Source organism: Pseudomonas sp. SDO5215_S409, assembly GCF_054071325.1.
Genome location: NZ_JBSVWN010000016.1, coordinates 57,672 through 98,288 on the forward strand (window position 1 = coordinate 57,672; position 40,617 = coordinate 98,288).

Sequence of the window (40,617 nt, forward strand, 5' to 3'; positions counted from 1 at the left end):
GGCATCCAGCACGTAGGTGGCGAGGTTGGCGATAGGACGGCCAATGGGCACGCTGTCGGCGCCTTCGTCGAGGCAGGTCCAGTGGGTCACGTCGATGGCCGCTTCGGTGGGGCCATACAGGTTGTACAGCCCGGCGCCCGGCAGCTTGGCGAACACCTGCAACTGCGCGTCCAGCGGCAAGGCTTCGCCGCTGCACACGATGCGCTTGAGGCCCGTGCAGGCCTGGACGCCCGGCTCATGGATAAACGCCTGAAGCATGGACGGCACGAAGTGCAGCGTGGTGATCGCGTGCCGGTTGAGGGTGTCGATCAAGCGGGCCGGTTCACGGTGCTCGCCGGGCGCGGCGACCACCAGGCGTGCGCCGGTCATCAGCGGCCAAAAGAACTCCCACACGGACACGTCAAAGCTGAACGGGGTTTTCTGCAAAACGGCGTCACTGGCATCCAGGCCATAAGCCTGCTGCATCCAGCACAGGCGGTTGACCAGCGCGCGATGGCTGTTGCCCGCGCCTTTGGGCTTGCCGGTGGAACCGGAGGTGTAGATCACATACGCCAGGTTGAGCGCCTGCACCGGCACCGCCAGGGGCTGCGGGCTGTAGGCCGCCAGCCACTCGGCGGGCGGGTCCAGGGCGATCACCGTCACCGCGTCGACCGGCAACGTCGCCAGCAGCGATTGCTGGCTGAGCAGCAGCGTGATGCCGCTGTCTTCGATCATGTAGGCCAGGCGTTCGCGAGGGTATTCCGGGTCCAACGGCACATAGGCACCGCCCGCCTTGAGAATGGCCAGCAGGCCCACGACCATCTCCACGGAGCGCTCGACACAGATACCCACCAACACGTCCGGGCCCACGCCCTGTTCGCACAAGGCCCGGGCCAGCTGATTGGCCCGCGCATCGAGCTGGGCGTAGCTCAGGGTGGTGCTGCCAAACACCAGCGCCGGTGCGTCGGGGGTGCGTTGCACCTGGTCTTCGATCAATTGGTGCACGGCGCGCTCGGTGGGGTACGCCTGGGCGGTCTGGTTCCACTCCTGCACGAGCACATGCCGGTCTTGTGGCGTGAGCATCGCCAGCTCGCCCACCCGCTGATCGCCCTCGGCAACCATGGCCTGCAGCAGCGCCAGCCAATGATCGGCCATGCGCTGGATGGTGGCGGCGTGGAACAGGTCGTTGGCGTAGGTCAACGCCGCGTGGAGCGTGCCGGACTTTTCAAAGGTGTCCAGGGTCAGGTCGAACTGGGTGGTACGGCCCTGCCACTCCAGCGACGACAGCTCAAGACCGGAGGCGGTGGTGATCGAGGCGAGGTCTGCCACCTGCGGCTGGTGGTTGTACATCACCTGGAACAACGGCGTGTGACTGAGGCTGCGCTCGACTTTCAGCGCTTCGACCAGGCGCTCGAATGGCAATTCCTGATGCGCCTGGGCGCCGAGGGCGTGCTCCTTGATGGCTTGCAGCAACTGGCTGACGCGGGTCTGCCCGTTCAGCTCGGTGCGCAGCACCTGGGTGTTGACGAAAAAGCCGATCAGCCCTTCGACGTCGCCACGGTTGCGGTTGGCGATCGGCACACCGATGCGGATGTCTTCCTGGCCGGTGTAACGGTGCAGCAGTACGTTGAACGCGCCGAGCAGCAGCATGAACAGCGTGACGTTGTGCTGCTGCGCGCAGCGGCGCAGTTGTGCGGCCAGCGCCGGATCAATCGCAAAATTGTGCCGGGTGCCCTGATAACTGGGCCTGGCAGGCCGCGGGTAATCGGTGGGCAGTTCCAGCACCGGGTGTTCATCGCCCAGGCGGGCCTGCCAGTATTCCAGCTGACGGGCCTGCTCCCCCGCCTCCAGCCAGCGGCGTTGCCACAGGGCGTAGTCGCTGTATTGGATCGGCAGCGGTGCGAGGCTGGGCGCCTGGTTGCGTGCAAAGGCGTCGTAGCAGCGGATGAACTCGTCGATCAACACGTTCATCGACCAGCCGTCCGAGACGATGTGGTGCAAGGTCAGCAGCAGCACATGCTCGTTCTCGGCCAGCTTGAGCAGCTTGACCCGCAGCAGCGGGCCGTTTTCCAGGTCGAACTGCTGCAACGACTCACGGGTGGCCGCCTCGCTCACCGCCTGCTCGCGCTCGGCGCAGGCATAGTGGCTGAAGTCTTCAGGCGTGATGGCCAGCGAAGGCTGCGCCGCCACCTGCCACAAACGGTCGTCGGCCTGGCGCTGGAACACCGTGCGCAGGGTTTCATGGCGTGCCACCAGGCTGGCGAATGCCTGCTCCATGGCCTGCAGGTTCAAGGCGCCCTTGAGCCGCACCGCGCCGGGCAGGTTGTAGGCGCCGCTGGCGGGGTCCAGTTGCCACAAGAACCACATCCGCTGCTGCGCATAAGACAACGCCTGACGGTCCTCGGCCTCCACCCCTGCCGGAATCGGAAACCGGGAAAAGTCCAACCCTTCCCTGTGCAAGGCCTGGAGAAACACCTGGCGTTTTTCCAGGGGCAACCCGATAAACCGGCGAGCGAGTTTCAAGGAGTCTTCAGCGTTCATTTGTTGGGATCCGGAACAATAGGCGGGGAGCGCAAAGGCACGTCGTCCCTATAAAACGAACCGGGGAGGGAAAAATTAGCGGGGGAAGCCGAGAAGCGTCCTACGAAAAAACAGCACGCATCCGATATTGATTACGCCGCGCGCGCCCTAAGTTGCCCAGCGCAGTCTCAACAAAACGTTGAAACGAGGAGAACGGCAACGATGAAAGACTTTTTGAAATACAGAGGTCACACCGGCTCAATCGACGTCAGCCCTGAAGACGATTGCCTGTTTGGCAAACTTCTGTTTATCAAGGCGTTGGTCAGCTACGAGGGGGGCACAATCAGTGAACTGGAGCGCGCTTTTAAAAACGCCGTGGATGATTACCTCAACACGCAACAAGCACCCCAGGTATCGCCATCCTTCACGCGCACCCACCAGCCCTGAAAGGTGCGCTATCTCAAAGATCCCCGGCCAGCAGCTACCCCAACCGCCGATAACCCAACACCGCCGCCCACAGCACCACCGCCCCTGCCCCCAGCGCCACCCAGAACCCGCTCGGGGCGCCGAAATGGTCGATCATCCAGCCAGAGCTGGCGGCACCGATGGCCACGCCGATGCTCAGGCCGGTGATCAGCCAGGTCATGCCTTCGGTCAGGCGGCTGGGCGGGACGATGCGCTCGACCAGGGCCATGGACACGATCAGGGTCGGGGCAAAGAACAGCCCGGAGACGAACACCGCCGCCGCCAACCCGGGAATGTGGGTCACCAGCAACAGCGGCAAGGTGGTCAGGGCCGTGGCAATGCCACAGAACAGAAATTGCCGGGGCAGCGGCAGCGACAGCTTGAGCGCGCCAAACGCCAGGCCCGCCAGGCAGGAGCCGATGGCGTACACCGACAGCACGATACTGGCCGCCGCCGGTTGCCCCTGATGCTGGGCGAAGGCGACGCTGACCACATCGACCACGCCGACGATCACGCCCATGGCCATCAGCAAGAGCATCAAGACCGCCACCGACGGCGAGGCGATCAGCCAGCGCCCGTGATGCGCCTGGTAGGCGTGCACGGTGGGTTCGGTATGGCGCTGCAACACAAAGCGGGTCAAGCCCACCGCCAGCAGTACCGCCGCCACCAGCGGCCCGGCTTCCGGAAACAATGCCACGCTCAGGCCCACCGAGACGGGCGGGCCGACGATAAAGCACAGCTCGTCGATCACCGACTCCAGCGCAAACGCGGTTTGCAGCCTGGGCTGGCCGCGGTACAGCTCGGTCCAGCGCGCCCGCACCATGGCAGACATGTTGGGAATGCACCCGGCCAGCGCGGCGAACACAAACAACGTCCAGTTTGGCGCCTGCAAGCGGGTGCACAGCAATAACATCAACAGCGCACCGCCGCCGATGGAAGCGGCAATGGGCAGCACGCGGCCCTGGCCATAACGGTCTACCAGGCGTGCGACCTGCGGTGCACAAAACGCCATGGCCAAGGCGAATGTCGCCGCCACGGCGCCCGCCAGGCCGTAGCCGCCGTGCACTTGGGACAACATGGTGATCACGCCGATGCCCGTCATGGACACCGGCATGCGGGCGACCATGCCCGCCAGTACAAAAGCACGAGTGCCAGGTGCCTGGAACAACTCGGCGTAGGGATTTGCCATTGTGTTAACGCCCTTTGTGTCTCAGTGGCTGCTCAAGGCAACAGCCACCCTCCTTGATGTGGGCAACCTTTTATCACACCAGGCGCTTGATCTGCTTGTGCCGCCACACCTGCCGGTAATACACGACCTGCGACACCAGCATCGCCAGGTACGTCACCGGAAACGACATCCACACACCTTCCAGGCCAAACCTTGCGTTAAGCAGATAGGCCGACGGCATTTGCACAAAGACCATGCACAAAATGGCGATGACCACCGGCATCAACACCACGCCGCTGGCGCGCATGATCCCGCCCACCACGGCCTGGAACCCATACACCAGCACGCTCCACAGCAGGATGTACAACAAGCGTTCGGCCTTGATCAGCGCCTCGGGGTCGATGATGAACAGCCCCAGCAGCCAGTGCGATAACCCGTAGCCCAACACGATCAGGCCACCGGTCAGCCACAGGTTGATCAACAGGCCCGTGCGCAGGATCGACCCGATACGCTCCACGCGCCCGGCGCCGATGGCCTGCGCCCCCAGGATCGAGGCCGTGATGGCAATCGACATGGCCGGAAACTGCACATAGTTGGCCAGTTGCGTCACCGCCCCGTAGGCGGCCGTCGCCTGGGAACCGTGGCTGTTGACCAGGGCCAGTATCACCAGCTCAGACAACGACAACACCACCATCTGCAGGCCGGTGGGCAGGCCGATGCGCAGGATCTTGCCCAGGATCGCCGGGTTCAGGCGCAAGGCGGCCAACAACTCGCGGTCGGGGGCCATCACGTGTTTTTTGTGGCGCAGGCGCAGCACCAGAAACAGCATCGCCACGGCGTTACTGACCAGCCCGGCATACACCCCACTTTCAATGCCCATGGGCGCAAGCCCCAGCCAACCGCGGATCAGCGCGGGGGTCAGCAACAGCCCCACCAACGTCGAAACCATCAGCGCCAGCAGCGGCGACACGGTGTCACTCACGCCGCGCAGCAACTGGGTGTACAGAATGAACACCAGCAGCAGCGGCATGATCATCATCAGCCCCGAGGCATAGCCCACGGCGGCGTCCAGCACGTCCAGCGGCGTGCCCAAACCGATCAGCGCCTGGCGTGCGAACAGGCTACCGAGCACCGCCGCGGCCACGCCGACCAACGCCCCCAGGGTAAGGGTAGAACCGGTAATGACCTTGACCATGCCCAGTTCCCGCGCGCCCCAGGCTTGCCCGATCAGCACCGAGGCGCCCGCCCCCAGGCCGATCACCAGGGCCACGAAGAAAAACACGATGGGAAACATCCCCGACACGGCCGCCAGCGCCTGGGTGCCGAGCAATTGCCCCACGTAGATCCCGTTGAGCGTGCCGGAAAACGTCTGCAGGAAATTGGACAGCACCATCGGTGCCAAAAAAATCAGGTAAACCTGCCACAACGGTCGTTGCTTGATCACATCCATGAGCGCTCTCAGTGCAATGGGGCGGTAAAGGCGTTGCGCGCCAGCCAAGCCAGGTACGTCTGTACGTCAACCGGCCATTGCGCGATCACGTGGGAAAACCCGGCGCTGTCATCGGCAAACAAGCTCCGCGAGGCCTCCTCGAAACCCGGCAGGTCGCCGCCGATGGCACTCATGAAACGGTAGCTGGCTTCCTTGGCCTGGCGCAGGGCGTCCCGTTCGGCATGGGCGCTGCGGGCTTCGTCCACCAGCCGACGTAACGCCGCCGAAGCGCCGCCACGCTGCTGCGCCAGCCATTCCCAATGCCTGGGCAGCAACGTGACTTCGCGCGCGACCACGCCCAGCTTTGGGCGGCCTACGGTGGGAGACGATGGCGATTGGGTATCAGTCACCTCAGGCACAGGCAGCGCCGGTGCATAACCGGCTGGCCAAGGGTAATCGACCTGGGCGCCGCTGGTGTCATCAAACACCAGCACCGCCCCCACCGGCCGATCGAGGCTTGCCAGGATCCGGGCCACCTCATCATAGGAACCGGTGGCCACGCGTTGGTGGCCGAAAAACGCGGTGCAACGGGGAGCGAGCTGAAGACTCATGATTTTATACCCGGGTGTTATTTGTTTTACCCGGGCATATTAGCGGTTAATGTGGTTTGCGCAAGGCTAATCTGCGGACACCCGCAACTCGCCCTCACGCACCGTCGCCCGCAGGCCGCCCGGCGCCGGGTCTTGCAGCAGGCAGTCGGCAATCGCCGGTTCAAGCTCCACCCGCAGACGCCGGCCCAAGGCCCGAGCGCCAAACCGCGCATCGTGCTGGCGACACAACCAACTGCGCGCTGCGGTATCGAGCGTCAACGAGCGATGCTGCACGGCCAGGCGGGCGTTGAGTTTGGCCAGCTCGACCTCCAGCAGCGCCTGCAGCCACTGTTGGTCGATGGGCTCGAACATCAGAATCCGGTCGATACGGTTGAGAAACTCCGGCTCGAAGTGACGGTGCAAGGCTTCCTCCAACACACTGGCTTCCCGGCGCACCCAGCCGCGCACCAGCCGACGCCAACCCTGGGTAAACCGCTGGCGGTGTTGCCGCGCCTGCTGCGCGCCAATGTTGCTGGTCATGAAGATCAGGCTGTTGCGAAAGTCCAGCGTGCGGCTGCCGCCAGCCAGCGTCAGCTGACCGTTTTCAAGGATGCCCAACAGGCTGCGCACCACCTCCTGGCTGGCTTTTTCCAACTCATCGAACAGTACAATCCCCGGTCGGCTGTAAGTGCCCTGGATCAACTCGCTGTTGAACAGGCTGATGCCTTCCTTACTGCCCACATACCCCGGCGGCGCACCCGTCAGCGCGGCGGCGTAATGCTCCTGGGCCAGGGTGTGCATGTCGATACGGCAAAACGCATCGGCACGCCCATGCAGGGCCTGCGCGAGCAAACGCACCACCTCCGTCTTGCCCACCCCGGTGGGGCCCATGAACAAATTGACACTCAACGGCCGGTCGCGCTCGCCGATATCGGCCTTGACCACCTTGAGCAAGGCACTCACCTGCGCCAAGGCCGCCTCCTGACCCACAATACGGCTGCGCAACAACGCCATGACCTGAGCCGGTTCAAAGGTGAAACGCATGCACGACCTCACTGCCAGCCAGTTAAAGAAAAACCACCTCAGCACACATCGCAAGCCGCCCAGGCAGCCTCGACCACCTGCTCTTGATCTTGATCTGCTTTTGATCTGGCTTTTGATCTAAAGCGCCCCGTTAAACCACGCTGGCCGTAGGCCAGCGAGGTGCCGAGTGGTGGGGCGAAGCGCTTTTGGTTACTTTTGGCGCTCCTCCAAAAGTGACCCGCCGTAAGGGCGGAACCACCAGCGGCCGTTACCCAAATACCAGACACCCCACTAACCCGCCGTCTTCTCGATCCCCCCATGGGGCAACTGCCCAACCGGACACTGCGCCACCCCCACCGTCCCCCGCGTAAAACCCTCAACATTTTCCTGAGCCTTCTGCGCATCCAGCACCCACGTGCGGTAAAACTCAAACGGGCAATCCGCCACACCTTTATCCCCATCCCCCGACGCATGCACCCCCGTATAACCGCGGTGCAACAGCTTGAACAAATGGTTCTGCGACTGATCATTACTACGCGCATCGCGGATCTGCGACACCGACAACTGCGCGTACTGAATACCCATCTCCTCTTCGCCACACTCACCCAACGTGCGCCCATCAAAACCAATGATCGCCGAGTGCCCGAAGTACGAATACACCCCGTCAAACCCCGCCGCGTTGGCCACGGCCACATAACAGTTGTTGGCCCACGCCATGCTCTTGGACATCTGCACCTGCTGCTCCTTGGCCGGGTACATGTAGCCCTGGCAACGCACGATCAGTTCGGCGCCTTTCATCGCGCAGTCGCGCCAGATCTCCGGGTAGTTGCCGTCATCGCAGATGATCAGGCTCACCTTCATGCCCTTGGGCCCCTCGCACACGTAAGTGCGGTCGCCGGGATACCAGCCTTCGATCGGGCACCACGGAATGCACTTGCGGTAACGCTGCACAATCTCGCCCAGGTGATTGATCAGCACCAGCGTGTTGTATGGCGCCTTGTGCGGGTGGTCTTCATGCCGCTCGCCGGTCAGGGAAAACACGCCCCAGGTGTTGGCCTGGCGGCACGCGGCCGAGAAAATCGCCGTCTCTTCGCCGGGGATGCTCGCGGCGGTCGCCATCATTTCGTCGTGGTCGTACATGATCCCCATGGTGCTGTATTCGGGGAACACCACCAGGTCCATGCCAGGCAGGCCCTGTTTCATGCCGATGATGATCTCGGCGATTTTCTTTGCGTTATCGATAACCTCGGCCTTGCTGTGCAGGCGCGGCATCTTGTAGTTCACGACAGCAACGCCCACCGTGTCCGGGCTGCTGGAAATGTCGCCATGGCGCATCGCATCGCTCCTTCATTCAGTGACTGATCATCCAGGGCCGTGGCCCGGTGCGGGTCTTGAGCCCTAACGGGTTGGCCTTTGTCGGCACCACCGCCTGGCGGGTGCCGCAACAGCTGCAACCGGCCGGGTGGCCGCGGGCCGCCTTGTATTGATCGACGGTTTGCGGCGCGTGGGCACTGCGCTCGTTACCGGCGATGGCGTTGCGCTGGCTGGCAGACAACACGCTCAAGGCGGGCGCCGACACCAGCAGTTGCCCGCCGGTGGCCGCGCAATACGGGCACTGGCTGGGTTCGTGGCGTTGGGCGATGGGCCGCAGCATCGTGAAGCTGCCACAGCACGAGCAGGCATATTCGTAGGTCGGCATGGTTACAGGTCCGGGGCGATGGGCAGGTCGATGCTGCCGTCCAGGTGCTTGATGGGGCCGCTGGCGCTGGGGTTGATGTCGAAGTCGAAAATCTCGGTGGGCAGCCACAACGTGGCGCAGGCGTTGGGGATGTCGACCACGCCGCTGATATGGCCCTGCACCGGCGCGGAGCCCAGCAACGCATAACCCTGGGCCGGCGAGTAGCCGAACTTGGTCAGGTAGGTGATCGCATTGAGGCACGCCTGGCGGTAGGCGACGTTGACGTCCAGGTAGTGCTGCTGGCCCTGCTCGTCCACCGAAATGCCTTCAAAGATCAGGTAGTTCTTGTAGTTGGGCGTGATCGGGCTTGGCTTGAACACCGGGTTCTTGATGCCGTACTTGGCCATGCCGCCCTTGATCAGCTCGACTTTCATGTGCACCCAGCCGGCCATTTCGATGGCGCCGCAAAAGGTGATCTCGCCGTCGCCCTGGCTGAAGTGCAGGTCCCCTACCGACAACCCAGCGCCGTTGACGTACACCGGGAAAAAAATCTTCGAGCCACGGGACAAGTCCTTGATGTCGCAGTTACCCCCATGCTCACGCGGCGGCACGGTACGCGCGCCGGTGGCAGCCGCGGCGTCGCGCGCCGCGCCCTTGAGCTTGCCCATGTGTGCGGTGGCGGCCAACGGCGGGTTGGCCAGCGGCGGGACACGGGTGGGCTGGGTGTCGATCAGTTCCTGTTCGCGACGGTTCCACGCGGCGAGCATCACCGGGTCCGGCAGGCAGCCGATCAGGCCCGGGTGGATCAGGCCTGCAAAATTCACCCCGGGGATGTGCCGGGAGCTGGTGAACATGCCCTTGAAATCCCAGATGGCTTTTTGTGCGCTGGGGAAATGGTCGGTGAGAAAACCGCCGCCGTTGTTGCGCGAAAAGAACCCGTTGAAGCCCCACTGCGATTCGGCCTTGGCGCCGATGTCCAACAGGTCCACCACCAGCAAGTCACCGGGTTCGGCGCCCTGCACACCCACGGGGCCGGACAGGTAGTGCACAGTGGACAGGTCCACGTCGCGCACATCGCTGGCGTCGTCGTTGTTTTTGATGGCGCCCGCGGTCCAGTCGTAGGTTTCCAGGATGAAGTCATCGCCGGGCTTGACCCAGCACGCCATCGGAATGTCCGGGTGCCAGCGGTTGTGGATGTTTTCGTTCTCGGTGACGGGCTGGTTAAGGTCGACTTTGATCAGCGTTTCGGTCATGGACGGGCTCCTGGACGGATGGCGTGTGGCGTTCGATCCAGTCTCGCGGTGCCTGGGGTTATCGGGAAATACGTTGGATGACGTATGACAAAACGGCGCCTGGCGGCGATGTATCAATTTCGTCGATAAGGATCCAATGTTTACTGATTGGACGCCGATCAGGTTGACGTTTAGATTGCTCAGCGAAGATAGCTTTTAGCCATCACCTGTCACCCTCTCAATCATCGAGCTTTCCATGAAAAAACCTGTCTCGTTAGCGATGCGCATCGGCCTGGGCTTTGCGTCCACCCTGTCGTTGCTGGTCCTGGTGACCGCCGTCGGCATGCAACGCGTGGGTTTTATCGACAACACCCTGCAAGGTGTGGCCGAGAAAGCCGCCGTGGTGCAACGTTACGCCATCAATTTCCGTGGCAGCGTGCACAACCGGGCGATTGCGATCAGGGATGCGGTGCTGGTCAAGGATGAGCAGGCCCTCACACAACACCTGAACGAAATCGATCAACTCAAGCGCGACTACCAGGACTCCGCCCAGCGCCTGGACAGCCTGTTCACCCGCACGGTGCCGAGCGCCGATGAAGCGCGCCTGCTGGCCGCCATCAAGGACATCGAGGTCACCACCCTGGCCTCCAGCGAACAGGTGATCGGCCTGCGTCGCGGCGGTGATATTGCCGGTGCCCAAACCCAGCTGCTGGCGCAAACCTCGGCCGATTACTCCGAATGGCTCAAGCGGGTCAACGCCCTGATCGACCTGGAAGAAGCCAACATCCACCAGCAACTGGACACGGTGCAAGGCGCTGCCAGCCAGTTCGCCGTGTTGATGCTGGTGGCCAGTGCCATCGCCATTGCGCTGAGCATCCTGGTGTCGGTGCTGATCATCCGCAAGGTCAAGGCCACGCTGGGCGCCGAGCCAGAAGAAGTCGCCGAGGCCATCCGCCGCCTGGCCGATGGCGAGTTGAACCAGGTGATTGAAACCCGCCACCCCGAGAGCGTCATGGGCATCCTCAAAAGTGCCCTGGCACGCTTGGGCACCACCATTGCCGACGTGCGCTCGGCGGCGCAGGCGCTGCGTGAGTCGTCGGTGACGCTGCTGGGCGTGTCCAGCGACAACCGCCAGCAAATCACCCTGCAAACCAGCGAAGCCGAACACGTGGCCGCCGCCATCACGCAAATGGCCGCGTCGGTGAGCGAGGTGTCGGGGTATGCCTCGGCGGCCGCCAAGGCGACCCTCCTGGCAGACGCCGAAGTGGACAGCGGCCACCGCCTGGTGGGCCAGGTGAGCGATGCCATCGAGGAGCTGGCGAACATTCTCGACCAGGCCACCGACCGCGTGAAGCAGGTGTCCAACGACAGCGAAAGCATCGAGACGGTGATCGAGGTGATCAACGCCATCGCCGCCCAGACCAACCTGCTGGCGCTGAACGCGGCGATCGAGGCGGCGCGAGCGGGCGAACACGGGCGCGGTTTTGCGGTGGTGGCCGATGAAGTGCGCTCGCTGGCGACCCGCACACAGGAGTCCACCCAGGAGATCCGCGACATGATCGGCAAACTGCAAAACGGCACCCAACACGCCGCCGACATCATGCAGCGCAGCCGTGACCTGGCGCAGACCACCGTGACCCAGACCCGCGACTCGCAAGTGGCCTTGGGCAAGATCAGCGAAGAAGTCGGCGCGATCAACACCATGAACGCGCAAATCGCCAGCGCCTCGGTGCAGCAAAGCGCGGCGGCCGAAGAGGTGGCGCAAAACGTCACCCGCATCCACAGCTCCACCGTGCAGTCGGCGCAAGGCTCTCAAGTGGTGGAAAGCGCCAACCAGGAACTGGCCCAACTGGCCGACCGGCTCAGCACCCAGGTCGCGTTCTTTCACGTGGCCTGAGCCTAGACCCGCTCCTCACCGCCCGGTGGGAGCGGGCTTGGCGCCATTAAGTCACCCGCAGGCAGGCCTGTCGCACCTCAGGCAAGCGCAGGCGGGACCTGGAAACCGCCCATGACCGGTGCCAGGCACTCGGCGAATTTAATGGTGGTGCGATCGTCATACGGCGCGCCGAGGATCTGGATGTTCACCGGCAACCCCTGCGGGGTCAGGCCAATGGGTGCGCAGGTGGCGGGCAGGCCCAGCAGCGTGGCCGGGGCGATCCATTTGTAGAGGTCGGCGTAGTGCCGCTTTTTGCCTTCCACGGTGAGGCTGCGCAGGCTGATGACCCGGGACTGGTCGTGGGCAAACGCGGTGGTGAACACCGGCGGCGTGAGGATCACATCAAAGCGTGCAAAGCTTTTGAGAAAGGTTTCGCGCAGGTGCAGCCCCTGCTCGTGGGCGTCCAGCCAATCGGCGTGGCTCATGCCACTGCCTTTGTAGAACTGGTCACCGTGCTGCGGCAGGTCCATCCACTTGGACAAGCCCTTGAGCAGCGGCGCCATCAGCCCCATGAATCGCCGCGCGGTACGCGACAGGCTCACCCCCAGCGCCGCCCCCAGCTGCACGCTGTAGGCCGAAAAAATCCGTTCCAGCGCAAGATCGCTCGGGGCACCCTGCACCACCTGCGCGCCGGCCGCTTCCAGGTTTACCCGCAGTTGGCGGTAGAGTTCGGCCATGTCCGCGTCGATGGGCGCGTCGGCGTCTTCGGTCCATAGCAGCACCCTGAAGTCCTTCAAGGCCTGGCAACGCGGCGCGGGCAATTGCAGTGCCCAGCCGGGCTGCATCGACGGCGACGGCGCCGCCACCACGTCCAGCAGCAATTGCAGGTCGCACGCGGTGCGGGCCAGCGGCCCGATGACGTTCAGGTGCCCCTCGTCCAACTGCCCCGGCGGGCCGGGAATGTGCCCGCGTTGCGAAACCAGGCCCTGGGTCGGCTTGTGCCCGTACACCCCGCAAAAATGCGCAGGCGTGCGAATGGAGCCAGCGATGTCACTGCCCAGCTCCAGCGCGGTGAACCCCGCCGCCAACGCCACCGCCGCGCCACCGGACGAACCGCCGGGGGTCAAGGCGTGGTTCCAGGGGTTGTGGGTGGTGCCAAACAACGCGTTGTAGGTCTGGATATCGCCCGCCATGCACGGCACGTTGGTCTTGGCGAACACGATCGCCCCGGCGTCTTCCAGGCGCTTGACCGCCACGGCCGACTGCGCCGGGCGGTAATCCTGCAGCGCCGGTGACCCGGCCGTGCAGGGCAGCCCGAGCACTTCAAAGGTGTCCTTGATGGTCATGGGCAACCCGTGCAGCGGCCCCAGCGCCAACCCGTTGCGCACGGCCGTGTCGGCCAGGTCGGCCTTGAGCCGCGCCTGCTCCAGGTTCATCGTGACCACGGCGTTGAGCGCAGGGTTGAGCGCTTCAACGCGGGCAATACAGCTTTCCAGCAACGCCCGGCTGCTCAAGCGGCCGGCGGCAATGTCGGCCAGCAGCTCGGTGGCGCTGCGGTAGGTGTTTTCTGGGGTCATGGGGGTTCCCGGGTGTCAGGGCTTAAGCGGTGTGCAGCGTGTCCAGATGCGGCATCAGCATCACACTTTCCTGCTCGTTGGGATCGGAACGGGCCACCAGCACCGACACCGGCGTGTCGGTGTTGTTGTAGGGCTGGTGGGGCATGCCCGCCGGAATGTAGAAAAAGTCCCCGGGGTGGATGACTTCATGGCTTTCCAGCTGTTGGCCGTACCACACGCTCGACACCCCGGTGAGTGCATAAATCGCCGTTTCATGGCCTTCATGCATGTGGGTCTTGGCGCGTGCGCCCGGCGGGATGGTGACGATTTGCAGGTTGATGCCCTGGGCACCCACGGTTTCGGCACTGATGCCCACTTCGTTGTGCAGGCCTTGCTTGCCCACCACGGAGGATTGGGCGCGCAGCAGGCGGCAGGTGGCGGACGGCTTCTGGTCGGATTGGCTCATCAGGACTTCTCGGTGTGATTTTTTTAGAAAACACCTCAACCCGGTTATTTATTCCCCCGGCGGGATTATTAACCTCAGGTTATATAATTTAAAACATGCACGACATTTATTAACCGAGGCTTTGCTTATAGAGTCCCGTGAACTCCCCGCCTTGAGGTTTGCCCATGTCCCTGCACACTGCCCTCGCCCCGTTCGCCCGCGTCGACCTGCTGGACGGCCCCACCCCGCTGCACCGCGCCACCCGTCTTGAACAGGCGCTGGGCCTGCAAGGTATCGGCCTGTACCTCAAGCGTGACGACCATACCCCGCTCGGCGGTGGCGGCAACAAGTTGCGCAAACTGGAGTTCCTGCTGGGCACGGCGCTGGGCAGTGGCGTTGATACCGTCATCACCATCGGCGGCGTGCAATCGAACCACGCCCGCTTGACCGCCGCCGCGTGCGCGCGCCTGGGACTGGCCTGCGAACTGGTGTTGGGGCGTGCCGTGGACAAGTCCGGCACCGATTACGACCTGAACGGCAACGTGCTGCTCGACCAGTTGTTTGGCGCACGGCTGGAGGTGCTGGACAAGGGCGTCGACACCCTCGCCCATGCCCAAGCCCGTGCCAGCCAGTTGCGTGCCAGCGGGCACACGGTGCTGGTATTGCCCACCGGCGGCTCCACCCCGTTGGGCAGCCTGGGTTATGCCCGGTGCGCGGCCGAAATCATCGAGCAAGAACAGCGCCTTGGCCTGACCTTCAAACAGGTGATGGTGCCCAATGGCAGCGCCGGCACCCATGCCGGGCTGGCCGCAGGCTTTGCGGTGGCAGGGCGCGGGGCGGCCACGGTCAAGTCATGGTCGGTGCTGGCCGACGAAGCAGCCTCCCGGGCCCGGACACTGCAACTGACCCAGGACGCCCTTGCCCTGCTCGGCCACACCGCGCCCCTCGCGGCGGCCGATCTGCAGATCGACGGCAGCCAGTTGGGTGACGGTTACGGCCTGCCGACCCCGGCGATGCAGGACGCCGTGCGCCTGCTGGCCCGCACCGAAGGCCTGCTGGTAGACCCGGTGTATTCGGGCAAGGCCCTCGCCGGGCTGATCGCCGACCTCAAGCGCGGCCTTTATACCGCCGGTGACAACCTGCTGTTCATCATGACCGGCGGCACCCCGGGGCTGTATGCCTACCGCGACACGTTCCAGACCCCGTGATTACACCGACAGGTAACGGCTGATGGTCGCCTCGTCCACCCGGTCGCGGGTTTCTTCGATCACGAAGCGACCCTTTTCGATCACCAGGAAGCGGTCGGCGATCTCCAGGGTGAACGACAGCACCTGCTCGGACACCACGATGGTCAGGTCGCGCAGGGTGCGGATCTCTTTGAGCGTACGGGCGATGTCCTTGATGATCGACGGCTGGATGCCTTCGGTGGGCTCGTCCAGCAACAGCACCTTGGGGTTGGTCGCCAAGGCGCGGGCGATCGCCAGTTGCTGTTGCTGGCCGCCGGACAGGTTGCCGCCCTTGCGCGAGCGCATGTCGTGCAGCACCGGGAACAACGCGTAGAGGTCTTCGGGCACCTTGCCCCTGGCCGACGCAGGCAGGCCGGTCTGGATGTTTTCCAGCACGCTCATGCCGGGGAAAATCATGCGGCCCTGGGGCACGTAGGCGATGCCCCGCGCCACGCGCTCATGGGTGTCCAGTGCGGACACATCGTGCCCGTCCACGCTGACCTGGCCGGACCACTGCGGCAACACGCCCATCAGGCTCTTGAACAGCGTGGTCTTGCCCATGCCGTTGCGGCCCATCACCGCGACGATTTCGCGCTTGTCCACCTTCAGCGCCAGGTCGTGAAGGATCTGGCTCTGCCCGTAGCCGCACGACAGGTTGTCGATCTTGAACATGCCGAACTCCTCAGTGGCCCAAATACACTTCAATGACTTTCGGGTTGCTTTGCACCGCTCCCATGCTGCCTTCGGCAAGCACCTTGCCCTGGTGCAGCACGGTGACTTTGTGCGCGATGCTTTTGACAAATTCCATGTCGTGCTCGATCACCAGCACCGAACGGCCCTGGCTGATGCGGTTGAGTAACTGCGCGGTCTGCGCACGTTCGTTGACGCTCATGCCAGCCACCGGCTCGTCGAGCATCAGCAAGTCCGGGTTTTGCATCAGCAGCATGCCGATCTCCAACCATTGTTTTTGCCCGTGGGACAGCAGGTCGGCCTGCAGGTGCAGCAACTCGCCCAGGAAGATTTCATGGGCCACCTCCTCGACCCGCTCGATCACCTTGGCGGTGCGCTTGAAAAACAGCGCGCCCCAGACCTTGCGGCCCGCCGGGTAGGACATCTCGAGGTTTTCAAACACCGTGAGGTTTTCATAGATCGACGGGTTCTGGAATTTGCGCCCTACCCCGGCCCGCACGATGTTGTATTCGCGCATCTTGGTCAGTTCCTGACCGTCAAACTGGATGCTGCCGCTGGTGGCGCGGGTCTTGCCGCAAATCAGGTCGAGCACCGTGGTTTTGCCGGCGCCATTGGGGCCGATCACCACGCGCACTTCGTTGCGGTCGATGTACAGGTTGAGGTTATCGACCGCCTTGAAGCCGTCGAACGACACGGTGAGGCCTTCGATGGCCAGCACCGGTTTTTTCATTTCAAAGCCCACGGCAGTCATGGTTGTGTCTCCAGAATCTTGGCTGGGGTTGCAGGCACGGCCGCTGGCGCGTCCACGTTGGCCGACGGGGTACGGCGCAGCGCCTTGGCCAGCGCCTGGCGCCCGTGGCTGTCCCACAAACCGGCCAGGCCGTTGGGGAAGTACATGACCACCACAATGAACAGGCCGCCCATCAGGAACAGCCACAAATCGGGAAACGCCTCGGAAAAGTACGTCTTGCCGAAGTTCACCAGCAACGCGCCGCAGACCGCGCCGATCAGCGACATGCGCCCGCCCACCGCCGCGAAGATCACCATTTCGATCGACGGCACGATGCCCACAAACGACGGTGACATGAAGCCCACCTGCAAGGCAAACATCGCCCCGCCAATGGCCGAGAATGCCGCAGCCACGCAAAACACGAAGATCTTGAAGCTGGCCACGTCATAGCCCGAAAAACGCACCCGCTCTTCTTTGTCGCGCATCGCCATCAGCAACCGGCCCAGCTTGGACGCCAGGATAAAGCGGCCCATAAAGATGCAGCCAAACAACAGGCCCGCGTTGACGAAGTACAGGATGAACTTGGCGCTGTCTTCGCGCAGGTCCCAGCCCAGCAGGGTCTTGAGGTCGGTGATGCCGTTGACGCCCCCCGTCAGGCCTTGCTGCCCCACGATCAAGACGGTGAGGATCAGCGCAATGGCCTGGGTCACGATGGAAAAATACACATCGCCCACGCGCCGCTTGAACAGCGCCATGCCCACGATGAACGCCAGTACCACCGGCACCGCGACCACTGCGATCAGGGTAAAGGTCAGGCTGTGAAACGGCTGCCACAACAGGGGCAGTTCGGTGATCTGGTTCCAGTCCATGAAGTCGGGGATGCCTGGCGTGGTCTGGATCTTGGTGCTGACCGGGTCCGAGGCCTCGAGCTTGAGGAACATGGCCATGCAGTAGCCGCCCACGCCAAAAAACACGCCCTGGCCCAGGCTCAGGATGCCGCCATAGCCCCAGCACAGCACCAGGCCCACCGCCACAAACGCGTAGGTCAGGTACTTACCCACCAGGTTCAGGCGAAACGCGTCCAGGGTCAGCGGAAACACCACAAAAATCAGCAACGCCAACAGCGCGATGCCCACCAGGTTTTGCTGGCCGCCCAGCAGTTTGTCCAACGCTTTCATCGGCTCGCCCCTATTTGCGCACTTTGATGGAGAACAGCCCTTGCGGGCGCATCATCAGGATCAGAATCACCGACGACAGCGTCAGCACCTTGGCCATCGAGCCACTCAGGAAAAACTCCGAAAGCGACTGGGTCTGGGCAATCACAAAAGCCGACGCAATGGTGCCGAACAGGCTTTGCGCGCCGCCGAACACCACCACCAAAAAGGTGTCGACGATGTACTGCGAACCCGCCGTGGGCCCGGTGGAGCCGATGGTGGTGAACGCCGCACCGGCCACACCGGCCACGCCGCAGCCCAGGGCGAAGGTCATGCGGTCGACCTTGCGCGTGTTGATGCCCACGGCGCGGCTCATGATGCGGTTTTGCACGGTGGCGCGAACCTGCAGGCCCCAGCGCGAGCGGTAAAGCATCATGAAGATGGCGCCAGTGAGCAGCACGGTCAGGCCCATCACGAACAGGCCGTTGCGCGGGATCTCGATGGCATCGGTGAGGTTCACCGAACCCATCAGCCAGGCCGGCGGCTCGGCGCTGACTTCACGGGCGCCAAACACCGAGCGGAACGTTTGCTGCATCACCAGGGACAAGCCCCAGGTGGCAAGCAGCGTGTCCAGCGGGCGCTTGTAGAGCCGGCTGATCATCGCCCACTCCACCACCCAGCCAATGGCGCCCGCCACCAGAAAAGACAAGGCAATCGCGAAGAAAAAATAGTACGGCTGGAACCCCGGCGCAAAATGCGCGGTGAGGCTCGAGCAGACATACGTGGTATAGGCGCCAATGGTCAGGAACTCGCCATGCGCCATGTTGATCACGCCCATCTGGCCAAAAATGATTGCCAGTCCCAATGCCATCAACAGCAGCACGCAGAACACGGACAAGCCGTTGAACCCCTGCATCGCCGCGATGGCTCCAAATTCCGATAGCCATTCCATGATGATGGTCTCCTGAGAGCGGGAGGATGGTTAGAAAAAAATGAGGTGTACTTGTGCTTGAGGAGGGAGCGGCACGCCGCCCCCCACCCTTTGGATCAGGGCCGCTTCACAATCACTGGTAGCCCTTGGGGAACGGGTTCGGTTCGATCAGATCCGACTCGTAGATCACCTTGAACTGGCCGTTGGGCTGCACTTCGCCGATGCGCGACTTGCTCCACAGGTGATGGTTTTCGTGGATCTTCACGTAGCCTTCCGGCGCGGTGGACAGCTCGATGCCTGGGGAGGCCGCGACCACTTTGTCCACGTCAAAGCTGCCGGCTTTTTCCACCGCCGCTTTCCACAGCCAAGGGCCCAGGTAAGCCGCCTGCGTCACGTCGCCGATCACCGCGTCCTTGCCGTACTTGGCCTTGAAGGCTTCGACGAAGGCTTTGTTGTTGGGGTTGTCCAGGCTCTGGAAGTACTTCATCGAGGCATAGAAACCGGCCATGTTTTCGCCGCCGATGCCGAGCAGTTCGTCTTCGGTCACCGATAGGGTCAGCAGGGTCTGCTTGGCCGCGTTCACGCCCGCTGCGTTGAGCTGCTTGTAGAACGCCACGTTGGAGCCGCCCACCACCGCCGCGAGCACCACGTCAGGCTTTTTCAGCTTGACCTTGTTGATCAGCGAGCCGAACTGGGTGTTGCCCAGCGGGTAGTAGTCTTCGCCGACCACGGTGCCGTGCAGCACGTTTTCAATGTGCTTGCGGGCGATCTTCATCGAGGTGCGCGGCCAGATGTAGTCCGAGCCCACCAGGTAGAAGGTCTTGGCGCCTTTGGTCTTGGCGATCCAGTCCAGGCTGGCGAGGATTTGCTGGGTGGCTTCCTGGCCGGTGTAGATCACGTTTTTCGACTGTTCCAGGCCTTCGTAGAAGGTCGGGTAGTAGAGCAGGCCGTTTTCTTTTTCGAAGATCGGCAGCACGGCTTTGCGCGACGCCGAGGTCCAGCAGCCGAACACCGCTGCCACCTTGTCGTTCACCAGCAGCTTCTTGGCTTTTTCGGCGAAGGTCGGCCAGTCGGAGGCGCCGTCTTCCTGGATCACCTTGATCTGGCGACCGAGGATGCCGCCCGAGGCGTTGATCTGCTCGATGGCCAGGCGTTCGGCCTGGATCGAACCGGTTTCGGAAATGGCCATGGTGCCCGTGGCCGAATGCAGCTGGCCCACGGTGACTTCGGTCGGCGTCACGGCCAGCCCGTCGTTATCGGCCATCACGCCCTGGCTGAACACACTGGCCGCCAGCAACGACAAGGCCGCGGCGCCCAATGCCAGACGACGGGGCAAAAACGGTTTGGAGCGGTTCACTTGTGGTTCCATCAGGGAGCCTCCTGTGCAATGAGGGCTCCAGCATGGCGGCAGGTGGCCACGGCGGGTATACGCAGCCTGACGTAACCGCCTACGTCATTTGACGTATGCCCAAACGCACCCATTGAGTGCACCCGCGCCGGGCAGGCCTGCCCCGCGCTGGGGCGTAAAGCGGCCCCGGGCCAGAGCGCCAGGGGCTTGCACGCCAGTCTGCGCACTTGTGGGGGCCGCTGCGCAGCCCGGTGCGCGGCAAGCCCGCTCGGCGCCGCCGCCTTTTGCGCAGCGTGAGGCGGCGGGCGCGAGGCATGAAACTTGCTGCACACACATTGACCACTTCCAGGGCCTCCTACCGTGCACCCGACTCCCGGCACCCAGCGCATCGTCAAGATCCGTCGCGACTACAACACCTGGGTCGCCGACGAGACGATGGAAGACTACGCCCTGCGCTACACGCCCAAGTCGTTTCGCAAGTGGTCGGAGCTGCGCATCGCCAACACCGCCCTGGGCGCGGTGTCGTTTCTGGCGCTGGAGGCCATCGGCGGCGTGCTGGCGCTCAGTTACGGGTTCACCAACACGTTCTGGGCGATCCTGGCCATCAGCCTGGTGATCTTTCTCACCGGCCTGCCCATCAGCTACTACGCGGCCCGCTATGGCGTGGACATGGACCTGCTGACCCGCGGCGCAGGCTTTGGCTACATCGGTTCCACCATCACCTCGCTGATCTACGCCAGCTTCACCTTTCTGTTCTTCGCGCTGGAAGCGGCGATCATGGCCCTGGCCCTGGAGCTGTACTTTCACATCCCGCTAGCCATCGCCTATGTGATCTGCTCGTTGCTGGTGATCCCGCTGGTGGCCTATGGCGTGACCTGGATCAGCCGCCTGCAACTGTGGACCCAACCCGTGTGGATCCTGTTGCTGGTGCTGCCTTACGGGTTTGTGTGGTGGAAAAACCCCGCTGCGTTCAGCGACTGGACCAGCTTTGTCGGGCGCAGCAGCGACGGCGGCGGCTTTAACCTGCTGTCGTTTTGCGCCGCCTGCACCGTGGCGCTGGCGCTGGTCACGCAAATTGGCGAGCAGGTGGACTACCTGCGCTTTCTGCCGGAAAAAACCCCGCGCAACCGCAAACGCTGGTGGGCCGCCCTGCTCGGCGCCGGGCCCGGCTGGATCCTGCCGGGGGCGCTGAAGATGTTTGCCGGGGCGTTCCTGGCGTTTCTGGCGCTGCAACATGAAGTGCCCATGGAGCGCGCAGCCGAGCCGACGCAGATGTACCTGGTCGCCTTTGGCTATGTGTTTTCGTCCCCCGAATGGGCACTGGGGGCCATGGTGCTGTTCGTGTTCATCTCGCAAATGAAGATCAACCTGACCAACGCCTACGCAGGCTCCCTGGCCTGGTCGAACTTCTTTGCCCGCGTGACCCACAGCCACCCCGGCCGCGTGGTGTGGCTGGTGTTCAACGTCGCCATCGCCCTGACGCTGATGGAGCTTGGGGTGTTCGATGTGATCGAACAGGTGCTGGGGCTCTATGCCAACATCGCGATTGCCTGGATCGGCACGCTGGTGGCGGACCTGGTGATCAACAAGCCGCTGGGCCTGTCGCCCAAGCACATCGAGTTCAAGCGCGCGCACCTCTACGACATCAACCCGGTGGGGGTCGGCGCCATGTTGGTGGCCTCGCTGGTGTCGATCCTTGCGCACTTCGGCCTGTTCGGCGCCCTGGCGCAGGCGGCGCCGCCGTTTGTCGCGCTGGGCACCGCGCTGGTCATGGCGCCGCTGTGGGCCTGGCTGACCCGCGGCCGCTATTACATCGCACGCACCAGCCAAGCGCAGCTGATTCACCCGCACCCGGCCACCGGGCTGGTGATTTGCGGGCTGTGCAGCAACCCGTTCGAGACGGCGGACATGGCGTTCTGCCCGGCCTACAGCACGCCCATCTGCTCGCTCTGCTGCTCGTTGGACGCGCGCTGCGGCGACCGGTGCAAACCCCATGCGCGCCTGGCCAGCCAGTTTGAAAGCGTGCTGCGCTGGTTGCTGCCCAACACACTCATGCCGCGCCTGCACACCCGGCTGGCCCATTACCTGGGCCTGTTGCTGGTGTTGGTGCTGATGCTGGCCGGGGCCCTGGCGCTGATTTACGTGCAGGCGGCCCAGGGCCTGCCGCACTCGCAGGCCTTGTACCAGGCGTTTTTCAAAGCGTTCCTGGCCCTGTCGGTACTGGCCGCCGTACTGGCCTGGTGGGTGGTGCTCACCCGCGAAAGCCGCCGGGTGGCGCAGGAGGAGTCCGACCGGCAAACCTCACTATTGATGCAGGAAATCGAAGCCCACAACCTCACCGACCAGGCGCTGCAACAGGCCAAGGAAGCCTCGGAAGCGGCGAACGCGGCCAAGAGTCGCTACGTCACCGGGCTGTCCCATGAACTGCGCACGCCGCTCAACAGCATCCTGGGCTTCACCCAGATCCTACAGCGCGACGCCAACATGCCCGAGCAGCACCAAGACGCGCTGGCCACTATCCTGCGCAGCGGTTCGCACCTGGTGTCGTTGATCGACGGCTTGCTGGATGTGGCCAAGATCGAAGCGGGCAAGCTGCGCCTGGAGCCCGTCGAAATCCCCTTCCCCGAACTGCTCCACGACCTGGAGCAGATGTTCACCCCACAAGCCCGGGACAAAGGCCTGCGCTTTCGACTGGACTGCCGGGGCAAGATCCCGGCGGTGGTGCGCGGCGACGAGAAACGCGTGCGCCAGATCCTGATCAACCTGCTGGGCAACGCGGTGAACTTCACCGACAGCGGCGAGGTGTGCCTGCGGGTCAGCTACATGCGTGAAACGGCCACCTTTGAAATCATCGACACCGGCATTGGCATTGCGCCCGAGCAGATCGAGCGGATTTTCCAGCCGTTCGAGCGCGGCGACCTCACCCGCCAGGACAAAGGCGTGGGCCTGGGCCTGACCATCACGCGCATGCTCACCTCATTAATGGGCGGCGAATTGCGCGTCACCAGCGAGCTGGACCAGGGCACCTGCTTCCAGGTGCGGCTGTTCCTGTCCCAGGTGCGTGCGCCGCAGGCGGTGGTGCACGTGGAGCACGACATCGTCGGCTACCAGGGCGAGCGTCGGCGAATCCTGGTGGTGGACGACCACGTGGACCATCGCAAGGTGCTCAGCGGCATGCTCACGCCGCTGGGTTTTGAAGTGGCCCAGGCCAGCAACGGCCAGGACGCCATTCGCCAGGTGGCGTTGCTGGCGCCGGACTTGATCCTCATGGACTTGTCGATGCCCACGATGGACGGCTGGGAAACCAGCCGCCTGATCCGCCGCAATGCGCTGTCCACCGCGCCGATCATCGTGATCTCGGCCAACGCCTTCACCGACGATCGCGAACGCAGCCTGGCCGCCGCGTGCAACGACTACCTGGCAAAACCGGTGAGCACGCCTGACCTGCTCGGGCGCCTGCAACACCACTTGGGCCTGCAATGGCTGCGCCGCAGCAAGACGTTCACCGCGCCGGTCGCCCAGGCCCGCGTGCTGCCCAGTGCCGAAGACCTGGCGGCGCTGGCCGAGTTGAGCGAGATCGGCTACGTACGCGGCCTGCATGAAAAACTCGACGCCATCGAACAGCAACAGCCCGACACCGCGGCGTTTATCCACTCGATCCGGGCGCTGCTTAAAAGCTATCGCCTGGAAGAACTCAACCGAATCCTCAAGGAGGCCGAACATGAATGCCTTGACCCGCAGCCCTGAACCCGGCGTGGTGCTGATTGTCGACGATACCCCCGACAACCTGGCCATGCTCTCGGACGCCCTGGACGACGCTGGCTACATGGTGCTGGTGGCCCTCGACGGCCTGAGCGCGTTGAACCGCGTGCAGCGCAGGCGCCCGGACCTGATCCTGCTGGACGCCATGATGCCGGGGCTCGACGGCTTCGAAACCTGCCGCAGGCTCAAGGCACAGCCTGCCAGCGCAGACATTCCGGTGGTGTTCATGACCGGGCTGACCGACAGCAAGCACGTGGTGCAGGGGTTTGAAGTGGGCGGCAGCGACTACGTGACCAAGCCCTTGCAGAACGATGAAGTGTTGGCCCGCGTGGCGGCGCACCTGCGCACTTCGCGCATCCTGTCTTCGGCGCGGGCCTCGAGCCAGCCGAGCATCATCACGCTGGACGATGAACCGGCGCATAAGCTGTTGTCGGCCCGGTTCCAACTGACCGAACGCGAGGTCGAAGTGCTGCGCTGGGTGGCGTGTGGCAAGACCAATCGAGACATTGGCGACATTTTGGGGCTCAGCCCCAGAACCGTGAACAAACACCTGGAACACGTGTACATCAAGCTCGGCGTAGAAACCCGCACCGCGGCGACCTCCGTCGCAATGGCCGCCATGAGCCCCACCCGCGCGCCGCACCGGGCCGCCGTGTGAGCGGCGCTGGCGCCCGTCTGGCCTCAGCCCCCGAAGATGTGTGAAGGCCGGCGCAAGGTGGGGTCGAACGGGTTGATGTTGGGACCGATCGCGGCGGCTTCGCGCTTGAGCAGTTCCACCACCGTGGGCAGGCGGGTCGGCCCGAGGCGGTCGCTGATGGTTGCCACGCTCAACGCCGCCACGGCGTGCCCGTTGCGGTCCAGGATCGGCACCGCCAACCCGGCCATGCCTTCCAGCACGCCGGTGTTGCGCGCCGCATAACCCAGGCGGCGCACGTTTTCGACTTCCGACCGCAGGAACACTTCGTCGTACAGGTGAAAGTCCTTGAGCCGTGGCAGGTTGTAGCGAATCACCGTCTCGCGCTCTTGCTCCGGCAAAAAGGCCAGGATCGCCAGGCTGCCCTGCCCCACGCCCAGGGCCACGCGCCCGCCGATATCGCCGGTAAAGGTGCGGATGGGGTACGGGCCCTCGCTGCGGTCCAGGCACACCGCATCAAACCCGCTGCGGGCGAGTAAAAACAACGAGTCGCCCAGCGATGCGCTGAGCCGCAACAGGCTGGGCCGCACCAGGTCGCGCAGGTTGCCGGTGTTGCCCGCTTTGGCGGCCAGCGCAAAAAACGCCAGGCTCAGGCGATAGCGTTTGCTGCGCGCATCCTGCTCCACCATGCCCTCGTCCATCAGGCTGCGCAGCAGGCGGTGGGTGGTCGGTTGTGACAGGCCCACCTGGTGCGCCAGTTGCGTCACCCGCTCGCCGTCCTGCGACACCTCGCCCAACACACGCAGCAGCGCAAATAACCGCGAGACACCGCCCGCACCGACTTCTTTGACGCTGTCATTCCGCTCAGTGGAATCCATATCGACTTATAAACACCCAAATTCTGATGAATGAATAAAACTGAAAAAAGTCCGCTACTCAGTGAAATTCCATCTTCCGCGCATCCTAGTCTTCGTCCTACTCTGCGTCCACAGGGGCGAATTGAACAACTAACGGCAGCCGACTCAAGATCGAGCGCCAACGCACCGGCATGACCTCATTCGCATCTGCCCAAAACAAAAAAACGCGTTTCGACGCGGTTCAAAAAGGTGGAACGCAGACATGGCATTTCTCCAACTCAACGCCTTGAGCAAACGCTACGGTGCGGTCGACGCCGTGGTGGCCACCGACCTTGCGGTGAACAAAGGCGAGTTCGTTTCCCTGCTCGGCCCCTCGGGCTGCGGCAAGACCACCACCTTGCAAATGATCGCAGGCTTCGTCGAGGCCACCTGCGGCACTATCGTGCTGGACGGGCGCGACATCACCCACGCCAAACCCGCCAGCCGCGGCCTGGGTGTGGTGTTCCAGAGCTACGCGCTGTTCCCGCACATGACCGTTGCCGACAACGTAGCCTTCGGCCTGAAGATGCGCAAAGTGCCCGCCAGCGAGATCGCCACCCGGGTCAAAGACGTGCTGGAACTGGTGCGCCTGGCGCCCCATGCCGAGCGCTACCCACGGGAGCTGTCCGGCGGCCAGCGCCAACGCGTGGCCCTGGCCCGCGCACTGGTGATCCGCCCGCCGGTGTTGCTGCTGGACGAGCCGCTGTCCAACCTCGACGCCAACCTACGCGAAGAGATGCAGTTCGAGATCCGCCGCATCCAGTGCGAAGTGGGGATCACCACGCTGATGGTCACGCACGATCAGGCCGAAGCCCTGTCCATCAGCGACCGTGTGGTGGTAATGGAGGCCGGGCGCGTCACCCAGATCGACGCGCCCTACACACTCTACGAGCACCCGCGCACCCGCTTTATCTCTGACTTTGTCGGCAAGGCCAACCTGCTGGCCGGGGACTTCGATCAGCTCGGCACCCCGCAGGTGCGCGAACTGCCCGGCGATGGCGAGCTGACCTTGAGCCTGCGCCCGGAAAAAATCGACCTGGTGGACGCGGGCACAGGCCGCCTGCAAGGCAGCATCCTGGACAGCTACTTCTTTGGCAGCCAATGGCTGTACCGCGTCAAGACGCCCATCGGCGAACTCACCGTGGTGCGCCGCAACGACGGCAGCGCGCCGCTGCGTTGCGGCGCGGCAGTGGGCCTGGCGTGGGACGCACGCCTGTTGCGCGTGCTGACGGCGGACGAGGTGCGGGCATGAGCCGTGGCTACCTGCTGTCGTTACCGGCGCTGCTGCTGTTTTGCGGGTTGCTGGTGCTGCCCCTGGGGCTGACGCTGGTGCTGTCGTTCAACGTGTTCGACTACCAGGTCGGCGTGAAGACCGATGAATGGACCCTGGCCCACTACCTGTCGCTGTTCAGTGACTCGTACTTCTACGAGATTTTCTGGCGCACCTTCTGGATCAGCGCGCTGGTGACCTTGCTGTGCGTGGTGATCGGGGTGCCCGAGGCGTATGTCCTCAGCCGCATGGGCACACCGTGGCGCTCGATCTTCCTGATTCTGATTCTTACGCCGCTGCTCATCTCGGTGGTGGTGCGCGCCTTTGGCTGGAGCCTGTTGCTGGGCGTCGACGGGCTGGTCAACCAGGTGATCCAAGCCCTGGGCGGGCGTCCGGTAAAAATGCTCTACACCCCGTTTGCCGTGATCATTGCGCTGGTGCACGTGATGCTGCCGTTCATGATCATCCCGGTGTGGACCTCCCTGCAAAAGCTCGACTCGTCGGCCGAGCAAGCCGCGCTGTCGCTGGGCGCCAGCCCGTTCACGGTGATGCGCAGGATCGTGCTGCCGCAAGTGATGCCCGGCGTGCTGTCGGGCACCTTGATTGTGTTCGGGCTGGCCGCCAGTTCCTTTGCCATCCCGGGCCTGTTGGGCGGGCGGCGCTTGAAGATGGTCGCCACGGTGGTCTACGACCAGTACCTCTCGGAACTCAACTGGCCCATGGGCGCGGCGATCGCGGTGGTGCTGCTGTTGGTCAACCTGCTGATCATGCTGAGCTGGAACCGCATGGTCGAACGCCGCTACAAAAAGTCGTTGGGGGTATAAGACGATGTCCAGAAACGGTCCTTTGGCCCTGGGTTTTCACAGCCTGGTGGTGCTGTTCATGCTGGCGCCGCTGGTGGTGGTGTGCCTGGTGGCCTTCACCCCGGAAAACACCTTGAGCCTGCCCACCGCCGGTTTTTCCCTGCGCTGGTTCAGGGCGGTGTTCGAGCGAGCGGATTTTATCCAGGCGTTCTACAACAGCCTCAAACTTGCGTTCATCGCCGCCTCGCTCGCCACCTTGATTGCGGTGCCAGCGGCCTTGGCGATCAGCCGTTATCAGTTCCCGGGGCGCAACTTTTTCAGTGCGCTGTTTCTCTCGCCGATCATCATTCCGCACCTGGTGCTGGGGGTGGCGATGCTGCGCCTGTTCGCCCTCATGGGCGTGAACGGCAGCTTTTTGTGGCTGATGCTGGGGCATGTGGTGGTGATCACCCCCTACGTGCTGCGCCTGGTGCTGGCCGCCGCCATTGGCATCGACCGCAGCGCCGAGCAGGCGGCCGAGTCGTTGGGCGCCAGCCGCTTTACGCTGTTTCGCCAGATCACCTTGCCGATGATTCTGCCCGGCGTGGCGGGCGGCTGGCTGCTGGCGTTCATCAACAGTTTCGATGAAGTGACCCTGTCGATTTTCATCAGCTCACCGGCCACGCAAACCCTGCCGGTGCGCATGTACGTGTACGCCACCGAGTCCATCGACCCGATGATGGCGGCGGTGTCAGCGCTGGTGATTGCCTTGACGGCGGCCACCATGATTCTGCTCGACCGGGTCTATGGCCTGGATCGGGTCCTGGTAGGGAAACACTAAATGGCGCTGTTCAAACGACTGGCCGAGACGCAACGGCCCACCCTGGCCTTCACCCTTGACGGCCAACCGGCCAGCGGTTTGCTGGGCGACACCCTGCTGACCGCCGTGCTGACTTGCGCCGAACACCTGCGCGGCAGTGACTTCAGCGCCGAGCGCCGCGCCGGGTTCTGCCTGATGGGCGCGTGCCAGGATTGCTGGGTGCGCCTGGCGGACGGGCGGCGGGTGCGGGCGTGCTCGACGTTGCTGGAAGACGGCCACGCCATCAGCCGCGAACCGGGGCGCCAGCCATGAAAAACGTCGTGATTGTGGGCGCAGGCCCCGCCGGGATCAGCGCTGCGCGGACCCTGCTCGACCATGGCGTTGCCGCCTGCCTGGTGGACGAAAGCCCGCGTGGCGGCGGGCAGGTTTATCGGCGCCAACCGGCAAATTTCCAGCGCAGCGCCAAAACGCTGTATGGCTTTGAGGCCGCCAAGGCCGACGCGGTGCATCGCACCCTCGACGCGTTGGCCACGCAGATCGATTACCGCCCGGACACCCTGGTATGGAATGCCGAAAACCAGCGGTTGGACATGCTCAACAACGGCCGCGCCGAAAGCGTCGAGTATTCGCACATCATCGTCGCCACCGGCGCGACCGACCGGATTCTGCCCGTGCCGGGCTGGACCCTGCCCGGGGTCTACAGCCTCGGGGCGGCGCAGATCGCCCTGAAATACCAGGGCTGCGCCATCGGTGAGCGTGTAGCGTTTTGCGGCAGCGGGCCGTTGCTGTACCTGGTGGCGTACCAATACGCCAAGGCCGGGGCCCAGGTGGTGGCGGTGCTCGACAGCGCGCCATTCAGCGCACAGTGCCGCGCCTTGCCCGCGCTGCTCGGGCAACCGGGCACCCTGGCCAAGGGCGTGTATTACCGCGCATGGCTCACCGCGCATGGCATTCCCGTGCACCAAGGCGCGACGCTTGTGCAGGTCCATGGCGAGCAGCGCGTCAGCGGCATTGAGTGGGGGCAGCGGCGAATCGACTGTGACGCCGTGGCCTTTGCCCATGCGCTGCGCAGCGAGACGCAACTGGCGGATCTGCTGGGGTGTGAGTTTGCCTGGAGCGCCCTTAACCGAGCGTGGCTGCCGCAGCGTGACACCGCCGGGCGCAGCAGTGTGCCGGGGGTGTACCTGGCAGGCGACGGCGCCGGGATCATGGGCGCCGATGCCGCGCAAATGGCCGGTGAACGGGCGGCATTGGCATTGCTTGAAGATCTGGGCGTGACCATCGACCATCGCCGCCCGGCGGTGCTGGAACAACGACTGGCGGGCATCCAGCGTTTTCGCCAGGGCCTGGAAACCGCGTTCCCCTTCCCCGTTGAATGGGCCGCTCAAGCGCCGGATGCATTGATTGTGTGCCGCTGCGAAGAAGTCAGCGCGGGCGATGTGCGCGCCGTGGTCGATGAAGGTCACTGGGAACTCAACCGCGTCAAGGCCCATTGTCGGGTGGGCATGGGCCGTTGCCAGGGACGCATGTGCGGGCTGGCGGCGGCGGAAATCGTGGCCGAGCGTAGCGCGCGCGGGATTGAAAACGTGGGCCGCTTGCGCAGCCAGGCGCCGATCAAACCGCTGCCGTTCGGCATGGAGACGCCCTCATGATCGACACCGACGTGATCGTGCTCGGCGCCGGTATTGTCGGCGCGTCAGCCGCGCTGATGCTGGCGAAAAAGGGCCGCCGCGTGGTGCTGCTGGAGCGCGACTTTTGCGGCTCGCATTCAAGCGGCGTCAACTATGGCGGCGTGCGGCGTCAGGGCCGGCCGTTGCATCAGTTGCCGTTGTCGCAGCGCGCCCATGAGTTATGGAGCGACCTGCCGGGGCTGATCGGCATCGACGGCGAATACGTGCGCTCCGGGCACTTGAAACTGGCGCGCAGCCACGCCGACTTCGCTGCGCTGCAGGCCTACGCCGAGGCGACTCGCGGGTTTGGCATGAACGTGCAACTGCTCGACTACACCCAGTTGCGCGCCCGCTTCCCGTGGGTCGGTGACATCGCGGTGGGCGCCTCGCTGTGCCCCGAAGACGGGCATGCCAACCCGCGCCTGGTGTCGCCCGCCTTTGCCCGCGCCGCACGCGACCACGGCGCGCACGTGTTTGAACAGGCCGAAGTCACGCGGGTGGCGCATGACGGGCAATGCTTTGAGGTGCACTGCGCCAACGGCCTGCACGCCCGGGCGCCCTGGCTGCTCAATTGCGCGGGCGCCTGGGCCGGTACGCTGGCGGCGCAGTTTGGCGAGCCGGTGCCGATCACCTCGGCGCACCCGGCGATGCTGGTGACCGAACCGCTGCCCCTGGTCATGGACGTGAGCACCGGCGTCGAAGGCGGTGGCATTTATGCCCGCCAGGTCGCCCGGGGCAATTGCATTTTGGGCGGCGGGCGCGGCTTTGCCGTAGGGCCCCAGCACGTGCGGCCGGGTCAGGCAGCGGTGTTGGAGATCCTGCGCAATGCGGGCGAGCTGTACCCGTTTCTCAAGGGTGCCCAGGCGATCCGCACCTGGACGGGCACCGAAGGTTACTTGCCCGACCACGAACCGGTGATCGGCCCCAGCAGCACCCAACCGGGCCTGCTCCACGGTTTCGGCTTTGCCGGGGCCGGGTTCCAGCTCGGCCCCGCGGTCGGCGAAGCCTTGGCGCAGATCGTCTGCGAAGGCCGCAGCCAGCAACCCCTCGAAGCGTTTTCCATCCGCCGTTTTCAAGCCCCTGAGAGAGCCCGTCCATGAACCTACGTATTGCGCTGTCCGGTTTGTCCCTCGCCTTGCTCGCCGCCCATGTGCAGGCGGCGCCCACGCTGTACCTGGGCATGAACGGCGGCACCATGGAGCGGGTCTACGCCGACAAGGTGTTGCCCGCCTTCGAGAAGGCCAACAACGTAAAGGTGGTGATCGTGCCGGGCACGTCGGCCGATATTCTCGCCAAGGTGCAGGCCAACAAAGACAAACCGCAGATGCACGTGATGTTCCTTGACGACGGCATCATGTACCGCGCGATTTCCATGGGCCTGTGCGACACGCTCACGCCCAACCCGACGCTGGCGCAGATCCCGGCCAAGGCCAAAATCAAGGAGCAGGCGGTGGCCGTCACCCTGGGCGTGACCGGGCTGGGCTACAACGCCAAGATGTTCAAGGAAAAAGGCTGGGCCACGCCCACCTCGTGGATGGACCTGGCCGACCCGCGCTTTAAAGACAAGGTGGTGTTCCAGTCCCTGGCCTCTTCGACCTTTGGCCTGCATGGTTTCTTGATGTTCAACCGCATCCAGGGTGGCGACGAAACCAATGTGGAGCCAGGCTTCAAGGCCTGGCCTAAAACCATCGGGCCAAACGTGCTGGAGTACATCGCAAGCTCGGCGAAGATCTCCGAAATGGTGCAGACCGACGAAGCGGCGATCTTCCCGCTGACCCCGACCCAGGTCACCACCCAACAGCTGTTGGGCGTGCCCATGGAATACGCCCAGCCCAAGGAAGGCGCGGTGGTGCTCAACGTGGCCGAATGCGTGATCGCCCGCAACGACCAGCCGGAACTGGCGCAAAAACTCGCGCAGTTTCTGCTGACCGCCGAGGCCCAGGCACCGGCGCTGGAGGAAGGCGACCAGATCCCGTCAAACCCGACCACGCCCACCACCGACAAGACCCGCGCACGGGTGGAGGCGATGAACACGTATTTGCAGACGGCCATTTCGATTGACTGGGACCAAGTCAACCAGGCGCGCCCGGAGTGGAACGCGCGCTGGAGCCGCTCGATCGAGCGCTAGGCCCCGACCTGCGCGGCCAGCTCTGCGCGGGTGCGGCTGATGGCGGCGCCCGCGTGCTGCAAATCCTTCACTGCCTGCACCCCGCCCTCCTCGCTGATACCCCGGCAGGCGGGCAGGTGCAGGATCACCCCCAGGCCCGCCTTGAGCAATTGCAGGGCCGTGGTCTTGACGCAGTAGTCCAGCGCCAGCCCGCCGACGATCACCCGCTGCACGCCGTGGGCCTTGAGGTATTCGATGACGCCGGTGGAGAGTTTGTCGTGCAGGTCGTGGTAGCAGGCGCCGTAGGGGTGCAGGTCGGGTTCGACGCCTTTCCAGATGAAATAGTCGTAGTCGTACGGCGTGGGCAAGGTGTCCAGCAAGGTGAAACCGTCGGTGCCCGGTACGCAGTGGCTGACCCAGGTGAGATCGGCGTGCGCAAGGCCGGTGGGCTGGAGCATGTCGCTGTGCTGCTTGACCACCCAGGGCGCCTGCGGGGTGTGGGCGTCTTTGCTGCCGACACGCAGGCTGGCCAGGCTGGCCATGTAGTTGAGTTCGGCGGCGATCTGGTCGCCGCCCGTCACGGGAAGTTCGTCAGGGCACAGGGGGGTGAAGCTTTTTTGCGGGTCTACGTCAAAAGAGGCGATGGTCATTGCGAAGAGTTCCTGAGGCCGGGCACGGTGGCTGCATCATGTACCCAATGATGGGCACAGGGGAACAGGCAAGCCCGTTCGCCCACGTGCCCTGCCCGACTCAGGCTCAGTTCATCCAGTTGCCGCCGTCCACGTTGTAGGTCTGGGCCACTACGTAGTCGGCGTCTTCCGAGGCCAGGAACACGGCCATGCCGGTCAGGTCTTCGGCGGTGCCCATGCGGCCGTAGGGCACTTCGGCGCCGACGCGTTTTTTCTTCTCGCCCGGTGGCAGGCCTTCATGTTGGGCGAACAGCGCGTCGACCCCGTCCCAGTGCTCGCCGTCCACCACGCCCGGGGCGATGGCGTTGACGTTGATGCCCTGCTTGATCAGGTTCAACCCCGCCGATTGCGTGAGGCTGATCACCGCCGCTTTGGTGGCGCAGTACACCGCCACCAGCGGCTCGCCCCGGCGCCCGGCCTGGCTGGCCATGTTGATGATCTTGCCGCCGTGGCCCTGCTGGATCATTTGCCGGGCGGCCGCTTGCAGGGTGAACAGCGTGCCTGCGACGTTGATGGAGAACAGCCGGTCAAAGCTTGCGCGGGTGATGTCGACAATGGGGGCCAGGTCGAACAGCGCAGCGTTGTTGACCAGGATGTCGAGCTTGCCCGTGTGCGCCACCACGGCAGCGATCGCGGCGTCGATGGAGGCCTGGTCGGTGACGTCCATTTGTACGGCGTACGCCTTGGGGCCCAGTTCGGCGGCGGTGGCGGTGGCCCGCTCCAGGTTGATGTCGGCGATGGCCACGCTCGCGCCTTCACCGATATAGGCCTGGGCAAAGGCTCGGCCGATGCCGCGCGCGCTGCCAGTGATCAGCGCGCTTTTACCTTCCAGTCGTTTCATGGGGTGGGTCCTGTGATGATTATTTGGGGTAGCCGGCGCGCTTCATTTCACGCTCGGTGGTGGTCTGCGCTTCTTTCAGCGCCTGGTCGACCGTCATGCCGCCGGTGAGCGCCGCCGAGAACAGTTTGCCCACGGAGGTGCCGATGGCCTGGAACTCGGGGATGGTTACGTACTGGATGCCCACGTACGGCACAGGCTGGGCCGAGGGGTGCGCGGGGTCGGCGTGCTGCATCATTTGCAGGGTGACTTTGGCGAACGGCGCGGCCTTGAGGTACGCCTCGTTGTAAGTGGACTGGCGGGTGCCCGGCGGTACGTTGGTGATGCCTTCTTTGTCGGCGACCAACTGGATGTAGTCCTTGGAGGTGGCCCAGGTGATAAAGGCCTTGGCCGCGTCTTTATGCTTGGACGTGGCCGGGATGGCCAGGGACCAGGCGTACAGCCACGACGAGCCCTTGTCGGTGACCTCGGTCGGCGCCGCCGCAAAGCCGGTGCTGTCGGCCACCTTGCTCTGGGACTTGTCGGTGGTGAAGGAGCCCGCCACGCTGGCATCCACCCAGATCGCGCACTTGCCGCTGTTGAACAGCGCCAGCGTTTCGTTGAAGCCGTTGCTGGACGCGCCCGGCGGGCCGTATTGCTTGAGGGTGTTGACGTAGAAGTTGGCGGCGGCGGTCCACTCGGGGCTGGTCAGCTGGGGCTTCCACTGCGGGTCGAACCAGCGCGCGCCAAAGGCGTTGGCCATGGTGCTGAGCAAGGCGATGTTTTCACCCCAGCCCGCCTTGCCACGCAGGCACAGGCCGTACTGGTCGTTTTGCGGTTGGTTGAGTTTGGCGGCGAACTCGCCCAACTGGGTCCAGGTGGGGTGTTCGGGCATGCTCAGGCCGGCCTGTTTGAACAGGTCGGTGCGGTAGTAGGTGACGGTGCTTTCACCGTAGAACGGCAACGCGTAGAGCGTGTCGTTGACCGACAGGCCCTGGCGCACGGCCGGGAAAATGTCCTCGGCGTCATAGGCCGCCGGCAGTTGGGTCAAAGGTTCCAGCCAGTGCTTGGCGCCCCACAGCGGGGTTTCGTAGGTGCCGATGGTGAGCACGTCGAACTGGCCGCCCTGGGTGGCGATGTCGGTGGTGAGGCGCTGGCGCAGGACGTTTTCTTCCAGCACCACCCAATTGAGCTTGACCTCGGGGTGCTGTTCTTCAAACACCTTGGACAGGCGCTGCATGCGGATCATGTCGCTGTTGTTGACCGTGGCGATGGTCACGGTTTCGGCGGCATGACTGGCCATGGCCAGGGTCAGGCTGCTGAGCAGGAAAAGCGCTTTGGGAAGCTTCTTCATGGCGGTTTCCACCTGTTGTTTTTGTTGTTGATGGGCCGATTACAGCAGCTTGGCCAGGGCCGGACAAACGCCTGGCGGATGCCCGGCTGATACTTTTTTAACCAAACGCGGGTGGGTTAAAAAAGTATCTGTGCCCGGCGAAACCCGTGCTGGCGGGCGCCGGGGCAACAGGCGTATTTTGGTGTGACGCCCACCCCCATCAGAGGCCTTGCCATGCCGGTCAGCCGCCCCGCCCTGTTTGAGCAACGCCCTGCCGAGCTGGAAGTGATCCTGCCAGAGCCGCAGCACGGCTTTCGCTGGCTCGAGCATGACTACCCGTTTGAGCTGGCGCGCTGGAACCACCACCCCGAATTCGAGATTCACCTGATCCGCCAGGGCAGCGGCAAGTTGGTCGCCGGGGACTATATTGGTGCGTTCGGCCCGGGCCATGTGGCGTTGATCGGCCCCGACCTGCCCCACGACTGGATCGGCGACCTGGCCCCCGGCGAATACCTGAGCGGGCGCGACGTGGTGCTGCAATTTGACGGCGCGGCCCTGCTCGCCCTGCGCGCCACGTTGCCAGAACTGGGCGACCTGCAACCGCTGTTCGACCGGGCCCGGCGCGGCCTGGAGTTTACTGGCGCCACGGCATTGGCGGCGGCGCCCCTGCTGGAAGCCATCGGCCCGGCGCAGGGGCTGGCGCGGCTGATGCTGTTCTTGCAACTGCTGCACACCCTGGCGCAGGCGCCGCCTGAGGAGTCGCACTGCCTGGCCAGCGCCTGCTACACGCCCACCCTGGACGCCCGCAGTTCCGAGCGCATCACCCGGGCTTTTGACTACCTGATGAGCGAGCTGACCGGCGACTTGCGCCTGTCGGTGATCGCCCAGCGGCTGGACATGAGCGAGCCGGGCTTTTCGCGTTTTTTCAAGCGCATCACCGGCCACGGGTTTATCGACCTGATGCGCAAGTTCCGCGTGCAGCGTGCCTGCCGGTTGCTGCTGCAAACCGAGATGTCGGTGGCCGATATCTGCTTTGAAGTGGGCTACGCCAACCTGTCCAATTTCAACCGGCACTTTCGGATCGAGATGAAGCAGACCCCCAGCGAATACCGCCGGGAAACCGCGACGTTTCTGTTCAACCGCAACGGTGAGCAGGCGCTGCCGTTTACCCGCGCGCACTAGGCGCAGCGCCTGACCGAAAGGTCGATTAATTCACGTTTTTTCCCTTGTACTCAAACGATTGCGCAGTCTTGGTACGGCATATGCAAACGTTTGCGAACAGAACTTGCCTCTCGGGTTCTCTTCAGTCCGAAGAATCGGACTCACACCGTGTATGAATAGGGATTTTCAATGCCGCACACTTCCAGACGTCTCGCGTCGGCAACGCCTTTTGCCGTTTCCCTGCTACTGGCTGCCGTTACGGGAGTACTCAGCAGCCCCCTTTTGGCGCAGCCCCACCCAGACGACTCTGCCCAAGGTGAAGCCTTGAGCCCGGAAGCGAGCCCAGCGAAAAAAAATGTTTACCTGTCGGACTGGTTCAACCAGGACCTGACGCTCATCGGCAGCAAAGACATCAGTTTTGGCCCCAAACCTGCGGACGACGTGTACCTGGAGTACGAATACTTCGGCCGCAAAGGGCCGTTTGAACTGTATGGCTATATCGACGTGCCGAAAATCCTCGGCATCGGCAACCGCAACGACAAAGGCGCGTGGGACCACGGCTCGCCGCTGTTCATGGAGCACGAACCGCGTATCTCCATCGACTACCTGGCCGGTCGCAGCCTGGCCATCGGGCCGTTCAAGGAATGGTACGTGGCCTTCGACTGGATCTACGACCACGGCAGCAACACCGCCAACCGTGCCAACACCTTGTACAGCGGCCTGGGCACCGACATCGACACGCACTCGCGGGTCAATTTGTCGGCCAACTTCTATGGGCGCTACCAGTGGGAAAACTATGGCGCGAGCAATGAATATTCGTGGGACGGCTACCGCGCCCAAATGAAGTACATCGTGCCCATCAGCCAGTTCGACAATGGTGCATCGCTGACATACATCGGTTTTACCAACTACGACTTTGGTTCGGACTTGCACAAGGACAACCCGGCACGCACGGCCAACGCACTGGTCGCAACAAACGTGCTGCTGTATTCGTTCACTCACCTGCGTTTTACCCTGGTGGGCCGTTACTTTCATAACGGCGGCAACTGGGAGGACGGCAGCGAGCTGAACTTTGGCGACGGTGACTTCCGCGCCCGCTCCAACGGCTGGGGGTATTACGCCGGCGTTGGGTATCAATTCTGACTTTGCCAAGGATGCTTTCATGACTACGTTTACCCGTCTTCCCCTCGCCCTCGGCCTGGCCATGAGCGCCCTGCTGCCCCACGCCGTGCTGGCAGCAGAACCCGCGCCGATCAAGCCCAAGGTGATGCTCATCACCATGTTCGCCCCCGAGGCGCAAAACTGGGTCGAGCGCCTGCAACTCACACAGCAAGTGCGCGTGCCGGGGTTGTCCGCCGAGTACCCGGTGATCCGGTGCAACACCCAGGATGTGTGCCTGCTGGTGACCGGCATGGGCCAGACCAACGCCACGGCCTCGACCCTGGCGCTGGCCCTGTCGCCCAAATTCGACCTGCGCCAGAGCTACTTCCTGATCGCCGGTATTGCCGGGATCAGCCCACACCAGGGCACCCTCGGCACCGCCGCGTGGGCGCATTACCTGGTGGAGTTTGGTACGCAATGGGAACTGGACTCGCGCGACGCGCCCAAGGACTGGCCGACCGGCTACATCGGCATCAACACCAAGGGCCCCCACGAAAAGCCGCCACTGGACTACAAGACCGAAGTGTTTGAACTCAACCCGGCGCTGCAGGCCAAGGCGTTTGCGCTGTCGCACAAGGTTGAACTCAGTGAAAGCAAGGAGTCTGCGGCGTGGCGTAAAAAGTACCCCTACGCACCGGCCAACCAACCGCCGCAGGTCACGCAATGCGACACCGTGGCGGGCAATACCTGGTTTTCGGGGACGCGCCTGAGCGAGCGGGCCGAGGTCTGGACCCAATTGCTGACCGACAACAAAGGGGTGTATTGCACGACGCAGCAGGAAGACAACTCCACGTATGAGGCACTGCTGCGCGCCAGCCGCGAAGGCCTGGTGGATATCCAGCGCCTGGCGGTGGTGCGCGCGGGCTCGGATTTCGACCGCCCCTATCCCGGCTACAGCGAAGTGGACAACCTGTTGAAATACGCGGACCAGGGCGGGTTTGTGCCAGCGCTGGAGAACCTGTATCGCACGGGTAACCCGCTGGTTCAGACGATTGTGCAGAACTGGTCGGCGTGGGAAAAAGGCGTGCCGCAAGACTGAGTCGCGCCGGTCGGCAAAACAGGCCTGGGCCGCTGGCGGTCCAGGCTGTGCGTGGTTAACGGTGGGAACGCGCGGCCATTTCGCCCTAGACGAGCGCGGCACCACAGCCGTCTCGATCCCTCAAATAACTAAACGTCCTTCAGGTTCTTAGGAAGCATCCTGCATCAATTCCAGCGCGGCGGTTGTTAGCGTGCCCGGGCCTTACACCCCGTTCCCCGCTCAAGGACTTGCCTATGTCAAGGATCGCTTTCCCTCGCCCCGGCATAACACGCCACTTGCTATTGGGCGGTTGTGTCGCGCTGACCGCAGGTTGTTCGGCGGTCCACACACCCGACAGTTTTGTCCTTACCGCCGACCTGCCGCCCAACTTCGCCTATGCGGCGCGGGCTGACTATGTACCGGCCAAGGGCGAAACCTGCACCGTGCCGGGAGGCCGAAACACCCAGATCGGCTTCAACATTGTGGACTGGCGTACCGACTACCAACCCGACTCCAGAATCGCACTGCGCCGTACGGTGAGTGGTTGCCCGCTGGTGCTGCATCGCATCGGCCTGAAGATCTACGGGAAATATGGAAAAGACCGCGGAGACTTCGGCAACGGTTTCGCCCTGCTTGTGGTGCGCCCCACCCTGGCCGATCACCACAAGGGCGCTTTTGATCTGGCAGGAGACAGCGACGTTCACGGTACATGCCAGTGGCTATTTCGCACGTCTGGCGGTTTGCGCCGCCTGGTGAAAATCCTCGACTGCAAGGCCACCGACGCCCAAGGCAACGTGAAGCGCGGCCTTCCGTTTGCGGCGTATACGCTGGATCAGCTGCCGGGGAAGACGGTGCGGCTCAAGTTCACGTTGGCGGATGAGGAGCGTCCGTTCATGAGGGATACCTGGATCAAAGTGCCCGGTGGTTGGAAGCGCTGCATGGGTGAGGGGTTTGAAGATCAAGATGCATTTTGTCGGGGCAACCATAAAGACTTCAGTACATTCAGGATGCCGGATGGGCAGCATACCTGCACGATTTACCCAGGTTGTACCGAGAGCCTGGAGGCTAATCCATGAGCCTTCCTCTGCTTCAAGAACGCGACAGAGCGTTTATGCAAGATCAGCAACTGGCCTGCCCTGTCAGGGGAAGCTCGACAAGCTTCCAATTGGTGGACGAGTTTGGCAACGGCCAACCTTACGCGGGCTTGGCTTATCAGCTGATTGATTACGAGGACATCATTTACTCGGGAACACTCGATGAAACGGGCTCCGGGAAGGTCCTCAATCATTACTGTGGCGTTTTGGAATTGCGGTTAAATCACGCTTACAGGAGCAAAGAAGCCCCCTACGAGCGTTTGATAAACAGGGAGCATTACCCGCTGCCTATCACCGAACTTCAAGTGCGTGCTGAACACACTCGGTTCATCAATAAAAACGCTGAACGCACATCATTCAACCCCGCCCACGTTCATGCCGCCCCCAGCGCCTTCTACCAGGTTGAAGTCCGCGAGTTGGTGGAACATGTGGCCCATCTCCCGCCCCTCGCGCCCCGCACGTTTGCGCCACTTCATCATCTGACCGCGCTCTTTCGCCCGCTGCCGGTAAAAGGGCGAATCGGCTACAAACCCGAACTTGCAAAGCGCTTCGGCATACCGCTGTTGCCCAACAAGCACCACGTATTGGAAGTGCGGCCATTGAGGGCATTGCTTCCGCTAATGTCGACCCACCACGACTTCTGCGCACTCAACCTGTACCAACTGGCATTAATGGCAACGCTCAGTTACGCCCCCTTCGGCCAGGACCCCGACGAGCACCCGGTGCTCAGCAAAACGGTAACGTTCCCGTTGCAACCCAGCAGCGGCAATTGGTTTGGCGATGCCCTGGCCAAGGCCGATGAGATCTGGCGCGTCGATGCGGGCCAGAAAAACGACTTGGCGCATTACCCGTTGTATGAGGACGTGGCGTATTCCAAACGGTTGGAAGTGCTGCCGTTTGACCCTGACCTATACCCGATAAATGCGCCTGAACTGGGCGATGCTCAAGAAACCCCCGCCCTGCTTCACCATCTCGATGATCGACATCGGGCAGGCAGCACCGACAGCCAGGCGTTTATCACCCACAACCACGAACGGGTGCTGATTGCAGTGCGTGGCACCAGTGAACTTCCGTGGGACCTGTTGACAGACATCGATGCACGGCAAGTACCGTTTGAAGAAGGCACCGGTCAAGCACACCAAGGGTTTTATGGTGCCGCCAAGGTCGCCTATGACTTCGCCACCCACTACCTGGACAAGTTCCACAACGGCCAGACCCTCATCATCACCGGCCACAGCCTGGGCGGCGCCATTGCGCTGCTACTGGCCGAAATGCTGCGCCGCCGGGACGGGTTCGTCTACGACATCCTGCTCTACACCTACGGCGCCCCCCGCGCCGCCGACCAGACCTTCATCGACGGCGC

At 63.6% G+C, this 40,617-nt stretch carries 35 protein-coding genes and 2 pseudogenes (1 of these 37 cut by a window edge); 18 read left to right on the top strand and 19 right to left on the bottom strand.

The window, feature by feature from the left end:
- Nucleotides 1-2,520: the start of a non-ribosomal peptide synthetase gene (locus tag ACW9H9_RS11140; RefSeq protein ID WP_457343206.1), read on the bottom strand. Its footprint begins 12,936 nt before the window's first position; only the first 2,520 of its 15,456 coding nucleotides appear in the window; it begins with the start codon at nucleotides 2,518-2,520; the stop codon falls past the left edge of the window.
- Nucleotides 2,521-2,721: 201 nt separating this feature from the next.
- Here ACW9H9_RS11140 and ACW9H9_RS11145 point away from each other — a divergent pair.
- Nucleotides 2,722-2,919 (top strand): annotated as a pseudogene (locus ACW9H9_RS11145) (type II toxin-antitoxin system HicB family antitoxin); the annotation flags it as partial.
- Between the two features lie 61 nt (nucleotides 2,920-2,980).
- On the opposite strand, the gene ACW9H9_RS11150 reads toward ACW9H9_RS11145, so the two are convergent.
- The 7 genes from ACW9H9_RS11150 to fmdA form a co-directional block, all read right to left on the bottom strand.
- Complete coding sequence (locus ACW9H9_RS11150; protein ID WP_457343207.1) at nucleotides 2,981-4,153, bottom strand: MFS transporter; 1,173 nt, start codon at nucleotides 4,151-4,153, stop codon at nucleotides 2,981-2,983.
- 73 nt (nucleotides 4,154-4,226) lie between these two features.
- The gene (locus ACW9H9_RS11155) at nucleotides 4,227-5,582 is read right to left on the bottom strand and encodes an MATE family efflux transporter (RefSeq protein WP_457343208.1); all 1,356 of its coding nucleotides are present in this window, start codon (nucleotides 5,580-5,582) and stop codon (nucleotides 4,227-4,229) included.
- 8 nt (nucleotides 5,583-5,590) lie between these two features.
- The gene (locus tag ACW9H9_RS11160; protein WP_457343209.1) at nucleotides 5,591-6,172 is read right to left on the bottom strand and encodes a DUF2239 family protein; all 582 of its coding nucleotides are present in this window, start codon (nucleotides 6,170-6,172) and stop codon (nucleotides 5,591-5,593) included.
- Between the two features lie 66 nt (nucleotides 6,173-6,238).
- On the bottom strand, nucleotides 6,239-7,195 hold the full coding sequence (locus tag ACW9H9_RS11165; RefSeq protein WP_457343210.1) for an AAA family ATPase: 957 nt from the start codon (nucleotides 7,193-7,195) through the stop codon (nucleotides 6,239-6,241).
- Nucleotides 7,196-7,465: 270 nt separating this feature from the next.
- On the bottom strand, nucleotides 7,466-8,509 hold the full coding sequence (locus ACW9H9_RS11170) for an aliphatic amidase (protein WP_457343211.1): 1,044 nt from the start codon (nucleotides 8,507-8,509) through the stop codon (nucleotides 7,466-7,468).
- 16 nt (nucleotides 8,510-8,525) lie between these two features.
- Nucleotides 8,526-8,873: an FmdB family zinc ribbon protein gene (locus ACW9H9_RS11175; RefSeq protein ID WP_457343212.1), complete on the bottom strand. Its 348-nt coding sequence runs from the start codon at nucleotides 8,871-8,873 to the stop codon at nucleotides 8,526-8,528.
- A 2-nt stretch (nucleotides 8,874-8,875) separates the two neighbouring features.
- Nucleotides 8,876-10,105 carry a formamidase gene (fmdA, locus tag ACW9H9_RS11180; RefSeq protein ID WP_457343213.1) on the bottom strand — a complete coding sequence of 410 codons (1,230 nt, stop codon included), beginning with the start codon at nucleotides 10,103-10,105 and terminating at the stop codon, nucleotides 8,876-8,878.
- Nucleotides 10,106-10,364: 259 nt separating this feature from the next.
- Between fmdA and ACW9H9_RS11185 the strand changes: the two are divergent.
- Together ACW9H9_RS11185 and ACW9H9_RS11190 are read left to right on the top strand one after the other, a co-directional pair.
- Nucleotides 10,365-10,853 (top strand): annotated as a pseudogene (locus tag ACW9H9_RS11185) (MCP four helix bundle domain-containing protein); the annotation flags it as partial.
- A gap of 420 nt (nucleotides 10,854-11,273) precedes the next feature.
- Nucleotides 11,274-11,981: a methyl-accepting chemotaxis protein gene (locus ACW9H9_RS11190; RefSeq protein ID WP_457343241.1), complete on the top strand. Its 708-nt coding sequence runs from the start codon at nucleotides 11,274-11,276 to the stop codon at nucleotides 11,979-11,981.
- A 77-nt stretch (nucleotides 11,982-12,058) separates the two neighbouring features.
- On the opposite strand, the gene ACW9H9_RS11195 is transcribed toward ACW9H9_RS11190, so the two are convergent.
- Together ACW9H9_RS11195 and ACW9H9_RS11200 are read right to left on the bottom strand one after the other, a co-directional pair.
- Nucleotides 12,059-13,537, bottom strand: coding sequence for an amidase (locus tag ACW9H9_RS11195; RefSeq protein ID WP_457343214.1), 1,479 nt, complete (start codon nucleotides 13,535-13,537; stop codon nucleotides 12,059-12,061).
- Nucleotides 13,538-13,559: 22 nt separating this feature from the next.
- Nucleotides 13,560-13,982 (bottom strand): cupin domain-containing protein, encoded by a 423-nt coding sequence (locus ACW9H9_RS11200; RefSeq protein ID WP_457343215.1) that lies wholly within the window; start codon nucleotides 13,980-13,982, stop codon nucleotides 13,560-13,562.
- 164 nt (nucleotides 13,983-14,146) lie between these two features.
- On the opposite strand from ACW9H9_RS11200, the gene ACW9H9_RS11205 reads away from it, so the two are divergent.
- On the top strand, nucleotides 14,147-15,169 hold the full coding sequence (locus ACW9H9_RS11205) for a D-cysteine desulfhydrase family protein (RefSeq protein WP_457343216.1): 1,023 nt from the start codon (nucleotides 14,147-14,149) through the stop codon (nucleotides 15,167-15,169).
- On the opposite strand, the gene urtE is transcribed toward ACW9H9_RS11205, so the two are convergent.
- The 5 genes from urtE to urtA form a co-directional block, all read right to left on the bottom strand.
- Nucleotides 15,170-15,859 (bottom strand): urea ABC transporter ATP-binding subunit UrtE, encoded by a 690-nt coding sequence (gene urtE / locus ACW9H9_RS11210; RefSeq protein WP_457343217.1) that lies wholly within the window; start codon nucleotides 15,857-15,859, stop codon nucleotides 15,170-15,172.
- Nucleotides 15,860-15,869: 10 nt separating this feature from the next.
- Nucleotides 15,870-16,628 carry an urea ABC transporter ATP-binding protein UrtD gene (urtD, locus tag ACW9H9_RS11215; protein ID WP_457343218.1) on the bottom strand — a complete coding sequence of 253 codons (759 nt, stop codon included), beginning with the start codon at nucleotides 16,626-16,628 and terminating at the stop codon, nucleotides 15,870-15,872.
- Nucleotides 16,625-17,785 carry an urea ABC transporter permease subunit UrtC gene (gene urtC / locus ACW9H9_RS11220; RefSeq protein WP_457343219.1) on the bottom strand — a complete coding sequence of 387 codons (1,161 nt, stop codon included), beginning with the start codon at nucleotides 17,783-17,785 and terminating at the stop codon, nucleotides 16,625-16,627. Before urtC ends, urtD begins: the two co-directional genes overlap by 4 nt.
- Nucleotides 17,786-17,795: 10 nt before the next feature.
- Nucleotides 17,796-18,713, bottom strand: coding sequence for an urea ABC transporter permease subunit UrtB (gene urtB, locus ACW9H9_RS11225; RefSeq protein ID WP_457343220.1), 918 nt, complete (start codon nucleotides 18,711-18,713; stop codon nucleotides 17,796-17,798).
- Nucleotides 18,714-18,825: 112 nt separating this feature from the next.
- A complete protein-coding gene (gene urtA / locus ACW9H9_RS11230) occupies nucleotides 18,826-20,061 on the bottom strand; it encodes an urea ABC transporter substrate-binding protein (RefSeq protein ID WP_457343221.1) in 1,236 nt (411 codons plus the stop codon).
- A gap of 339 nt (nucleotides 20,062-20,400) precedes the next feature.
- On the opposite strand from urtA, the gene ACW9H9_RS11235 reads away from it, so the two are divergent.
- Nucleotides 20,401-23,787: an ATP-binding protein gene (locus ACW9H9_RS11235; RefSeq protein WP_457343222.1), complete on the top strand. Its 3,387-nt coding sequence runs from the start codon at nucleotides 20,401-20,403 to the stop codon at nucleotides 23,785-23,787.
- Nucleotides 23,762-24,460, top strand: a complete 699-nt coding sequence (locus ACW9H9_RS11240; protein ID WP_457343223.1) for a response regulator — start codon at nucleotides 23,762-23,764, stop codon at nucleotides 24,458-24,460. The genes ACW9H9_RS11235 and ACW9H9_RS11240 overlap by 26 nt, the downstream gene beginning before the upstream one ends.
- Before the next feature lie 23 nt (nucleotides 24,461-24,483).
- On the opposite strand, the gene ACW9H9_RS11245 is transcribed toward ACW9H9_RS11240, so the two are convergent.
- A complete protein-coding gene (locus tag ACW9H9_RS11245) occupies nucleotides 24,484-25,314 on the bottom strand; it encodes an IclR family transcriptional regulator (RefSeq protein ID WP_457343224.1) in 831 nt (276 codons plus the stop codon).
- A gap of 241 nt (nucleotides 25,315-25,555) precedes the next feature.
- Between ACW9H9_RS11245 and ACW9H9_RS11250 the strand changes: the two genes are divergently transcribed.
- Genes ACW9H9_RS11250 through ACW9H9_RS11280 form a run of 7 tightly spaced genes read left to right on the top strand, consistent with a single transcriptional unit; the run spans nucleotide 25,556 to nucleotide 32,002 of the window.
- Complete coding sequence (locus ACW9H9_RS11250; RefSeq protein ID WP_457343225.1) at nucleotides 25,556-26,584, top strand: ABC transporter ATP-binding protein; 1,029 nt, start codon at nucleotides 25,556-25,558, stop codon at nucleotides 26,582-26,584.
- Nucleotides 26,581-27,426, top strand: a complete 846-nt coding sequence (locus tag ACW9H9_RS11255; protein ID WP_457343226.1) for an ABC transporter permease — start codon at nucleotides 26,581-26,583, stop codon at nucleotides 27,424-27,426. The genes ACW9H9_RS11250 and ACW9H9_RS11255 overlap by 4 nt, the downstream gene beginning before the upstream one ends.
- Nucleotides 27,427-27,430: 4 nt before the next feature.
- A complete protein-coding gene (locus ACW9H9_RS11260) occupies nucleotides 27,431-28,225 on the top strand; it encodes an ABC transporter permease (RefSeq protein WP_457343227.1) in 795 nt (264 codons plus the stop codon).
- On the top strand, nucleotides 28,226-28,516 hold the full coding sequence (locus ACW9H9_RS11265; protein ID WP_457343228.1) for a (2Fe-2S)-binding protein: 291 nt from the start codon (nucleotides 28,226-28,228) through the stop codon (nucleotides 28,514-28,516).
- Nucleotides 28,513-29,856: an FAD-dependent oxidoreductase gene (locus ACW9H9_RS11270; protein WP_457343229.1), complete on the top strand. Its 1,344-nt coding sequence runs from the start codon at nucleotides 28,513-28,515 to the stop codon at nucleotides 29,854-29,856. The genes ACW9H9_RS11265 and ACW9H9_RS11270 overlap by 4 nt, the downstream gene beginning before the upstream one ends.
- Nucleotides 29,853-30,974, top strand: coding sequence for an NAD(P)/FAD-dependent oxidoreductase (locus ACW9H9_RS11275; RefSeq protein WP_457343230.1), 1,122 nt, complete (start codon nucleotides 29,853-29,855; stop codon nucleotides 30,972-30,974). Before ACW9H9_RS11270 ends, ACW9H9_RS11275 begins: the two co-directional genes overlap by 4 nt.
- Entirely contained in the window at nucleotides 30,971-32,002 is a 1,032-nt protein-coding gene (locus ACW9H9_RS11280) for an ABC transporter substrate-binding protein (RefSeq protein WP_457343231.1), read from the top strand. Before ACW9H9_RS11275 ends, ACW9H9_RS11280 begins: the two co-directional genes overlap by 4 nt.
- Here ACW9H9_RS11280 and ACW9H9_RS11285 read toward each other — a convergent pair.
- From ACW9H9_RS11285 to ACW9H9_RS11295, 3 genes are all read right to left on the bottom strand, one after another.
- Nucleotides 31,999-32,631 carry an isochorismatase family protein gene (locus tag ACW9H9_RS11285; RefSeq protein ID WP_457343232.1) on the bottom strand — a complete coding sequence of 211 codons (633 nt, stop codon included), beginning with the start codon at nucleotides 32,629-32,631 and terminating at the stop codon, nucleotides 31,999-32,001. The two genes, ACW9H9_RS11280 and ACW9H9_RS11285, sit on opposite strands and share 4 nt — an antisense overlap.
- A 106-nt stretch (nucleotides 32,632-32,737) precedes the next feature.
- Nucleotides 32,738-33,511 (bottom strand): L-iditol 2-dehydrogenase, encoded by a 774-nt coding sequence (locus ACW9H9_RS11290; RefSeq protein WP_457343233.1) that lies wholly within the window; start codon nucleotides 33,509-33,511, stop codon nucleotides 32,738-32,740.
- Between the two features lie 19 nt (nucleotides 33,512-33,530).
- Entirely contained in the window at nucleotides 33,531-34,790 is a 1,260-nt protein-coding gene (locus tag ACW9H9_RS11295; RefSeq protein WP_457343242.1) for an ABC transporter substrate-binding protein, read from the bottom strand.
- 264 nt (nucleotides 34,791-35,054) lie between these two features.
- On the opposite strand from ACW9H9_RS11295, the gene ACW9H9_RS11300 reads away from it, so the two are divergent.
- The 5 genes from ACW9H9_RS11300 to ACW9H9_RS11320 form a co-directional block, all read left to right on the top strand.
- Nucleotides 35,055-36,002 (top strand): AraC family transcriptional regulator, encoded by a 948-nt coding sequence (locus ACW9H9_RS11300; protein WP_457343234.1) that lies wholly within the window; start codon nucleotides 35,055-35,057, stop codon nucleotides 36,000-36,002.
- A 168-nt stretch (nucleotides 36,003-36,170) separates the two neighbouring features.
- Nucleotides 36,171-37,124 carry a nucleoside-specific channel-forming protein Tsx gene (locus ACW9H9_RS11305; RefSeq protein ID WP_457343235.1) on the top strand — a complete coding sequence of 318 codons (954 nt, stop codon included), beginning with the start codon at nucleotides 36,171-36,173 and terminating at the stop codon, nucleotides 37,122-37,124.
- Nucleotides 37,125-37,143: 19 nt separating this feature from the next.
- Nucleotides 37,144-38,181, top strand: a complete 1,038-nt coding sequence (locus tag ACW9H9_RS11310; RefSeq protein ID WP_457343237.1) for a purine-nucleoside phosphorylase — start codon at nucleotides 37,144-37,146, stop codon at nucleotides 38,179-38,181.
- 233 nt (nucleotides 38,182-38,414) lie between these two features.
- Complete coding sequence (locus ACW9H9_RS11315; protein ID WP_457343238.1) at nucleotides 38,415-39,236, top strand: hypothetical protein; 822 nt, start codon at nucleotides 38,415-38,417, stop codon at nucleotides 39,234-39,236.
- The coding region (locus ACW9H9_RS11320) for a lipase family protein (RefSeq protein ID WP_457343239.1) at nucleotides 39,233-40,617 on the top strand (1,385 nt) is incomplete at its 3' end. The genes ACW9H9_RS11315 and ACW9H9_RS11320, both read left to right, overlap by 4 nt.

What these genes read in the sequence shown, in the direction of transcription:
- ACW9H9_RS11250 (WP_457343225.1), top strand. Translation starts at nt 25,556, where the DNA reads ATGGCATTTCTCCAACTCAACGCCTTGAGCAAACGCTACGGTGCGGTC.
- ACW9H9_RS11200 (WP_457343215.1), bottom strand. Translation starts at nt 13,982, where the DNA reads ATGAGCCAATCCGACCAGAAGCCGTCCGCCACCTGCCGCCTGCTGCGC.
- ACW9H9_RS11205 (WP_457343216.1), top strand. Translation starts at nt 14,147, where the DNA reads ATGTCCCTGCACACTGCCCTCGCCCCGTTCGCCCGCGTCGACCTGCTG.
- fmdA (WP_457343213.1), bottom strand. Translation starts at nt 10,105, where the DNA reads ATGACCGAAACGCTGATCAAAGTCGACCTTAACCAGCCCGTCACCGAG.
- ACW9H9_RS11240 (WP_457343223.1), top strand. Translation starts at nt 23,762, where the DNA reads ATGAATGCCTTGACCCGCAGCCCTGAACCCGGCGTGGTGCTGATTGTC.
- ACW9H9_RS11160 (WP_457343209.1), bottom strand. Translation starts at nt 6,172, where the DNA reads ATGAGTCTTCAGCTCGCTCCCCGTTGCACCGCGTTTTTCGGCCACCAA.
- ACW9H9_RS11310 (WP_457343237.1), top strand. Translation starts at nt 37,144, where the DNA reads ATGACTACGTTTACCCGTCTTCCCCTCGCCCTCGGCCTGGCCATGAGC.
- ACW9H9_RS11245 (WP_457343224.1), bottom strand. Translation starts at nt 25,314, where the DNA reads ATGGATTCCACTGAGCGGAATGACAGCGTCAAAGAAGTCGGTGCGGGC.
- ACW9H9_RS11175 (WP_457343212.1), bottom strand. Translation starts at nt 8,873, where the DNA reads ATGCCGACCTACGAATATGCCTGCTCGTGCTGTGGCAGCTTCACGATG.
- ACW9H9_RS11270 (WP_457343229.1), top strand. Translation starts at nt 28,513, where the DNA reads ATGAAAAACGTCGTGATTGTGGGCGCAGGCCCCGCCGGGATCAGCGCT.
- ACW9H9_RS11295 (WP_457343242.1), bottom strand. Translation starts at nt 34,790, where the DNA reads ATGGCCAGTCATGCCGCCGAAACCGTGACCATCGCCACGGTCAACAAC.
- ACW9H9_RS11300 (WP_457343234.1), top strand. Translation starts at nt 35,055, where the DNA reads ATGCCGGTCAGCCGCCCCGCCCTGTTTGAGCAACGCCCTGCCGAGCTG.
- ACW9H9_RS11150 (WP_457343207.1), bottom strand. Translation starts at nt 4,153, where the DNA reads ATGGCAAATCCCTACGCCGAGTTGTTCCAGGCACCTGGCACTCGTGCT.
- ACW9H9_RS11260 (WP_457343227.1), top strand. Translation starts at nt 27,431, where the DNA reads ATGTCCAGAAACGGTCCTTTGGCCCTGGGTTTTCACAGCCTGGTGGTG.
- ACW9H9_RS11285 (WP_457343232.1), bottom strand. Translation starts at nt 32,631, where the DNA reads ATGACCATCGCCTCTTTTGACGTAGACCCGCAAAAAAGCTTCACCCCC.
- ACW9H9_RS11155 (WP_457343208.1), bottom strand. Translation starts at nt 5,582, where the DNA reads ATGGATGTGATCAAGCAACGACCGTTGTGGCAGGTTTACCTGATTTTT.
- ACW9H9_RS11190 (WP_457343241.1), top strand. Translation starts at nt 11,274, where the DNA reads ATGGCCGCGTCGGTGAGCGAGGTGTCGGGGTATGCCTCGGCGGCCGCC.
- ACW9H9_RS11315 (WP_457343238.1), top strand. Translation starts at nt 38,415, where the DNA reads ATGTCAAGGATCGCTTTCCCTCGCCCCGGCATAACACGCCACTTGCTA.
- urtA (WP_457343221.1), bottom strand. Translation starts at nt 20,061, where the DNA reads ATGGAACCACAAGTGAACCGCTCCAAACCGTTTTTGCCCCGTCGTCTG.
- ACW9H9_RS11280 (WP_457343231.1), top strand. Translation starts at nt 30,971, where the DNA reads ATGAACCTACGTATTGCGCTGTCCGGTTTGTCCCTCGCCTTGCTCGCC.
- urtE (WP_457343217.1), bottom strand. Translation starts at nt 15,859, where the DNA reads ATGTTCAAGATCGACAACCTGTCGTGCGGCTACGGGCAGAGCCAGATC.
- ACW9H9_RS11170 (WP_457343211.1), bottom strand. Translation starts at nt 8,509, where the DNA reads ATGCGCCATGGCGACATTTCCAGCAGCCCGGACACGGTGGGCGTTGCT.
- ACW9H9_RS11265 (WP_457343228.1), top strand. Translation starts at nt 28,226, where the DNA reads ATGGCGCTGTTCAAACGACTGGCCGAGACGCAACGGCCCACCCTGGCC.
- urtB (WP_457343220.1), bottom strand. Translation starts at nt 18,713, where the DNA reads ATGGAATGGCTATCGGAATTTGGAGCCATCGCGGCGATGCAGGGGTTC.
- urtD (WP_457343218.1), bottom strand. Translation starts at nt 16,628, where the DNA reads ATGACTGCCGTGGGCTTTGAAATGAAAAAACCGGTGCTGGCCATCGAA.
- ACW9H9_RS11195 (WP_457343214.1), bottom strand. Translation starts at nt 13,537, where the DNA reads ATGACCCCAGAAAACACCTACCGCAGCGCCACCGAGCTGCTGGCCGAC.
- ACW9H9_RS11290 (WP_457343233.1), bottom strand. Translation starts at nt 33,511, where the DNA reads ATGAAACGACTGGAAGGTAAAAGCGCGCTGATCACTGGCAGCGCGCGC.
- ACW9H9_RS11305 (WP_457343235.1), top strand. Translation starts at nt 36,171, where the DNA reads ATGCCGCACACTTCCAGACGTCTCGCGTCGGCAACGCCTTTTGCCGTT.
- ACW9H9_RS11165 (WP_457343210.1), bottom strand. Translation starts at nt 7,195, where the DNA reads ATGCGTTTCACCTTTGAACCGGCTCAGGTCATGGCGTTGTTGCGCAGC.
- urtC (WP_457343219.1), bottom strand. Translation starts at nt 17,785, where the DNA reads ATGAAAGCGTTGGACAAACTGCTGGGCGGCCAGCAAAACCTGGTGGGC.
- ACW9H9_RS11255 (WP_457343226.1), top strand. Translation starts at nt 26,581, where the DNA reads ATGAGCCGTGGCTACCTGCTGTCGTTACCGGCGCTGCTGCTGTTTTGC.
- ACW9H9_RS11275 (WP_457343230.1), top strand. Translation starts at nt 29,853, where the DNA reads ATGATCGACACCGACGTGATCGTGCTCGGCGCCGGTATTGTCGGCGCG.